The organism is Gluconobacter cadivus (assembly GCF_015244745.1).
Taxonomy (GTDB): domain Bacteria; phylum Pseudomonadota; class Alphaproteobacteria; order Acetobacterales; family Acetobacteraceae; genus Gluconobacter; species Gluconobacter cadivus.
Map to the genome: position 1 here is coordinate 172,474 of NZ_JABCQI010000002.1, position 56,330 is coordinate 228,803.

Below are 56,330 nucleotides of genomic sequence, written 5' to 3' on the forward strand. Positions count from 1 at the left end.
TTCACGGCCCTGTTCGGTTTCCTGACAGCAATCGGCCACGGTCGTATCGGCCTGACGGGCTTCGTCGGCCACCGCCTTCACCGAAGACGTCAGTTCCGCGATGTTACGCGCGACAGCCGCCAATGCATCGACCTGCTCGGCGATACGGCCGGTGATGTCTTCCGTAGAGCCACTGATTTCGCGGGCTCTCTGTTCCACGGCCCCCGAGGTCTCGCGAACGGCATGAACAATCCGTCCGAGCCCTTCGCAGGCGCGATGAAACGCACCGCCCATCCGGCTTGAGCCGTTTTCCAAAGACGGATCGATCTGCTGGACCAGATCACCACCTGCCATGCGATCCAGTGCATCGGCCAGCGCGTCCGACAGGGCTGCGAGGCTCTGAATGCGCTCGTTTTCCGCCCGCGACCGTTCCTGCACGTCCAGATTCTGGGTGTAGGTTTCCAGCCCGAGTTCCATATCGAGGAGGCCGCAGCGGATCAGAAGCCCGATCTGGGAAGCCGCTTCCTCAGCGGAGGTTCCTTTGGCCGGCCGGCGCAGAAGACGATCCAGAACGCTGCGGCGCGGCTGGGGCCAGTGCTGGCGGAGCAGTTCCGTCACCATGCCTTCGATCAGAAGGGCATAACCGCCGACATACCATTGGGGTTTGAGGCCGATCCGGGCATGCGTGTTCCCGATCGCACGCGTACTCGCGACATAATCGGCGCCGAATTCGCCCTGGAGGATCTGCTTCCAGTGCTTTTCCTGCTGGCTGCGGGCGCCATTGCGGTGCTGCTCGCTGGAAAAAAACTTGTTCAGGGCCGGAGTTTTGAGAATCCGGCCATAAAAATGGTCCAGCGCAGATCCCAGAACGCTCAGGGCCTGTGGGCGGATTCTGGCCAGATGGGCTTTCTCAGCCGCGCCGATGCCAAGAAAAAGCAGTCGTTCGGCAATATCTGCCTTGACCTGCTCAGTCATAATCGGAGTCTCCAGAGCGTGGATTTGGCGCATGTTCAAGCCAAAGCCCCTAACACGCCAAGTGTTACGCAATCATGAAGAAACCCCGACAGATCTCCGGTCAGTTGGGCGTATTGTTTTTACCGTAAGACACTTCGGTATCCGGCGTTGCCGGATGCGGTGCGATATCGACGCTGCCACCCTGGCCGCCGAAGGACATGCCGCCAGAGGATGGCCCGCTGTCGGTCTCATGGGAGGACGGCGCAGGACTTTCCGCACCCGGCGGCATAGGCATGACCGGAGCGTCATCGGAATAGGACACGCCGCTTCCCTGACGGTGACGGGCGCTGCCATGGGCATGCGATCCGTGACCCGGGCCTGCACCTGGCGGCGGAAGGGGGGCCATGTCCGGGGATGGCCCGCTGAGCATGGAGCCGCAGCCTGTCATGGCAAGAAACGACAGCATAAAGAGGGAAGAGACGAAACGCATGACAGGCAATATAGCACTTTTCAGCGGTTGACGCATCCCTTTGCGGGATGGGACACAGCGCGTTCCCGCCGCGATCAGCGGCCTGTCCAGCAAGGATGTATTTACCATGTTCGAAGGCCGGATCACGACCCCTGCCACACGGCGGCGCGCCTGGTGGGACAGTCTGTTCGTGGACCATTCCATCTTCCGGCTCGGTTGGACCAATCTCGCCCCCGTCGTGCCGGGCAAGGTCTGGCGCTGCAACCATCCGACGCCCGCGCGGCTGCGGAGCCTGAAGCGGCGATTGCATCTGAAGACGCTCGTGAACCTGCGTGGACATCGCAAATGCGGCTCCGATGCGCTGTCACGCGGGGCTAGCGCAAAACTGGAGCTGACGCATCTCGACATGGCATTCGAAAGCCGGGGCGCGCCGCACCGCGACCGAATCCTGCGGTTTTACGACATGTACCAGACACTGGCTTTTCCGATGCTCATGCACTGCAAATCCGGCGCGGATCGTGCGGGTTTGGCATCAGGGTTGGTGCTGATGTTCGAAGGCGGTACGGCTCAGGACGCTCTGGGGCAGTTGCACTGGCGGTTCGGACATTTCAACCGTTCCCGCACCGGGATTCTGGATGCGTTTTTCCTGCGCTATCAGAAGGAAGCCGAGGGACGTCTGCCGTTCATGGACTGGGTGCGGAACGAGTATGACGAGGACCGTCTGCGCGCCGACTTCAAGGCTGGAAAGCTGGCGTCTTTCGTCAATGACAGCATTCTGCGTCGGGAATAAAGGCCCGGCGTTCAGTCCGCTTTCGGATCTGCCGCGCCGAGGGAGCGGATCAGGTCCAGCATCCGTTTACGGACCGCAGGGTCCGGGATGCGGTAATAGGCCCGCACCAGCTCGACCGTCTCGCGGCGGCTGAACAGGGCGGCCTCGTCCACCGGCAGATCGAACAGGCGGGGCGATGCAGCGCTTCGGGCCGGACGATCGCCAAATGCGGCCTGAGTTTCGGCAAACCCCGTAACCGGTCCCTTGAAAGGCTGGGACTGACCAAAGACGGGGGTGAAAGGCCGGGAAGTCTCAGGGAAAGGCCGCGACGCAAAGGTCCGGGATTCCTGAGCCTCCCGCATATCATCGAAAAAGAAGCCGACCGGCACGTCCAGAATCTGCGCCAGATCGTAAAGACGGCTGGCGCCGACGCGGTTGGCGCCCCGTTCGTACTTCTGGATCTGCTGGAAAGTCAGGCCCAGCGCCTCGCCAAGCTTTTCCTGCGACAACCCCATGAGGGTACGGCGCAGCCTGATCCGGTTGCCGACATGGGCGTCTACAGGCCCGGCCGCAGCGGAACTGCGGGTTTCGGAGCGAGTACGATCCGAGGAAGAGGACTGTTTTTCTGGCACGTCCTGATGGTTAATAAAACTACAACAGCTTGTCAATGTTAACCTTTTTGTGTCGTTCTATGTCGCCTGTGAATCGCAGGAAACAGGGCCAGAATCATGCACAGGATCGCAAGCGTAAGGGGCGTCGCGCGCCCGAAGCGGGAGAAAAATGTCGGGGGAAGCGGCGACGGAATATCGCTGACCAGAACATCGGCCAGCCCCCAGCCCAGACGGGCAGTTTCATGTCCGGTCGCGTCATAAATGGCGGAAATTCCAGTATTATTGGCAAAGACAACCGGAAGCCCCTCCTCCACGGCCCGCATCCGCCCGGTGGCGAGATGCTGGCGCGGACCGGCGCTGTTGCCGTACCAGGCGTCATTTGAAATCGTCACCAGCCAGTCCGGGCGGTCGTTGCGGGCCGTGACGGAGCCAGAGAAAATGATTTCGTAGCAGACCATCGGCCCCACGCGCCCCAGGCCCGGCAGATCCCATGTCTTCAGACCCGGCCCCGGCGTCAGTACACCGGGCAGCACGTTAAACGGCAGAATCCAGGGTTGGTATTCGCCGAACGGCACCAGACGACTCTTGTCGTAAATGGCCGCAATGCTGCCATCGGGGGCGACCGCGATCAGGCTGTTGAACCAGTCCTTGCCGGACTGGCGGTCCGAGCCGACCAGAGCCGGGGCACCGTCTGCCGCCCGGGCGATCATCTGTCGGGCCAGCGTATCTTCGTCCAGAAGGCCGGGGAAACCGGATTCCGGCCAGATCACCACAGGCGACCGACCACCCTGCGCATAGGCTTTCTGCGCCCCCTGTGCCGTCAGGCTCAGATAGCGGCGGAAATTACCGACCGCATCCGCATGGCTGATGACTTCCGCTTCCGGCACGTTGCCCTGCACCAGGACCGCGCGAGGATTGGTGATGTTCAGGGGCGTTGCGGTGAACAGTCGCCATGCGCCCGCACCGACCCAAAGCACGCCGACAGCCAATACCGCCAACGCTGCACGTCTGCCGCGAAACAGAGCAAGTGAGCCGAGCACGAGGGCCAGCGATAGCCCATCCACACCCAGAACGGCGGCGGGCTGAATCAGGACGTCTCCAGCGAGGCCCGGTAGTTCAAGGTCGCTGCCAAGCGGATTCCACGGAAACCCTGAGAACATGAAGACGCGCCCCATATCCATGACGGTCCAGCTTCCCGCGAACATCAGCACCCGTCGCCAGCCCGGCGGCACTACACGACACAGCACGGCCGGAACGCAGATGAAGGGAGCGATCAGCAGCGAAACGCCGGGAGATGCAAACGGCACGACCCACCAGAATTCGTGGACGCGCGTCAGAATCGCGTTCGTTAGCCAGTAGAGCCCGACGGTGTGGAAGCCCATGCCAAACAGGAAGCCACACCATGCCGCCTGTTTCCATGAGCGCGCATCTTCCGACACGCGATACAGGACCATCAGCCCCACAGGCAGCAGGAACAGGAAATGGACCGGAGGCAGGGACAGGGCTGCCAGCGCTCCGGCAAGCAGCATCAGTCCGGCGAGCCGCCAGCCGCGGACAGGGAGCGTCGAAATCATGGGCAAACCGTCCGGCTGACGAAGGGGCTGAAATAGAAAACAGCCGGACCTTCAAGATCCGGCTGCGGGAAGGCTGTCAGTCGAGGGCGTCGCGCAGGCGGCGTTCGTAATGACGGTAATACTTGTCCGCCAGAAGTTCGCTTTTCACCAGAACGGCGACATCCGTGGTGTTGAACTGCTCGTCCACCACGGCCCCATCACCGACATACCCGCCCAGACGCAGATAGCCCTTGATCAGCGGCGGCAGCTTATTGAGGCAGGCGCGGTAGTCCAGCACATGCGGATCGGTACGCTGCATTTCCACATAGCGGTCCGGCAGCGCACGAATGCGCAGGGCCGGGGGGGCCAGATGGTTGTGGTGCATGTAGGTCAACTGGTCGGCCAAGGCATCCGGGTCGGTTCCCGGCAGACTGCCGCACCCGAACAGTACGTCGATCCGGTGCAGGAAGATGTAGGACGCAATACCGCGCCACAGAAGCTGCATGGCGGAACGGCCGCGATATTCCTTCGCCACGCAGGAGCGACCAACTTCAAGCAGACGTCCAGGAAATTCCGTCAGGGTCGAGATGTCGTATTCAGAAGACGTGTAAAAACGCCCCACCTTCTCCGCGGCATCCGAGCGCAGCAGACGATAGGTTCCGACGACACCGGCGGCACCGGGGCCTTTGTCATGATCGATAACCAGAAGGTGATCGGCAGCTTCGTCAAATTCATCGACGTCACGCTTGGTGCGGAAGGCGCGCTCGTCAGGATGGGCGCCGAGCTCTTCGAAGAAGACGCGATAGCGCAGGGCCTGAGCAGCGTCGCGCTCCTCTTCCGTCTCGGCGATGCGTACCCCCAGCGTGCCACCACGCAGTTCCTGAAACCCGCCTTCGCGGTTCAGGGACAGGGTGGAGAGCGTCTCCATCTGACGCAGGGTTTCTTCGCTACTGGCCAGCGTATGCGGAGCGGAAATGGGAGTGCCATCCAGTTTGGTGGTCATGATCCGCTCTTGTTCCTGTTTTCGGGAGGAGATTTTTTCCTGCTTTCGGGCTCGGCACGACGACCGAACAGCTCGATGCGATGGGAGACGAGGTCAAATCCCAGACGCTGAGCCAGCTGCTCCAGAAGACGGACCGGTTCGTCGTCCTCGAATTCAATGACACGGCCGCTATCCACGTCGATCAGGTGGTAGTGGTTGCCGCTGTCACTGGCTTCATAGCGTGCTCGTCCACCGCCGAAATCGCGGCGTTCGAGAATGCCTTTCTCCTCAAGGAGACGCACCGTGCGATAGACGGTCGCCACGGAGATGCGGCTGTCGATCTCGGAGGCACGGCGATAGAGTTCTTCGACGTCGGGGTGATCGTCAGCAATGGACAGGACATGTGCGATGACACGTCTCTGGCCGGTCATTTTCAGACCGCTTTCCACACACAGGCGGGCAATGTGCGAATCATCCGGCACGGGGGAAGAGGAGGCCTTCCGATTCCCGGGGCTGCTGCGTCTCTCAGCGGTTTTCGTATCTGCGACCATATCTGCGGCCTAGCCGAAAAACAGGCGTGTTGTCCACTTTATGGAGCCTGTCGAGGTTTTCCCTGTCGCCGGGATGAAGAAACCGGCGACAGGGAAACGAGGCTCTCAGTCTTCGCGACGACGGCCGAGGCCGATCTTGCGGGCCAGCGAAGAGCGGTGGTTCGCATAGTTCGGAGCAACCATCGGGTATTCCGGCGGCAGGCCCCAGCGCTCGCGATATTCCTGCGGCGTCATGTTGTAGGCTGTCTTGAGGTGACGGCGCAGCAGCTTCAGCTTCTTTCCGTCTTCAAGGCAAATGATGTAGTCCGGGAAAACCGACTTGCGCGGCGAAACGGCCGGGACCAGCTTCTCGGCAGGAGCCTCTTCTGGAACGTTCACCGTTGCAAGAGAGTCATGAACGGACCGGATCAGGGCCGGAAGAGCGTCAGCCGGAATATCGTTGTTTGATACATAGGCCGTAACGATCTGCGCAGTCAGCTGATGCAGTTCGGGAGCATTTGTCTCTTGCGACATATTAGATAAGTCCTTCATCCTTGAGCGAGTGAGCATGTAGCAGTCATAAATTGCTTCGTTCAAGCATAAAAAGAAAGAAACGAGACTGTGACAGAAAATGAAATATTCTTCATAGATATAACAGAGAAAAAATGCCCCATGACGACTGTATATGTTCGGGCCAAACTCGATGCCATGACTTCGGGACAGAGACTTGACGTGTGGCTCCATGGAACAGAAACACGCAGGAACGTCCGGGCATCAGTGCAGGCACTGGGTCATACAATTCTGGCTGATTCGCCTGTTCCAGACAGGGCGGATCTTTACTGCCTGAGTATCAAAAGGCGTTAGAAACAAGGACCTGCGCGTCACTTCCGTCCCTGTAATAGCCGCGACGCAGGCCGGCTTTTACAAAACCGCATTTTTCATACAGTGCAGCAGCCGAATTGTTACAGACTGCTACTTCCAGAAATACTTGTCCTTTGGGCAGAATGGCCTGCACCAAAGACCTTCCGACACCTCTGCGGCGAAAATATGGATGAACCGCAAGTGTCAGAATTTCCGTTTCATCCAGAACTGTCCGCGAGAGAATGAAACCGGCAGGACTATTGTCGATCAGCGCAATGACGACTTCCGTTCCGTACATGGATAGTAAATCAATAAAGGACGCCGCACTCCAGACTTCTCCGCCATGAAATGCGGCTTCATGAAGCTCCGCCAGAAGCGGCGCACATTCGATCCCCATCGTCCGCAGTTCAAACGCCGGTTCCGGACTGCTCACAGGGGCAAAGGCCTCAGACCAGCTGCGGGCGGCTTGGCTTCGGGCGGATCGACATAAAGCGGCATCAAGGGACCGGGAGAAACGCCCTGTGCAGCCTGAACGATGCCCAGAGCGGTCGGGGCCTCGCAGGACAGCACGGGACACGGCCAGTCCGATTTTTCGGACACGGCATCGCCCGTCACACAGGCCCAGTCCGCGGGATCAAGATCGACGGTCTGGCTGGCCATGACGGGCCCGTGCGGCGGGTCCACGAACACCCGCCCCCGACGCGCAATGCTAACGCAGACAGCGTCCGGACGACTGAGGGTGGCGCGGATCGCCTCACCCAGCGTGACGCCGATCGTGGGGCAGTTCCAGCCTGCCGCCAGACCTGCGGCCAGTGACAGGGACGAGCGCAGCCCGGTGAAAGACCCCGGGCCGAGGACGGCCACGACGCGATCAGGGGCTGTGGTCCAGCCGTTCTGCGCCAAAAGATCGCGGATGGCGGGAGCGAAATGCTCGGAAGCGCCGCGCCCCGCCATTAATTTTTCCGCAATAACCCGACCGTCCTCAACCAGAGCCACCAGACTGGTCAGACCGGCCCCTGCACCGGCTCCATTGAAAACGACCGTCCGTGAAGACCCTGTCACAGACACAGACAGGCTTCTCCGAAGTCCAGACGGGGCGCACGCGGCTCGGCATGGTCGGGGGCAGGCTCGTTTTCCGCCGGATAGCCAAGCCCGACGAGGAAGTTCACGCGCCAGCCAGTGGCGTTCAGCAGCGTGTCCTCGACCATGAAACAGTCAAAGCCGGACATCGGCATAGCGGACAGGCCCAGCATCCGGGCGGCCATGATGAGATAGGCACCTTCGAGCGTGCCGTTGCGAAAGGCCGTCTCGTCAGACAAACCCACATCAGCGGCGAACCAGTCGCGCAGACCCTCCTGCGGGTTCAGACGGGGCAGCGCCTCGAAAAACAGCGGATCATGGCACACGACAGCCAGAACCGGAGCGGCCATGGCGCGGGCCGCGTTTCCCGGCGACAGCGCGGGGCGGATGCGCTCACGGGCATCCTGTGTCGTCAGGAAAACGAAGCGACCCGGCGAGCAGTTGCCGGAGGTCGGCCCCAGCTTCACCAGATCGTACAGACGGCGCAGGACATCCTCCCCGACCGGGCGCGGCGAGAAGCTGCGCGGCGTCCGGGCCTGCGTGAACAGGGCTTCCGCGCCCGGAACCGGTGCACAATCAGGGGCTGTCTGGCCGTCCATGGTTCAGTCCTCGACCTGTTCGACCGAAGCAACTTCGGGAACATAATGCCGCAGCATGTTCTCGACGCCGTGCTTCAGGGTCGCACGCGAAGACGGGCAGCCGGAGCATGCGCCCTGCATGGCCAGATAGACCACGCCATCCTTGTAGCCACGGAACGCGATGTCGCCGCCGTCACCGGCCACAGCAGGGCGCACGCGGGTGTCGAGCAGGTCCTGAATGCGGCTGACGACTTCGGCGTCTTCGGGTGCAACATCATGTTCGGGAGCGGACTGTGTTCCCGAAAGAACCGGGCGGCCGCTTTCAAAGAACGTCGTGATCGTGCCGAGCACGACGGGCTTGAGGTCGCCCCAGCTGATGTCGTCGGACTTCGTGACGGAAACGAAATCGCCACCAAGGAAGACGCGGCGCACATTCGGCTGTTCGAACAGTGCGGTCGCCAGTTCGGAGCGTCCGGCAGCGACATCGGCATCACCGAAATCGACGGGCCGGGCATCGCCGGTCACGCTGCGGCCGGGCAGGAATTTCAGGGTAGCGGGATTGGGGGTGTCTTCGGTCTCGATGAACATCGTGGTCATGTCCTTGCGTTCCAGTCCGCCCTGACATGTGCCACTTCGCCTCAAGGTGCAAGTGTCGGGACTGCATTGGTCCGACTTCGCGTGTTTTTAACGCTGGAACACGCCCGATCAGACCTGTTCGCCCTGCCCCTCGCCTTTTCCCTCATTTTTCCTTGACGGAGACGGGAGTCCCTTCGGCAGGATGATGGTCGCGCACAGCCCGCCATAGCCTTTCGAGGCGTCTCCGCGCCCGAGAACCAGAGTCCCGCCCTCGCGCGAGATTTCGCGCTGCACGATGGCCAGACCCAGCCCGATTCCCCCCGTCGCCCGCGAGCGTGAGCCCTCCAGACGATAGAAGGGGGCGATCACACGTTCGTATTCGCTTTCAGGGATGCCGGGGCCGCTGTCGCTGATGGCGATTTCCAGCGCGCCGTCCTCACGGGTGCGGAGCGTGGCGAGGACATTACCACCATAGTTGATGGCGTTTTCGATCAGATTCGACAGGACGCGCTTCATGGCGAGCGGACGAACATGGACCAGCGCACGATCTGGCCCTTCGTAATGGGCTTCATGCCCGCGATCCACATGGTCGTCCACGAGGGTTTCGAGCGTCGCGACGATATTGATGGTACGGGGGACTTCGGGATCGTCGGCACCGGCCAGATAGGCGAGGATGCCGTTCACCATGGCTTCCATCTCATCCAGATCCGCCTCAATGGCGGCCTGTGCTTCGCCGTCATTGAGAAAGCCGCAACGCAGGCGCAGGCGCGTCAGGGGCGTTCGCAGATCGTGCGAAACCGCCGCCAGAGCCTGCGTTCTGTCGTTGATGAGGCTCTGGATGCGCTCCTGCATCGCATTGATGGCACGGGCAAGATGGCGGACTTCTGGTGGCCCGCGCTCAGCCAGCGGTACCCATTTTTCGCTGGAGCCGATGCGGTCTGCAACTGAAACGAGCGCGCGCAGCGGCATACTGAGGCCGCGGATCAGCATGGTCGCGGCAATGGCGACCGCTCCAGCCGCAATCGCTGCCGAGGCCAGACCACGCGTGACACGGTGATGACCGAGCATCCCCGGCACCCGGAAATGAATGTAGCTTCCATCCGGCAGACGCTGGGACCCCAGCACGTCCGCACTCCCCGGCCCCAGCGTATAGAGGTCCAGATGAGCCTGTTCGAGAATGGGATCGTCCGCTTTCAGACGCCGGACGAGCTGTGTGAGCGCGACGGGGGGATGTCCCGGCAACACGGGCGCGATGGAGGCTGGCTGCCAGGCCACGCTGAGTTCGCTGCCCGAGAGCATGACGGCCAGAAACGATCTCTGACTGACGGGCGCCGCAGCCAGCACGCGCAGATCCGTGCTCAGTGCCTCGCCAAGCTGGGCGATACGCACGTCATCGACGATATAGGTTTCAGCCTGACCGTAGAAAATGGCGTTCGTCAGGAACACCAGTGTCACTGCGACGGTCAGGACAACGCAGACGCGCCCGACCAGCCCCAGCGGCCACAGCAGGATGCGATTCTGAATGTTCAGACCCGTTCAACCTCTGCGACGAAGATGTATCCGAGCCCGCGCACGGTCCGGATGAGCTGGTCGGCGTCCGAGCCCAGCTTGCGGCGCAGGCGGCTGACGAGAACATCGATGCTCCGGTCCGACACATCCCCCAGACGGGTGCGCGACAGTTCCAGCAGACGGTCGCGGGCGATGACGCGCTGCGGATTGTCCAGAAAGCTGGTCAGCAGGTCGTGCTCAGCGCCGGAGATATCGACGGTCGCGCCCGACGGGTCCGTCAGTTCGCGGCGGCGCAGATCGAGCGTCCAGCCCGCAAAACGCAGCGTCTCACGGCGGACACGCTCCTGCGGGGCGCCGGTGGTGGCGATGCCGCGACGCAGCACGGCCCGCACGCGCGCCAGAAGCTCGCGCTGTCCGAACGGCTTGGGGACGTAATCATCCGCGCCCGATTCGAGACCGGTCACGCGATCGCGCTCTTCGCCCCGCGCGGAAACCATGATGATCGGCACCTGGGCGGGAGGCGTCTCGTTTTCGTGCTGGGCACCCTGTCCGCTGCGAAGGGCACGGCACAGTTCAATGCCGCTTTTGCCCGGCAGCATGATATCCATGATGATGAGATCGACGGGTGCGACTTCAAGCGCGGCCCACATCTCCTCCCCACAGGCAACACCCCGTGCGCGGAAGCCGCCACCCTGAAGGGCACGGAGGATGAGGGTCCGCATTCCGGCGTCATCTTCGACGACGAGGATACGGGCGGGAAGATCTGGGTCGGAAAGATTTGGCACCATGTCTTTTTCCATAGTCTCCACAGGGCGGGCATCACAAGCGACAAATCCTGACAATAAATCTTTCAGTGATTTGAAGGCTCATGACGAAAACCGATTGGCATCGTACAGTACAACGCATTACAGCCGCACCCGTTTTGCTGGCCTGTTTCATGCGTTCAGTTGGAGCCGCCAATGTCAAGAATTCCACCCGGCGTCGTCAGTGGCGCCAGTTATATGGCCCTTATCAAGGCCTGCCATGAAGGGGGCTATGCCCTTCCCGCCATCAATGTCGTCGGCACCGACAGCGTCAACGCCGTTCTGGAAGCAGCGGCCCGGAACGGATCGGACGTCGTCATTCAGGTTTCGAATGGTGGCGCGCGTTTTTATGCCGGAGAGGGCCTGCCCGACGCCCATCGCGCCCGCGTGCTCGGCGCGGCCTCGATGGCACGCCACGTCCATCTTCTGGCGAAGGAATACGGCATCGCCGTCATTCTCCATACCGATCATGCCGACCGCAAGCTGATCCCCTGGCTCGACGACCTCATCACCCTGAGCGAGGAAGAGTTCCGGACGACCGGCAAGCCGCTGTTTACGTCCCACATGCTCGATCTGTCCGCAGAACCTCTTGAAGAGAACCTTGCGACGTCAGTCGCAATGCTCAAGCGGCTTGCCCCTCTGGGAATGGGACTGGAAATCGAACTGGGCGTGACCGGCGGCGAGGAAGATGGCGTGGGCCACGACCTCGAAGATGGTGCGGACAACGCCCATCTCTACACCCAGCCCGAAGATGTTCTGAAAGCGTGGAACCTGCTTTCCCCGATCGGAACCGTGTCGATTGCCGCGTCTTTCGGCAACGTGCATGGCGTTTACAAGCCGGGCAATGTGCAGCTTCGCCCTGAGATTCTGAAGAACTCGCAGAAAGCGGTCGAGCAGGCCACGCAGAGCGGTCCCAAGCCGCTGCCGCTGGTGTTCCACGGCGGTTCAGGCTCGACGCTTGCGGAAATCGACGCCGCAGTGTCCTACGGCGTGTTCAAGATGAACCTCGATACCGACATCCAGTTCGCGTTCGCACAGGGCGTGGGCCACTATGTTCTGGAGCATCCGGTCGCGTTCCAGCACCAGATCGACCCCAGCACCGACAAGCCGATGAAGTCCCTCTACGATCCGCGCAAATGGCTGCGCGTGGGCGAGAAATCCATCGTCGGCCGACTGGACGAAGCCTTCGAGATTCTGGGCTCAAAGGGCCGGTCCGTCGCGCACAAAGCCTAACGGATAAGGGCCTGACGGGACCAGCTTGGGGGAGGCCTAAGCCTCCCGTTCAAGAGCTTTCCGTTCAGGGACCGGGCGTTGCGGAGGCGAGCTGCGCTTTCGTCACGTCCGGGTTGTTTGGGAGAGCGTCTTCCCAGCCACCGCCGAGCGCATTGTAAAGACGCGTCAGATTGGTCGCCAGCGTGGCGTCGCTGCTGACGAGGTCAAGCTGGGCGGACTGAAGCTGTGACTGCGCGTTCAGGACGTTCAGATAGTTCGTCAGGCCGCTGCGATACTGGCTCTGGGCCAGCATGAGGGCATGGGTGTTGTCGTTGACAGCCGCCTGAAGGCCCTGACGATGGAGCTGTTCGTCCCGATAGGCGATGAGCGCGTTGTCCACGTCATGCCAGGCCTTGATGACCGTCTGCTGATAGGAAATCGCCGCCGCTTTCTGGGCGTATTTCTTCAGCTCGAGTTGACCGTACAGCCGTCCGCCCTGAAAGATCGGAAGTGAAATGGACGGGCCGACATTCCAGGCGCGCGCATTCCAGAACCCCAGATCCCGGAACGACAGGGTCTGGAAACCGAAATCGGCGTTGATCGTGACCTTCGGGTAGAAATCCGCCGTAGCCTCGCCCACTTCGGCCACCGCACCACGCAGATGGGCCTCGGCTTCGCGGATATCCGGACGGCGCTGGGCCAGTTCGGACGGAATACCAACGGGCACCACAGGCGGCACGACCGGCACGCCGGCGTTCTTGTCCAGCTCGGCATTCAGGCTGCCCGGAGGGGCGCCCAGAAGCAGCGCAAGCGCGTTCTCTTCCTGCGCTACAGCCTGTTCGAGCTGCGCTTCCTGACCCTGCATGTCATGCAGACGGCCCTGCGCGGAGTCTACATCCAGCTCCGTCACCAGACCGCCATGATAGCGCTCCTGCGCAATGGAAGTGATCTGCGTGAGAATCCTGAGGTTGTCGCGCAGGATCTTCAGGCGCTGCTGGTCGCCACGCAGGCCCATATAGCCCCGCGCCATGTCGGCCTGCTGGGCGATGAGAATGGAACGGCGCTCCTCGTCCGTCGCCTGAAGATCGGCCTTGGCGGCGTCATACTGGTGCGCAACACGGCCCCACAGGTCGATTTCATAGGTCGCATCAATCGCACTGCGCCACTGGTTCAGCAGCGGAACCGTGGCACCATCGGCCGCGCCCTGAAGCAGCGGACCGACCGAAGCTCCGGCGGTGTTCCCCGCGGACTTCGCGATATTGCCGCCCACCCGGCTGATGATCTCCTGCATTTCCTTGGTGCTGTACTGGCTGCGCTGATACGAGCCCGAGGCGCTCAGGGCCGGGAAGCGCTCGGCCCCCGCCATGATGAGCTGCGCACGGCTCTGCGCCAGATTGGCGGTCGCGAGGCGGAAGGACAGGTTCTGGTTGACCAGACGGGCTTCCAGAGACGTCAGCTCAGGATCGTGAAAAACCTGCCACCAGCGGCTGTCGGCCTTCATCTCGCTGATGATGCTGTCGGGCGCACCCGCCATATGGTCCGTATAGTGGGCGGGCGACCAGGGTTTGGGCGCGTGATATTCAGGCCCCACCATGAGGCAGCCGGACAGGGTGAATAGGGCGCAGCCGCAAAGCAGCGCGCGGGAAGTGAAGGCTGCGCTCACAAAGAAACTCCTGAAGCGGAAATGATCTTGCAGTGACCGACCGGTTCGGTCAGCATGTTAGAGAGACGACCTGACGGACAGAAGGATTTTTCGCTCACATGACGGGCATCACGGACGACGGCCACACGGACACTCCCGACGGGTCGGGCAACATCGATCCTGCGGGCAGCGCCAAGCGCGAACAGATCCTGAAAGGGGCCGAAGCGATCTTTCTGGCGGACGGCTACGAAGGCGCGTCCATGTCTCGCATCGCGCAGATGGCCGGCGTTTCCAAGGGGACGCTCTACAACCATTTCGATGGCAAGGCGTCTCTGTTTTCCGCGTTCTTCGAAGAACAGGTCCGCTGCCGTCTTTCCCCCATCGAAGCGCTGTCGCGCGGCGGTGAACAATCCGTCCGCGTGACGCTGACCCGCTTTGCGGACATGACGGTTCACCTGCTGATTTCGCCGGTGGCGCTGGGGCTGTATCGCATCATCGTCAGCGAGGTCGACAAGTTTCCCCATCTGGCCGATACGTTCTGGCGCTACGGTTTTGGCCGGACGCTCAGCAATCTGAGCGAATATCTGGCGCGAAGTGTGGCGCAGGGAGAGCTGGACATCGCCGACCCGAGCCTGTCGGCCGAGCAGTTCCTGCTGATGTGTCAGGCCCGCATCATCCAGCGTCGCCGCTTCGGGCTGCCGGTCGATGACAGCGATGCCGCCATCGCAGATTTCGCCGCCTTTACCGCCGACAGTTTCCTGAAGATCTACGAACCGCGCCATCAGTGACCGCCGCCTGAGGCCTGAGCCGCCTTCTTGCCGTTGGGAGACAGCAGGAAGCACAGCGGCACCACGAACAGCGCAATCACGCCAATCCAGCAGAAGACCTCGTTATAGGCCAGCATGGCGACCTGAGAGGTGAATTCCTGAAAGGTCCGGTAGAGGGCGAACTGATGCGCCTGCGCGGCCGGGAACCCGTGCGCCTCCGCGACCTTCTGCGCATTGGCAATATAGGAATTAAGCCCCGGATTGGCCGCCGTCATGTGATCCGTCACATAGGTCTGATGGCGCTGCCGGGTCTCGATGATCGCCGCCGTCGCCAGAGAAATGGCTAGGGAGCCGACATAGTTCCGGGCCATCGAGAACAGGGCGGACGCATCGGCATTCAGTTCACGCGGCAGCGTCGAATACGCGATCGTCGAGATCGGCACGAACAGGAACGCCAGCGAGGCCGTCTGGCTGATGCGATAGAGCATCAGATGTCTGAAATCGATCGCGGCATAGAGGTTCGAGGCCTGAAACATGGCCATCCCCATCGCGAAAAATCCGAACGCGATGAGATAGCGCATCTGGATGAACTTCATCAGGATGCCCACGATCGGGATCAGACAGATCACCGCAACACCGCCCGGCGCCAGAAGCAGACCCGAAGTGGTCGCGGTATAGTCGAGCACCTGCTGGGCAAACTGCGGCACGACAATCGCCGAAGCATAGAGCGTCGCACCGACCATCGAAATCAGGAACGTCCCGACCGCGAAGTTGCGATCCCTGAAAACCGACAGGCGCACAAGCGGGTTCTTCGCATAGCACAGCCACACAATGGCTCCGAGGACGCCAATCACACCCAGCACGGCCATGGTGACGATGAAGGGCGACCCGAACCAGTCGTCATCCTCACCACGATCGCACATGACTTCGAGACAGCCGAGGCCGAGCGTAATCAGACTGATGCCGATCACGTCCACCTTCTCGCGCTTCATGCGTTCCCATGGCGGATCTTCGACGAAAGCCGTCACGGCCATCACCGTCAGGATGCCGAAGGGCACGTTGACGAAGAAAATCCAGCGCCAGGAGAAATTATCGGTCAGATACCCCCCCAGCATCGGACCCAGAACCGGTCCGACGATGGTGGCGATGGCTGTCAGGCCGAACGCCGCCCCACGCTTTTCAGGCGGGAACGTGTCGAGAATGATGGACTGCTGGCTGGGTTGCAGACCGCCCCCGAAGAAGCCCTGCATGAGCCGGAACACCACCAGCATCGGCAGCGATGTCGCCAGTCCGCACAGGAAGGACGAGACGGTGAACATCGTGATACAGATCAGGAAGTAGCGTTTGCGACCAAAGAACCGCGACAGCCAGCCCGAAATCGTCAGCACGATGCCGTTCGCCACCAGATAGGACGTCAGCGCCCAGGTGGCGTCATCATACGAACTGCCGAGCGATCCCGCGATATGCGGCAGCGCCACGTTGACGATGGTGGTGTCCAGCACCTCCATAAAGGCCGCCAGCGTGACCGTGACGGCCACAAGCCACGGATTGTGACTGGGTTTCCAGTCCTGATGCCCGGCAGTATCACTCATTTCACATAAACCGTCGGCTCGACAGACAGGCCAAGGGCCAGCGGAAGGTTCGGATCAAGTCCACTGTCCACCACGATCTTGACCGGGATGCGCTGGACCGTTTTCACGAAGTTTCCGGTCGCGTTTTCAGGAGGGAAGGCGCTGAAGGATTCACCCGAGCCAAGCTGGATGGAATCCACATGGCCATGCAGCTTGAGCTGCGGGTAAGCATCGACGTCGATATCCACCTTCTGTCCGGGACGCATGTGAGTGAGCTGCGTTTCCTTGTAGTTCGCCACGATCCAGACTTCCGGCTCGACGATGGAGAACATCTCCTGCCCGACCTGCATGTAGTCGCCACGCTCGACGTTACGCTGGGAAATCCAGCCATCATGCGGAGCGCGGACTTCCGTCCATTCAAGGTTCAGGCGAGCCTGAGTCAGCTCTGCATTGGCGGATGCGAGGGAGGCCTGTTCCTGCGTGACGCGGGCATCGGCACTGGCCACGTTTTCCTTGACCGGCTCGGCCTGCGTGAGCTGACCCTGGGCCTGAAGGACGCGGGCTTTCGCCTGATCCAGCGCGGCGCGGGCATAGTCGATATCCTGCTGCGATGTGGCGGCACGGGCCACCGAACGCTGGCGACGGTAATCGGCTTCGGCCTTGATAAGTTCCGCCTGAACAGCAGCGAGGTTGCCCTGTGCCGTGACGAGCTGTCCGGGGAAGTTCTTGTGCGCCACGGCCAGCATGAGCTGATAGGCGTCAATATTGGCCTTCGCCTGAGACACGGCGGCTTCGGCCTTGTTTAGAGAAGCAGCGTAGTCCCGGCTATCGATTCTCACGAGCAGGTCACCGGCGTGGACGAACTGGTTATCGTTCACCAGAAGCTGCGTGACGTACCCGTTGACGTGAGGGGCTATGGCGATCTTGCGACCGGCCGTGTAGGCGTCATCCGTCTCGATATTGTTGCGGGTCAGGAAAAGATAGGCCCCGATACCCACGAGAACCAGAATCACCAGCAGGATCAACGCGATCCGGACAAGGGGATTGCGCTTTTTCTGCGGCTTTCCGTTCTTGTCGGATGTCGTGTCATCCTGCGCGTGATCGGCCTGATCGCCTTGCGCCATAATGTTTTTCTCGCTTTGAAAACAGGTCTGTCAGATCGTGACCGGGTTGACTGTGCAGGGCCTGAAACCCTCGTACTGACCGATCGGTTCGGTCATCCATGACATATCGTCTCGCGGGCTTCAAGCTGGAAAAAACTGATCCGTTTCCAATTGTCCGTTCTTCACGCGTCTGGACGCTCGCAAAAATCCCGCAGACGCGCGAGACCCTCTTCGAACCGCGCCCGTTCGATCTCTCCCTGCGTGCTGTCGCCCAGCCGCAGCAGCCAGGACGGGTGGGCAAGCGCCAGACGCTGGACGGCATTTTCGCCCTCCCCCGCCGTCCAGAGCGTTCCGCGCCGCTCCGCCATCGCCCTGCCCGGACCATCCAGCGCCTTCAATGCTGTAGCCCCCAGCGAAACAATAAGTTTAGGCCGAACCAGCGCGATTTCCTGTTCCAGCCAGGGGCGACAGCCCGCCACATGCGCCTCATCCGGGCTCTGATGGATGCGGCGGCGCCCCTGAAGGCGGAAGCGGAAATGCTTGACCGCATTCGTCAGATACAGCGTGCGGCGATCGACCCCGACCTTTTCCAGCGCCTCCTGCAATACCTGCCCCGCCGGACCGACAAAGGGACGTCCGGCCAGATCTTCCTGATCGCCCGGCTGTTCGCCGACGACCATGATCCGCGCATTGATCGGCCCCTCCCCGACGACGGCCTGCGTGGCCGCACAGTGCAGCGGACAGGCGGTGCAGGTCCGAATTTTCGCCGCCAGATCTTCAGGCGTGTCCGAAAGAGGTTGGACGGGAAGATTGTCGCGGGAGCGCAGCCGGTCGTGAAAGATCGGAGCTGGCAGAGGCACCTGTTCGGCCATGGCCCGGACGCGCGCTTCAGCCCCGGCCACAAGCTGAGGGATCAGGCGCGTTTCGGGCAGGTTTTTCCAGTACCGGCCCGGCATCTCACGGCGCATGGCTTTCGTGCGGACGCGGGCCGGATTAAACGTAGAGGCATAATAAGTGTTCCACAGATCCCCGAACCCGTCATCCAGTTCCGGCTGTTCACAGGGTTCGGCAGAACAGGCCAGATCCTTCCCGTCCCAGCGGATGGAGCCGCGAGGGGTCAGGATCATCCAGTCCATGTCCGCAAAGCGCTTGGCAAAGAACGGGGCGACCCGTTCGAGAATATGATGCTGCGGCTCGAACCATGCGAGGAACCGTCGCCGTCCCGCCTCCCCGATCTGTGCGGGCAGTTCGCGAAAGCGGACGAAAGCCGTCATCTTGTGACAGTCCTGCCGGTTCTGCCGGATCATGATCCGCGCTTTTGCGATATCGACATCCGTCGCCACATCCAGCAGATGCGGATTGCCCTGAACGCGCCATGCGATCCGATAAGCGAGCGCGAACCGGCCGGGATCGGAATGACACAGCATGTCCCGCAGCAACGCGATGCAGGACGCGCGCAATGTCACGCTTTTCAGGACGGGCCCCTCCGTCAGCGCCACCATGCCGTCGCTGTCATTGGTCTGTTGCCCGAACAGATCCGTCTCGCCGCCCCTGATCCGCCAGTCGAGTGCTTCAGGCGGAATCGCACGCTGCAAAGCCGCGCGCGCCATCTCCCGCCAGGGCTCGAATGCGGCACTGTCCTCAAGAGTCAGAACGTAGCGTGTCACAAAAGATTCATCTGCTGGGGCGCGGGGCTGAACAGGCTGCGCAGATCATGCCGGTCCGTCAGCCGGGCAGGGCTCCAACCCGGCGTCTGCACAAAGGGCCGAACTTTGCGGATGGACACGTTCAGCCGCGCCAGATCCTCCAGCCGCACCGCCTGATGCCGCCTCGCCCTGAGAATTGCGGCCACGGCTTTCATCCCCAGCCCCGGCACCCGCAGCAGCATTTCCTTCGGCGCGCGGTTCAGATCCAGCGGAAACAACGCCCGGTTATCCAGCGCCCAGGCCAGCTTGGGGTCCAGCTCCAGATCCAGCATCCCGTCCGCACGCCCGGCCGTCAGTTCCCCGAAAGCAAATCCGTAGAACCGGAACAGCCAGTCCGCCTGATAGAGTCTGTGCTCGCGCTGAAGTGGCGGACTTTTCGCGGGCAGTAGGGCGGATGCATCGGGGATGGGGCTGAAGGCAGAATAATAGACGCGCCTCAGCCCATAGGAGCCGTAGAGATTGGCGCTGCTAGCCAGAATATCCTGATCGGACGCCGCATCCGCCCCCACGATCATCTGCGTACTCTGCCCCCCCGGCGAAAACCGTTCGGCCCGGCGTCCAGTATGACTACGGTCCTTGCCCGCATCAATCTTCAGCCGCATCTCCCCCATCGCCTGCCGGATACCGCCCGCTTTTTTCTGCGGCGCATACTGCTCCAGCCCCGCCACGGTCGGCATTTCCACATTGATCGACAGCCGATCCGCATAGCGCCCCGCCTCTTCCAGCAGACGCGGCGACGCATCGGGAATGGTCTTGAGATGGATATAGCCTCGAAACCCGTGCTTTAGACGCAGGTCCCGCGCCACCTGCACAAGCTGCTCCATCGTGTGATCGGACGACCGGATAATGCCTGAAGACAGAAACAGCCCCTCAATGCAGTTGCGCCGATAGAACTCCAGCGTCAGCCACACGACTTCCTCGGGCGTAAAGCGGGCGCGCTCCACATTCGAGGACGACCGGTTGATGCAGTAGGCGCAGTCATAGACGCAGAAATTGGTCAGCAGGATCTTGAGCAGCGACACGCACCGCCCGTCCGGCGTATAGGCGTGACAGATTCCGTTCCCGGTCGTGGACCCAAGCCCCCCGCTCTTTGCGGAGTCCCGGCGCGTCGAACCGCTCGACGCACAGGAGGCATCGTATTTCGCTGCATCGGAGAGAATCGCCAGTCTCTGGGAGAGTGTTTTCTTCATGTCATGTTCTTATTTCGTTCCAGATGACGGAACGCAAGAGAAACCGTGAAATTAACCTGTTGTTTCCCGGTTTTTCGTTATTTTTGAAGGACTTTTTTTAACGGAACCGATTCAGCTTCCGTTAACCACTCCCCCCTATCCTGAGGCCGCAAACCTGCACCGACGGAGAACCGATTCAATGTCATTGTCCATCAATACGAACACCGCGGCAATGGCCGCACTCCAGAGCCTGAACCAGACGACGGCCGACCTGAACAAGACCGAAAACACGGTCTCCACCGGCAAGTCCGTCAACACGGCCTCTGATAATCCTGCGATGTACTCCATCGCCCAGAACATGACCGCCCAGATCTCGACCCTGTCGGGCGTCTCCACGGGCCTCCAGTTCTCCGCTCAGGTGCTGAACACGGCAACGACCGGCCTGTCGAGCATTTCGAGCGCTCTTCAGTCTCTTGCCACCACCATCGGCACGAACACGACAGGCGTCGACAACTCGACCCTGAACGATGCCATCACCAAGACGCTGGCCTCCATCGACTCTGCTGCTACGGGCGCAAAGTTTCAGGGCGTGAACCTGCTCTCCGGCCAGACCGGCAACGGCACGACCTATACGAGCCTGTCGACCGCCATGGACGCACAGGGCTCCACCTTCACGCAGAACGGCTTCAACGTGACGTCCGCCGGCCTCGGCCTGACGAACCTGAGCATGGACATGTCCGGCTCCTCGCTGGCGCTGGGTAGCAGCACTTCCAATACATTGACGAGTGACGGTACTACGCCGACTTCCCAGAGCGTTCTTCAGCTGAAGAATGAAGCTGCTGCGGGAACGGGTGGCACGATCAGCGCGGCCAACCCCTCCGTGACTTATAACTTTGTTGCTGACAGCAAGTCTACGACATCTGGCAGCACGACCACCACCGACAACCGCCAGACGACGGCTCTGGCCATGGTGGGTGCAGCTTTCAGCAAGGCTGCCGGTTCGGATCCGACCACCGACCCCGCCGTCACAGCTTCCTTCACGCTTGGTACGGATGGAAAATTGACGGCCACAACAGGCTCGGATGTTACAATTACCTCTCAGACAACGGCATCGGACGGATCGATCACCTATTCCCTGTCCAACGGAGATAGCCTCGTCCAGTCCAAGGACGGCAATGGCAACTCCGTCTATACCGCCAATACGGCATTTGATGCCAATGGCAATGTCACAGCCAAGACCGTTGTGACGGACGTCGACATGTCATCCGCATCCTCCCTCAGCGCCACGGGCGGCTCATCAAGCGCACAGAGCGTCAAGCAGGTCGATCTGCTGACCGATGCCATGGAGTATCAGGGCTTCGGCGTGTCCCGCGATTCCAGCAACAACCTGACAATCGCTGGTAACTCCATCGATGCGACCAGCACAGAGCTCAGCGTGGTTGATGCAACTGGGGAGTTTGGACAATCGACGACGCCCCCTACGGAAGGCAAAACAGATCCTACCACCGCAGCTGACACCAAGGCGAAAAAAGCAACAGCTGTCACCGGTGCAACCGTCGTCAGCGCCGTCGTTCAGGCTGCGATCTCCAGCGTAACGCGCACCGCGTCTTCGATCGGTTATTCCAGCACGACGATCTCCAACCTCCAGACCACGACGTCCAGCCTGTCCGACGCCCTGACGACGGGTGTTGGCGCGCTGACGGACGCTGATCTGGCAGCCGAGAGCGCCAAGCTGACCTCGCTTCAGACGAAGCAGCAGCTCGCCGTTCAGTCACTGTCGATTGCGAACTCGCAGTCGTCCACCCTGCTTAGCCTCTTCCGCGGCTGATCAGGTTTCTGAAGGGTGCTGGTTCATCCGGCACCCTTCAGACCCCCTGCCAATACGCAGGACTACTTCAGAAGCCCCTTGCTTCCTCCCCCAGAGGCTTTTGAAACAGTCTTTTCCGAAAGGAGTTTGCCGTCGTGACCTATGCAGCCTCACAGTATCAGAAACAGTCCGGAAGCTATCTGTCTTCGCGGGAAGTCGAGGTCATGGCGTTCCGGCACGTCAACACGCTGCTGACGCAGGCAAAAGATCATGACAAGAAGGTCGCGGCGCTGGCCGCCAATCTGAAGCTATGGAGCATTCTGTCCCTCAGCGTTGAGCGGGTCGATTGCCCCCTTCCGGCCGTTCTGCGCGACGATCTTCTCAAGGTCGGATCGTGGTCCATGCGGTATTCCAACGCGGCCTTTAATGCCCCGAAGGACCTTCAACCCCTCGTCGATATCAACAACGACATGATCGAAGGACTGTCCACCGAACCCGCGCCTTATGCCATGACGTCGCCCGCGTCTCAGGCCTATGCCGGCTCGGCCGCGAAGTCCTCTTTGGAACTTGTGGGCTGAGAGTTTTCAACCGCAAAGCAGCCCCCAACTAAAAAAGGGCGCCGGTTCAGCCGGACGCCCTTTTTTCATGCTCCAAAGTCAGGGCACACGAAACATTCTCGTGTGCCCCGGTGGCCTCAGGGCGTCATGGCGAGTCGGTTGTCGGAACGGTCAATATCCGGGATGACGTGATCGGGGTCGAGCGTCACGGCCTTGAGGCCGTCATGAACCGGCAGCGAGACCACAATGTCGCTACTCTGGCGCCAGGCTTCCGTCGGGATGCGGAGATCTTCCGATTTTCCGTCCGCATAATCAGCACGCAAAACCACGGGTAGCGGAAGCGCACCATAGTTACGAACCTGTACGGTTGCGGGCTTTCCAGCGTCGTGATGGACGGTTCCCAGTGCATAATCCGGGGCGGCATTGGTGAAGTACCAACCGCGCCAGAACCATCCCAGATCCTCGCCCGCTTCGCTGCTCATCAGGCGGAAGAAATCCGACGGAGACGGGTGTTTGTAAGCCCATTCAGCAATATAGCGCCGGAAAGCCGCGTCGAAGCGGACCGGACCGAGGATCTGTTCACGCAGCAATTTCAGACCGTAAGCGCCTTTGAAATACGTCACGCTATGGCGGTATTTTTCCGAAACGCCATCAGCGGCCGTCATCAGAACCGGTGCATCCGGATCAGTCAGGACCGGGACGATATCCTGCGCGGGATTGCCGGTTTTGGGAGCAAACTCGGAATCACGCTTGGGAGCGAACTCACCATTATTGAAGTGATCGGACGCATACACGTCGATGAAGGTGTTGAAGCCTTCATCCATGAAGGCGTTACGGCGTTCGTCCGTCCCCACGATCATCGGGAACCAGCCGTGACCCAGTTCATGCGTCGTGATCCAGAAAAGCTGCGGATCGCGGTCGCTAATGCCGTCAAAAACGATGCCCGGATATTCCATTCCCGCGCCATGACCACCCAGATTGATGGCGTTCGGCCAAGGGTATTCAAACCACTGCGACGAGAAATATTCGATGGCGTGTTTGACGTAATCTGTTGAGCGGTCCCAGCCATGCGGCCCGATCCCCTCACGCGGATAGACCGACATCGCAAGCCTCGGCACGGCATGATAGTTCGTCCAGGGCACAACAGGCGGCAAGTTGATACGCGCGGCATCCCAGACGAACGCAGGCGAAGCGGCGAACGCCACGTCGCGCGTGTTCCGCATCCCGTAATGCCAAGTGACCTCGCCACTCTGTTTCAGATGGCTTTTTGGATCGGTGATGTCATCGAGCGTGCGGATCATGACGCGCGCATCGCTCTGCGCGGCCTGTGCAAGACGGTTCCGCTCGACGGGGGTGAGAACCTGTTCGGGGTTGAGCAGCGCGCCGGAGCCTACGAGCGTGTAGTTCCACGGCACCGTTACGCTGTAATCAAAGCTGCCATATTCGAGGAAAAATTCCTGCCCCAGATAGGGCAGCGTGTTCCAGCCCCGACGGTCATCATAGACGCTCAGGCGCGGATACCACTGCGCGACTTCATAGATGTCGCCTTCGCGGGTCGGCGTAACAGCGGTACGACCACCCCACGGACCGGGGATTGTGTAATGCCAGTCGATTTTCACGAAAGCCACGCCATGCGGATCGATCGTGCGGGGCAGCGTGAGCTGCATCCGCGTGTCGGAAATCAGCGGCGTGACCTCCACTTCACGGCCACCCTGCACGACCGAAACGTGTTCGATCGTCATGCCATCGGTATGATCACCCGTCATCATGTGGCTGCCGGGAATGGCGCCGACGGCAGCGCGCGTGTCGGCGCGATAAATGTTCTGGTCAAGCTGGAGCCACAACACATCCAGCGCCTCGGGGCTGTTGTTGCTGTAGGTCACGGTTTCGGAACCATGCAGCACATGGGCCTGCGTGTCGATCCGCGAGTGAATGACGTAGTCCGTGCGGTTCTGCCAGTATTGCGGCCCCGGAAGCCCCGACCCTGAGCGATAGACGTTCGGAGCGTCGGGAAGGGTCAGGGGGGCGAAGACGGTGGCCGGGTCAGCGAGTGTTTTCGCAGTGACGGTCTCGGGCAGCAGGGCGGCGGGCACGAGTACGCCTCCCAGCAGGGGAAGCAGAAAAAGGCGCACAGACATCCGGGGCGGGCCCTCCGTTGGGTAAGTTCGATGTTATTCCGTTATAATATCTCCAAGCGCTCCCAGATAGGAGGCAAGATCAACTTTCAGCGGCATCAGATAGGCATTGTCGTTTTTCTGCTTCACGACACCCAGCATCCGGCGCGCAAAAGCAATGTTACCTTCAAGCGTCCCGTCGTAATCGCGCGGGAAGATCACATGATTCATGCGCTCCCAGTACCGGCGGGATTTGTCGCCCAGAACGGGAGAGATACCCCAGAACACCGTGTCGTCCCGCAGCCAGTCCATGCAGCATTCGAGCATCGGAATATCGAAAAGCGGCTGGGTGAAGAAGCCACACGCCCCGGCGTCGCGCTTGCGGGCGATCTCTTCAAGCTCGTGATAGGGCGCGCGGCGATAGGGATCGAACACCGCATAGACCTTCAGATGCGGGGCTTCGCGGCGGTAGCGTTCAATGATCTGTGCGGACGTGTTGGGATAGACCACCCGATCGCTACCCGCAGGCGGCGGATCTCCGGCGACGACCAGAATGGAAGTCAGCTCCGGCCGGTCCGCACCCGGCAGCGGCGCGTCCGGGGCGATGTCGGTCGCACGGACATGCGCGATCACCTCGAACGGCGTCTGTTTCACAATCAGCGATGCGGCGTCATGGCTGCGCAGATCAAAGCGGATCAGGTCCGGGACGTTCAGTATGCTGACCTGCGGCAGGTTATCCCGCACGGTCTGCACATCCGCCATCAGGGATTCCGGCGTGCGCGGAACCAGTTCAACAGAAACGCGCGTCATGAGGAGGCATCCGCAGACGTTGAAGAAGATGTGGCGCGAGCCGCCTGAAGCGTGTTGTGCAGCAGGCAGGCAATCGTCATCGGCCCAACGCCACCCGGAACCGGCGTGATATGCCCGGCAACCGGAAGTGCTTCGTCAAACACCACGTCCCCGACCAGACGGGTCTTGCCGTTTTCCGCTGCAACGCGGGTGATGCCGACGTCAATTACGGTCGCACCCGGCTTGATCCAATCCCCGCGGACCAGACCGCTCTTGCCGGTCGCAACAACCAGAATATCGGCCTCGCGCGCCAGCTCCTTCGTGTTGCGCGTATGGATATGCGCGACCGTAACTGTGCAGTTTTCCTTAAGCAGAAGCTGCGCCATCGGCTTGCCAACGAGGTTGGACGCACCGATCACCACGGCATGCTTGCCGGTCATGTCCTTGTGGACGGACTGGAGCAGCATCAGGCAGCCTAGCGGCGTGCAGGGCACGATCCCGTCGATCCCGAGCGACAGACGGCCCGCATTGACTTCGCCCAGACCATCCACGTCCTTGTGCGGCGCAATCGCATTCGTCACCACAACCGGGTCGATCTGTGCCGGCAGGGGAAGCTGGACCAGAATACCGTGAATTTTCGGGTTGGTGTTGAGCTGCGCAATCAGATCCAGCAGTTCGTCCTGTGACGTGCTCTGTGGGAGCATGTGCATGAAAGAGCGCATCCCCACGCGATGGGTTTGGATCGCCTTGTTCTTCACATAGACTTCCGACGCCGGATCGTTACCCACCAGCACCACGGCAAGACCGGGGATCGTGTTGCCCTGCTCGACGAATTTCGCCACTTCACGACCCACCTGATCGGTCAGGGCGCGGGCGATGGCCTTGCCGTCGATGATCCTTGAGGCCAGTTCGGACTGCTTCTCGGGGGACAACATGCTCATGGGCTCTCCGGATGACAACAGGCGGTCGTTTCAGTTACGCTGGCGAATGGGCCGTAACGGCTACAGGAACTGAGGATGGTCTCGTGACCGACGAAATACGCAAGAACTTCGCCAGTGACAATGTTTCTCCCGCATGCCCCGCCGTTATGGACGCCATGATGCGCGCCAACGCGGGCAATGTGGGTTCGTATGGCGACGATGCGCTGAGCCGGTCCCTGAATGCGCGGTTTGGCGAAGTTTTCGAAACGGAGGTTGCGGTCTTTCCGGTTGTGACGGGAACGGCGGCCAACAGTCTGGCGCTGTCTTCGCTCGTGGCGCCCTATGGCGCGGTTCTGTGCGACCAGAGCGCGCATATCAACAACGACGAAGGCGGCGCGCCCGAGTTCTTCATGCATGGCGCCAAGCTCGTCACGCTCCCCTCCGCCGACGGTCGCATGGAGGCCGAGGCCCTGCGCACGGGACTGCGGGTCAATGCGGAGGGCGGAATCCTCAAGCCCCCCATCCACGCCCTGTCGCTGACGCAGGCCACCGAATGGGGCACGGTCTATGCGCCGAATGACCTCGCGGCACTTTGTGCGATCGCGCATGAGCATGACGTTCCTGTCCATCTGGACGGCTCGCGGCTGAGCAACGCCATCGCGCATCTGGGCTGCACACCCGCCGAAGCGACATGGAAAGCCGGGGTGGATGTCCTGTCGTTCGGGGGTACGAAATGCGGGGCGATGGCGGCGGAAGCGGTCGTGTTCTTCGTCAATGACCGCACGCGCCCGGTGCTGAAAGATTTCGAGCGTCGCATCAAGCGCAGCGGGCATCTGTGGTCCAAGGCCCGCTTTCTAAGCGCGCAGCTTCTGGCCCTGCTGGAAGACGATCTGTGGCTGAAAAACAGCGCCCATGCCAACGCCATGGCCCAACGCATCGTCGAAGGCCTGCGCCGTCACGCGGGTGCACAGCTTCCGTTCGAGACGCAGGGCAACGAGGTGTTCGTCATCCTGCCGGACCGGCTTGTCGAAGAACTGGAAGCAGCAGGATTTGGCTTCTATCGCTGGCCCACACCGGAAGGTGTATCGGGCACGCTCATCCGCCTCGTACCGAGTTTTCATACACGCATCGAAGACGTCGATGCGCTGCTGGCTGAGATCGCTGCCTGAATGATCAGCCTGTTTGACCTGTTCAAGATCGGCATCGGGCCGTCCTCGTCCCACACCGTCGGCCCCATGCGCGCGGCCGCCCGCTTTGCAGAAAGCCTGTGCGATGCGCCAGACGTGGCGCGACTGCGCGTGACGCTTTATGGCTCGCTTGCCTGGACGGCGCGGGGCCATGCGACGGATCGCGCGGTCATTCTCGGGCTGGCGGGAGAAAAGCCCGACACGATGGATCCGACGCTCGCGGACGGCATCGTGCAGTCCGTGACGCAGGCGCATCTGATCCCGTTCAACGGCCATCCCACACCGTTCAATCCGGACACGGACATCGTGCTCGACACGAAAACCGTCCCTCCGGTCCATCCCAACACGCTCCAGTTCGAGGCATTCGATTCCACAGACACCCTGCTGGCCTGCGCGCGGTTTTGTTCGGTCGGCGGCGGCTTCATCGTACCGGAACAGGCCACCGAAACCGCGACCTACGCCCAGCCCGACATGCCGTATGACTTCACCAGCGGTACGGAGCTTCTGGAGCGCACGCAAAACACGGGGCTCGATATCGCAGGCGTCGTTCTGGCGAATGAAAGCGTCTTGCGACCCCGTGCGGAGGTCGAAGCCTATCTGGACCGGATCGTCTCCGTGATGATGGACTGCGTGGACGCCGGGCTGCACCGTTCCGGCACGCTGCCGGGGCGGCTGAACGTCCGCCGACGGGCCGCCGCACTCTACGAACGGCTCAAGGAGCAGAGCCGCAGCAATCAGCCATCCGCACACGGCATCATGGACTGGATCAGCCTGTTCGCCATTGCGGTAAACGAAGAAAATGCTGCCGGAGGGCGCGTCGTCACGGCGCCCACCAATGGGGCTTCGGGGGTGATCCCGGCGGTTCTGCGCTATTATCGGGAGTTCTGCCCCGAATATTCGCTCGACGGACAGCGCCGGTTTCTGCTGACGGCCGCGGCCATCGGCGGTCTGTTCAAGCTCAATGCGTCGATTTCAGGCGCGGAAGTCGGCTGTCAGGGCGAGGTCGGCGTCGCGTCCTCAATGGCAGCGGCAGGGCTGGCGGCGGCTCTGGGCGCCACGCCGCTTCAGGTGGAGAATGCCGCAGAAATCGGGATGGAGCATCATCTGGGCATGACCTGCGACCCGGTGGCCGGGCTGGTGCAAATCCCCTGTATCGAGCGCAATGCGTTCGGCGCGATCAAGGCCATCAACGCGGCGTCCCTCGCCATGCACGGCGATGGCGCGCATCACGTCTCGCTCGATCAGGTCATCCGCACGATGGCCGAGACGGGACGCGACATGAACCACCGCTACAAGGAAACATCGCTCGGCGGTCTGGCCGTCAATTTCCCTGAATGCTGAAACGCCTCACGCTGCGGCCATAAACTCCGCAATGGCATCCGCAGCGCGTTGCGAGCCCCCCAGAAGCGGGGTGCCGAAAGTTTCCTGAAACAGACTTTCCTGCGCCGGACGATATGCCGCATGACGTTCCTGGGCGCGGGCAATGGCGGGCATGAGATCGTCCAGATCCTCCACCACTTCACCCAGCGTCCAGTGCAGGAAATACGGATCGTCCCGCCAGGGCAGCTTGCGCGGATTGAGGAAAACGCAGGGACGCGGAATGCCGAGGAACTCGTAAACCTGACTGCTGACATCGCCAATATAGAGCGCGGCCTGAGACGTGTAGGTCATGTCCAGCATGGCGGACGACCCGGTATCGACCATCACTTCAGGGCTTCGCTGCCGCTTGAGCTGGCGTTCGCGAATACCGAACCCCTTGTGAAAGGTTTTGATATGCGGTGCCACGACCAGATTGTAATCACTCTCCCCGGTCTCGCTCTGGGCCTTGAACCCCCGGATCAGCGGCATCATCCAGCCTGATGCGGAGGTCAGTTTGCGCTGGTAATGCGGGTTATACAGCGCAAACGGGCGACCATTACCGAACGCGATCGTCTTTTCGCGCTGTACGGCCTCGAACACATCGAATTTCGGATATCCCACGACCCGCGTGGTTTCCTGCTTCAGAAGACCCTTGTCCTGAAAATAGCTCTCGACCTTGGGGCCAGGAACGAGCGTCAGATCAAAGTCCCGCACCAGATGCTCGTCATTGACATAGCGGTCTCCAGCACCATGCATCAGCAGAATGAGTTTCGGGCCGCAAAGCCCCATGTCCTTCAGCACACCGGCTGTATATTCCGTCGCCACCACCGCATCATACTGGTTCAGTTCAGCGATGTTCTCCCGCAGGACCACCAGCCGCTCCTGATCGAGGCGTCTTGCGCGCTTCAGAAGACGGGCTTTCAGCGATTTGGGAAAAGCCTTCAGCGGCAGGTCAGGCACGTCCAGCGCGCGACGGATGCGTGCAAGATGCGTCACCGTCTCGGGAAAGCTGTAATATTCCACCACCTCATGACCGGGGATCGCGGCCAATGCGCTGGCGACGGACGCCGTGTGGTAACACTGATAGGGTTCGGCAATATAGATGAAGGCGATTTTCATTAATCAGATGCGTCCTGCCTGAAAAACAGGCCGGAAACCTGCGCTTTTCGGGATTAAGGCCTTCAGGAGAAGACGGGTCGCCGCAAGATCCCGTCCGCAGAAATCCTGACACCGAATATGTAATATTTTCTTCATAATCCCTGACCTTTTTGTGTCAAGAAACCTTCCCGAAATGCTACAATTCGTTACCGGCATAGACACTCTGGCGGCTTTGTGGTCAGTAAGGCCCGCATGTCCGGCGAACGCTCCGTTTTCAAATCCATTTTCAAAAATGTCAGTGTTCTCACCCTCGGTCGCATTGCCAATGCGCTGTGCAGTTTCATCTATATTGCCGTAGCCGTCCGGGCGCTTGGGCTGTCCGATTTCGGACTTCTGATCCTGATCCATTCGCTGGCCTCGACCGGCTCCGTCCTGTCGCGGATGCAGTCCTGGCAGACGCTGATCCGCTTCGGCAGCGACAGCTTCAGCAGCAATGACACAGACCTTCTGCACCGGGTGGTGCATTTCTGCATCCGTCTCGACACGCTTTCGGCGGCATTCGCCATCGTGTTCGGCCTCGTGGGCGTGCAGATCTATGGCCACACTGCAAACTGGTCCGCGCATGTGCGGTTTCTGGCGGATCTGTATGTGTGCGTCAGTCCGCTGATGTATTCAGGCTGGGCGAACGGCATCCTGCGGATGGCCGGGAAATTCCATCTCGTCCCGATCATCGACAGCTGTGCCGCCATCGCCAAGACTTTCGGCGTGCTGCTGGGCTATGTCCTGCATCTGAAGCTCGGATATTTCCTGTTCGTCTGGGCCATGACGATCGTCATCGATTATGGCTTCTACATTTATTATGCGCTGGATATCCTGCACCGGAAATTCAAGTTCCGGTATTTCCGGGCGTTCCGGCACTGGCGCTGGCAGCTTCCGGGCATGTGGCAATTCACACGTGCGGCCAGCATCAACCAGACGCTGGGCAATATTTCGGGCCATGTGGCAACGCTGGTGGTCGGAACAGGTCTCGGGCCGGCGGAAGCGGCCGTTTTCCGCGTCTGCCGTCAGATCGCGGACGGGATCGTCACCCCGGCGCAGCTCATCTCCCCCGTGTTGTATCCCGAACTGGTCCGGATGCGGGACCGGCAGGACTGGCGCGGCCTCAAGCGCGTGACGTGGAAAATGTTCGGTGTTCTGGGCGCATTATCCTGCGCGCTTCTGCTGCTGTCGGCCTTCTTCGGATCGACGATCTTCCGCTTCCTGCTACATGTTCATGTGCATCACACGTCGCTCTATATTTCCATCATGCTGCTGGCGGCGGTGTTCAGCCTGCTGGTCATCCCACTGGAGCCGTTGCTGATCGTCGTGGGGCATGTGAAGTTCCTCATGAAGAACCGCACCGCCGTCATGGCGATCTATTTCCCGGCGCTCTATGTCCTGACGCGGCATTTCGGTCTGGCAGGGGCCTGCCTGTCGACAGCGGCCTGTAATGCAACGATCCTGCTGTCGCAGATTCTGGGCGTCTGGTTCTTCTACGATCGGATCGGCAAGGCGGAGCGCTGATCCCGATCAGTGCAGAAGATGCGTGGCGTGGGAAGAGTGATGGAAAACGGCATACCCCGTCACCGCCACTTCCACGAAGACCAGTTCCAAAACGAGCAGGATCTTTTTGCGGGTTGAAAGCGCCCTGAAGCGGGTCTTGATCTTCGCGTCGTCTCCGGTCGCAGCCCATGCGATGGCGGCGAACCAGCCTGCAAATGTAAAAGCAAACGCCAGATTGACCACAAACGCCTCACGCCAGTGAACTTTGCGGGTACAAAGCGCAATGATCGTTGGGAGAAAAGTCAGCGCCAGCAAAGCCAGCGCTCCACCGACGAATTTCATGACAGTAATCAGGTGCACGACAACACGGTCCCGGGCGGGTGAAAGCCCGAGAGTATTTCGGATTCGATATAAAAACAAACATAAAAAAGGCGGGAAGGTCTGACCCTTCCCGCCTTTTTGAGTTCTGACGTGCCTCTTACTGGGCGTCGTCGGAGCTGTCGTCGTCCGAACCGGTCGGGGAGACGGCCACGAAAAGCTGCTGCCCGTCACGCAGGATGCGCAGGAGCGGCGGCTGCTTGCGACCCAGCGCATCATGCACCTGCGCGACGACGGCCTTGGGGGACGGCGTAACGTGATTGCCAACCGCCACAACAATATCGCCCGGACGGATGCCAGCCTGATCGGCAGGTGAACCCTGCACGACATCCGCCACGACTGCGCCCTGCACGCTGTCGTCCAGACCCAGTTCCTGACGCGCACGCGGCGTCAGAGAGGCCAGCGACACACCCAGCTTACCAGCACCGGACTGCGCGCTGTCGGTCGCATCACCCGAAGCATGATCCTGTGCGGACAGGTTGCCGACCGTGAAGTTCACCGTCATCGGCTTGCTGTCACGGAGCAACCCCAGCGTCGCCTGCGTTCCTGGCGCAATGGACACAACCTTCACCGCCAGATCATGACCGTTCTTGATAGGCTTTCCGTTCAGCGTGGTCACGACGTCACCGCTCTTGATGCCAGCCTTCTCGGCCGGGCTGCCCTTGGAGACGGACGCCACCAGCGTTCCGTGCGGCGGCGCGCCCGGCTCGGGGGACTGGAGGTTCAGCGCCTGCGCCATCGTGGGCGAAATGTCCTGCCCTTCAATGCCGAGATAGCCGCGCGTGACATGGCCGGTCTTTTCAAGCTGGCTCACAACGGATCTGACAGTATCGGACGGAATGGCGAACCCAATACCGATCGAACCGCCACCATTGGGCGAAATAATCATGGAATTGATACCCACGACCTTCCCATCCTGCGTGAACAGTGGACCGCCGGAGTTGCCATGATTGATCGGCGCATCGACCTGGATGAAGTCGTTATAGGCACCCGAATGCAGGTCACGACCCAGCGCGGAGACGATACCCGCCGTCACCGTGCCGCCCAGACCGTAAGGATTGCCCACGGCAATGACCCATTCACCCGGCTGGACCTCGTCGGAATCGCCCAGTTCGATGAATGGCAGCTTGCCGGTCGGCTTAACACGCAGAAGGGCCACGTCCGTCTTCGGGTCGCGACCGATGATCTTGGCCGGAAGCGTCGTGCCGTCGTCGAGCGTGACCGTCACTTTGGTCGCACCGTTCACGACGTGGTTGTTCGTCACGACATAGCCGTCAGACGAAATGATGAACCCCGAACCGCGGGCTTCGACCGTCCGGTTGGGCTGCTGCTGTTGCGGCATCATCTGGAACGGAAAGGGAAACGGGAACGGCGAACCCTGTCCCATACCACCGCCACCGCCGCCCGGACCGTTTTCCTCTTCTTCCGCCACGTCCGCCTTGATGTGGGACGTAATGGACACGACCGCCGGCTTCACCTGCTTGACGAGCGTGACGAAATTGGGGAGCGCCTGAACGCCCGTCTGGGGCTTGATGGCGCCGCTGGGTGCTGTGGCAGCGGGCGTTGTGTCCGCGAAAGCAAAAGGGGCCGCGACCAGCATGGTGGTTGCAGCGAGAGCGGACAGGGACGTGCGAAAGCGTGTGGTCATATCAATCCCGACTTGTTGCGAAACATCGTGGCTTATAGCGCTGAACTATGAACCCCGTTCCCGTTCCACAAGCTGACCGCCGGGTGAAACATCCGTAAGTTCGTGACGGACTGTGAATTTCGCCCTCCACAACGTCATTCTGCGATGGGTTTACGGAGTTTGCGGAAGAAGTCTTTCAGCAAGGCCGACGCCTCGCGCTCGCATACCCCTCCGATCACTTCAGGGCGGTGCAGACAGGACGGACGCTCGAAAATGCGCGGCCCGTGCTCCACGCCGCCGCCCTTGGGATCGTAAGCGCCGAACACGACCCGCCCGATGCGGAAATGCACGATCGCTGCCGCACACATCGGACACGGCTCCAGCGTCACGACCAGAGTGCAGTCCGTCAGGCGCGGACTTTTCAGACGCGCGGCAGCCTCGCGCATGGCCAGAAGCTCGGCATGGGCGGAGGCGTCATGCGCGCCTTCGACGTGATTGCGCGCAATCGCCAGAACGCGTCCATCAGGCGCAAGCACGACCGCACCGACCGGCACTTCCCCAAAGGATGCAGCCTCCCGCGCGGCCTGTAGCGCCGTCTGCATCGCCGGACCGATATCCGTGTAAATCCTTGTCTGTCCCTGACTCATGATGCGATGATGCGGCGCATGACCCCTCCCCGTCCATCCCCTTCGCAGCGCGCGCCGCTGATCGGCCTGACGCTGGATCATGAACCCGGCGGGCCGGGGCAGTTCTCGCGCTATCCGTTTCATGCGCTGCGGGAGAATTACCTGAGCGCCGTGAGCGATGCGGGGGGAATGCCGGTGTGTCTGGGCTATGACTGCGATGCCGAGGCCCTGATGGAACGGCTGGACGGGCTGATCGTCACGGGTGGCGCATTCGACGTTGATCCGGCGCTTTATGGTGAGACGCCTCATCCGCTGACCAGCCCGCGCCCGGCCCGCACCGCCGCCGAACTGGCGCTCCTGCGGGCCGCACTGGCGCAGGGCAAGCCGGTTCTGGGCATCTGCGGCGGCATGCAGCTTCTGGCCGTACACGCCGGAGGCACGCTGATCCAGCATCTTCCGGAAGAGCTGCAACACGAACAGCCCAACCCGCGCCACGAACCCGGCCATGACATCGACATCGTCCCCGGCACGAAACTCGCGCGGATCGTGGGGGCGGAGCGCATGAGCGTGAACTCCTCGCATCATCAGGCCGTCCGCGACCCCGGACGGGCCAAAATCTGCGCCCGCGCACCGGATGGCACCATCGAAGCGATCGAGCTTGATGGCCCCGGTTTTGCCATTGGCGTACAATGGCACCCCGAATTCTCCCTCGACCCCGGCGACCGTCGCCTGTATGCGGCGCTTGTGGAGACTGCACGATGACCGACGACAACACCGAAAACACCGCCCCCGAAATGCCCGAGACCGGAATGCACGAGATCCCCGGTTCCGAACCGGAAAGCTCCGGCCCGAGAGGCGAGCGTATCGCCAAGGCGCTGGCCCGCGCCGGCGTGGCGAGCCGCCGCGATATCGAGCGTATGATCGAAGACGGGCGCATCAAGCTGGGCGGACAGATCGTCACGCATCCGGCGACATTCGTGCAGCCGGGCGACATCATGCTGGTGGACGGCAAGCCCGTGGATTCCCCCGAGCGCACGCGTTTGTGGCGGTATCATAAGCCCGACGGCCTGATGACGACCCACAAGGACCCCGAAGGCCGCAAAACCGTATTCGACACGCTGCCCGAGGGCCTGCCGCGCGTCATCAGCGTCGGACGCCTTGATATCAATTCCGAAGGTCTGCTGCTGCTGACCAATGACGGCGAACTGGCCCGCCGCCTCGAACTTCCCGGCAATGCCTGGGTCCGCCGCTACCGCGTGCGCGTGTTCGGCGTCGTGGACGAGAAGCGTCTGGCCTCGCTGATTGATGGTTTCGAATATGACGGCGTGCGTTACGGCTCCATCGAAGCCGCACTGGACTCGAAAAAAGGTGACAATGCCTGGCTCACGGTCAGTCTGCGCGAAGGCAAGAACCGCGAAATCCGCCGCGTCATGGAAGGCCTGAACCTGCATGTCAGCCGCCTGATCCGCCTATCCTACGGCCCGTTCCAGCTCGGCTCGCTCAAGGCGCGCGAACTGGAGGAAGTTCCCGGAAAAACCCTGCGTGAGCAGTTGCCGGACCTCCCGGCTCCGAAGCGTCACCGGACGCGCTGATCCATGCGGATTGTTGGAGGAGACAATAAGGGCCGTGCCCTGACCGCGCCGTCCGGAACCAGCACGCGCCCCACGTCTGACCGCACGCGACAGGCGATTTTCGACATGCTCGCCCATGCGCCGTGGTACGGGCAGGAGGAGCTGGAAAAGGCCTTCGTGCTGGACTGCTACGCCGGAACCGGCGCGCTGGGGCTCGAAGCCCTGTCACGCGGTGCGGAAAAAGCCGCGTTCATCGAACGGGATCGCAGCGCGCTCGCGGCCCTGCGGATCAATCTGGACATCTGCAAAGCCCGGGACCGTTCCCGCGTGCTGAGTTGCAGCGTCACGCATCCGCCCAAAGCCACGGAACCCTACACGCTGGTTTTTCTCGATCCGCCCTATGGCAAGGGACTTGTCGAATCGGGTCTGCGGGCGCTGGCGCGGAACGGCTGGCTGGCGCAGGGCGCGCTGATCGTGGCCGAAACGGGCGCCACGGAAGAATTTACGCCCATCATGCCACCTTCCGAACACTTTATGCCCACACTCACGCCAGAAATCCTCTGTGAGCGTCGTTTTGGGGCGGCAAAGGTGACGATCTGGAAGCATTCCTCCACTTTTCCTTAATTTTCCCTCTGTATTCAGTACCCTGTCGGCTATAGTTCAGAGTGAATTTTACAAGCCGCAATCCAGAAAACCGACGGGGTGACGAGACTTGGCCGCGTTCAGCCGATCGACCAGTACAGTGCGCAACATCGTCCGCGACGCGCATGACCGGCACATGACACCGAAACTGCGAAGCGCCCTGCGCGCGCGCTGCATGGAGCTTCTCGGGCTGGTCCTGCTGATCTTCGCTGTAGCAGTCGGGATCGCGCTGTGGAGCTTCAATCCGCACGATCCGTCCTTCAACACCTCGACGGGAACGCAACCGACGAACCTTCTGGGCCGTACGGGCGCGACCATTTCGGATGGGCTGATCCAGTGGCTCGGCCTCGGCAGCGGCATGCCGATTGTCATCCTGCTGGCCTGGGCCTGGCGCATGGTCCGCCATCACGGCATGAGCCTGCCGATCCTGCGGATCGTGGCCGCCCTTGCTCTACTGCCCGCCGCCGCCACCTTCATCGGCACGCTCCAGCTTCTCATCCCCGGCCTTCAGGTCGACTGGCCGACCGCCAGCGGTCTGGGCGGAGAAATGGGCGTCTCCTGCGCGCAGCGTCTACTGGGCGCGGCCCATGCCGAAGCCGGGGCTGCCGGAAACGCGATTGCCGTCATTCTCGTCCTGCTGCTGATGGGTCTGCTGCTACCGCTGGCGATGGGTCTTGAAGCCCGCGAATGGCGCGCTCTGGGCAAGACGGCCGTGGTGCTGGGCCGCCAACCGTTCTCGCTTGCCAAACGCATGAACGGCCCGCAAACATCCGATCATCGGCCCGCGCCCGATCCACGTCTGTATGAATTCCAGCCCAGCCCGGCCGGTGGCGCTCCAGCAGCGGATGCAACCCCCCTGTCCTTCCTGCGCCGCAGCTTCGGCAAGAGCGATCCGCGGTCCCGCCCCGAGCCCTTCGTGCCGCAGAATACCGGCTGGATGCAGCCCCCCATGGACACGCAGGACGATCCCTACAGCCAGCCAGCCGCCGAGACGCGCCCGGTCAGCCGGACGGAAGCCGCGGCCGCCCGCGCCCGCCAGATCACCGTCCCGGAAGAGGAAGACGCGCCCTCCAACCCCTATGCCGAGCGTCTGGCCCAGATTGCCCGCCAGCGCGACACGCCTCCCCCGCCCGTGCGTCGTCAGATGGACGATGAAATGGACGAGGACCTGCCCCAGAGCAGCATCGACACACCGCCCGAACCTGAGCCGCAAAAGCGTGGCCTGTTCGGAATGCGCCGTCCGGAACGTCCGCCCGAACCTGTTCCCCCGCGTCCCGCCGCGCCACGCAATGCCGTGACGACCGGCTGGGAACTGCCCCCGCTCGCCCTGCTGAACCCGCCGCCGCCTCATGCCGTGACCGGCCCGTCACAGGAGACGTTGCAGTCCAATGCACGCCTGCTGGAGAGCGTTCTGGCCGATTATGGCGTGCAGGGCACGATCGGCGACATCCATGCCGGTCCGGTCGTCACGCTGTACGAACTCGAGCCCGCACCGGGCATCCGTTCGTCCCGCGTGATCGGACTTGCCGACGACGTAGCGCGCTCGCTTTCGGTTCTGAGCGTGCGTATCGCGACCGTACCGGGACGCAACGTCATCGGCATCGAGGTGCCCAACGCCAAGCGCGAGACGGTCTATTTCTCCGAACTGCTCCGCACGCCGGAATGGATGAACGGAAACGGTCGCCTGCAGATCGCGCTCGGTAAGGACATCGCAGGCGTTCCGGTCTATACTGACCTTGCGAAAATGCCGCATCTGCTCGTCGCAGGCACGACAGGTTCGGGTAAGTCGGTCGGCGTGAATGCCATGATCCTGTCGCTGCTCTACCGGCTCAGCCCGGAAGAGTGCCGCCTGATCATGATCGACCCCAAGATCCTCGAACTGTCGATCTATGACGGGATTCCGCATCTCTTAACACCGGTCGTGACGGAACCGACCAAAGCCGTCAGTGCGCTCAAATGGACCGTGCAGGAAATGGACCGCCGCTACCGCCTGATGGCGCAGCTTCAGGTCCGTAACATCAACGGCTACAACGAGCGCGTGAACCAGCTCCGCTCTTCGGGCGAGATGGTGACCAAGCGCGTCCAGACCGGCTTTGACCCCGAAACGGGCCGCCCGGTATTCGACGAGCAGCAAGTCGCTACGGAAAACCTGCCTTATATCGTGGTCGTCATCGACGAGATGGCCGATCTGATGATGGTCGCGGGCAAGGAAATCGAGACGGCAGTGCAGCGTCTGGCCCAGAAAGCCCGTGCCGCCGGCATCCACGTCATCATGGCAACGCAGCGCCCGTCCGTTGACGTCATCACCGGCACCATCAAGGCGAACTTCCCGACCCGGATTTCCTTTCAGGTTATCAGCAAGTTCGACAGCCGCACGATCCTTCAGGAACAGGGCGCGGAGCAGCTTCTGGGTCAGGGTGACATGCTGTTCATGCAGGGTGGCGGGCGCATCACGCGTGTCCACGGCCCGTTCGTGGCGGATGAGGAAGTCGAGGCCGTCGTGGCGGATCTGCGCTCCAAGGGCGATCCAATCTATAACGACGATGTGGTGTCCGGGCAGGACGACGACAGCGCGGGCGGCCTGACGGCAGGGTCCGGCTCGGGCGGTGACGGTGAAGGCACCCTGTTCGATCAGGCCGTGGACATCGTGATGCGTGAAGGCCGCGCCTCCACGAGCTTCATCCAGCGCCACCTCTCCATCGGATATAACCGCGCGGCCAAGCTGATCGACCAGATGGAAAAAGAAGGCATCATCGGTGCCGCGAACCATGTGGGCAAACGCGAGATCCTTGTCCGCCGCAAGGAAGAGCATGAAGACTGACCGCAAGGAGCGGATCCGACGGGCCAAGGCCTCGCGCAATGCCCACAAGCCGCGGCGCCTGCCAACGCAGGCGGACTCCCCCGCCACAGAAGGCCCGCGCACGCCGTTTTATCCGGGAATGGACATTCCCGTTCTGCTGGAAACGCCCCGATTCCTGATTCTGGACAAGCCAGCCGGACTGGCGGTGCATCCCGGCCCTTCCACGCAGGATTCCGTAGAAACCCGCCTGCTGCCGCATCCGCGCGGAGGGCCTTGGCTGGCGCACCGACTGGATACGGACACATCCGGCTGCCTGCTGGTTGCACGGCGCAAAACGGCGCTGATCGAGGCGCAGGCAGCGTTTCAGGACCGACAGGTTCGCAAACTCTACTGGGCGGTTGTGATGGGGACTCTGCCGCAGGACAGCGGCGAGATTGACGCGCCGCTTCTGCGGAAGTCCGGTCCCTCGGGCTGGCGCATGGTTGTGGATGCGAAAGGCGATGAGGCCCGGACGCGCTGGCGTGTGCTGGGACGCGGGAAGAGTCTGTGCTGGGTAGAGCTGGAACTGCTTACGGGACGGACTCATCAGGCCCGCATCCATTGCGCGGAACTGGGAACGCCGATCCTTGGCGATACGGTTTACGGGGCTTCGGCAGGGCCGTCTTTACCGGGGCTGCATCTTCTCGCCCGCAGTCTGGAACTGAACCTGCCGTCCGACACACTCACCGCAGAAGCCTCCCCGCCGGATTTCATGGCGGAGACGCTGCGGCGGATGGACTGCGAGGGCGTGGTTCAGTCCTGAACGAGTTTCAGCGTGCCGACCACGCTGTGGATGATGACGTGATCGCGGCCATCGCCGACCTTCCCGGTGGCCGTGATCGTCCGGACCTCTGCTGACCCGCCGGATTCTTTTTCCCAGTTCCCGATCTGCACCGTCAAGCCGAGAGACTGCTGGAGAGGCAGCGTCTTGTCCGAGTGTCGCTGTTTCAGGTGAATGTCGAACGTTCCGCCAAAGCCATGAGGCAGGTGGATCGTCATATCACCGCTGACCGTGCCGATATCAATCGTGCGCATCTGCGGCGCGGCATCAAGCGTAAGGTTTGTATCCCCGCTGACACTGCGGATCATGACATTGTCGGTCGCATGATCAATCGTGCTGTCACCATTCATGGTGCGGATCGAGACTGCACCGTCGGAATGATCGAGCGTGATATCACCGCTGGCACTGCGGATTTCCACAGCAGCTACCGCATGATCCACATCCAGCGCGCCATTGACCGTATGGACCTCGAGCGGCCCTCTGGACTGCTTGATATGAATGTCACCGCTGACGGTCCGGACGGACAGGGGGCCGTCTGACGTCCCGATACTGACATCTCCGCTGATGCTGGAGAGTTTTCCACCCTCGGGCAGGGTGGACAGGGACATATCGTCTGAAATCGAGGACTGGCTTAGGGGCGCAGCGCAGACCGGAAAGGCCAGGGCTGTGCCGAGGGCGAGGACAGGAAGGGAAAGCGCGAAGCGGTTCATGATATGGGCCTTTCGGGCTTCACCGGCCTGCGACGGGACGATTGAGCAGGGCCGCGTGGACGCCGCGGGCAATGGCCCAGGCCGTGAGAATGCCCCAAGCCAGAGTCAGCCCCCAAGGCACCACCATGAACACCAGCCCAAGCCCGCCCGTAATAGCGCCCAAACCCGCGACCATGAGATGGATCGTCCCGATGGCGGTGAGGGCGAGCGCGCCGTACCAGAACATCCGCACCTGCCAGTCGAGCTGCGTCCGCGTCAGGCCCGTGGCAGAGCGGCGGCTTTTATGCGCGATCATCACGCCGATCAGGGCTGTCACGCCCGTGAAAAATCCGGCGACATACAGCGCGTAGATCAGCAGGACCAGATCGCGGCCGCTCCGGGCATCATCTCCGCGGCCGTAGCGGCTGGCAGGTTCGTAAGGGGCGTAGGATGCGTACATGAGGGAAACATTCCTCTGAGAAAAACTCGACAGCAACCTTAATGCACAAACCGTGCCAGATACGGATTTTCGGCATTCCGACGCATCGAGTCCATCGGGAACTCTGAAGGAATGGCGTATCGCGCCAGTTCCCGACGAGCCTATTCCGCCAATGCCCGGAAACGTTCAGGAAGTGGGCCATCTCCTGCGAGAATGCTACGCACGCCCACGATCAGAGCCACCAGCAGGACGATGTTCCAGACTGCGAAAATACCGATTGGCAGCAGGAAAAGAAGCTGACCGGGGCCGGAACTGCCGGGGGGCTCCGTCAGGAAGCATGCCAGAAACAGAGCGGCGGAACCGACGATGAAGGCAACATCATACCAGAACAGGCGCACTAGCCAGTTCAGATGCATCCGCTCTATCCCAACGCTTGGTCGGCGCAGAAGATAGGCGACGATGACCCCCGCCAGAAGGCTGATGCCCGTAAAGAAACGGGCGATATACAGCGCGTAAACAATCAGCACACCGCTTCTGCCGATGACCGGGCTGGAGTTTTGGGAGGTTCTGGAAAATTCGCTCAAGCGCGTCTCCTCAAGGAAGGTTCACATAAAAACGCCCGACCAGAGAGGCCGGGCGCAAGATCACGCGATGGTGATATCCCGGAGGATGTCAGCGGCCCAGTTTGCGGAGTTTTACACCCGACATGAGCCGTTTTTCGATGACGGCGAGGGACATCCCCCGCGTCTCCGGGACGAACAGGATCGTCAGCAGCAGGAACAGTGCGTTCAGCCCGGCGAAGAGCCAGAATGTGCCTGCCGTGCCGAGGGTCTGCATGAGGGTCAGGAAGCTCACACCGACCAGAAGATTGGTCATCCAGTTGGTGAAGGTTGAGATGGCAATGCCGAAATCACGCCCGCCCAGCGGCTGGATTTCGGAGCACAGCACCCACATCAGCGGCCCCGCCGACATGGCAAATCCGGCGCAGAAGATCATTAGCAGGAACACCGCCGCGATCTGGGAGGACTGCGTGGTCATGCCAGTCTGAAGCAGAATGGCCAGAATACCCATGCCGAACGCCATGACCGTAAAGCCCGCATAGAGAATCGGCTTGCGGCCCCAGCGGTCGACCAGTCCCAGCGCTACGAAAGTCGCCAGCATGTTCACCAGACCGATGATGGCCGTACACCACATCTGCGACTGTGCATCGAAATGCGCTGCCGCGAGAATGTTGGGCGCGTAATACATGACGATGTTGATGCCCGCGAGCTGCTGCATCATCTGGAGCATCACGCCCAGCGCCACGGAACGGCGGAAGTTGGGATTGGTGCGGAAGAGCTTGAAACCCTCCTGCTTCGTCTCAAGCTGCTCGCGGATGGCGCGGATTTCCTTGGCAGCCGTCAGCGGGTCATCGCGCAGATCCAGTAGGATCTGCCGCGCTTCCTTGTGGCGCCCCTGCGCCATCAGCCAGCGCGGACTGTAGGGCAGGAACAGCACGCCGATCAGGAACAGAACGGCCGGAATGCCCGCCACGCCGAACATCCAGCGCCAGTTGCCGCTATAGGAAAAATACGTGTCGGACAGGAACGCGATGAAAATGCCGACCGTCACCATGAGCTGATAGGTCGAAACCATCGCCCCGCGCGCATCTTCGCTGGCGATTTCCGACAGATAGAGCGGAGCCGTGAAGGCGGAAATCCCTACCGCGACCCCCATGACCACCCGAAAGGAAATCATGGACGCGACCGACCAGCTCATGGCGCAACCAAGCGTGCCAATAACGAAGATCGCACCACCCACGATCAGGGAATGTTTGCGCCCCAGCGTCTTGGACATCCAGCCCGCACTCAGGGCACCCGCCGCTGCCCCGGCCATCATGGAACTGACGACCCATTCCAGCGCAATGGTGGAGGCGTGGTATTCCTTGCCGAACAGGTCCAGCGCTCCTGCCACTACCCCAATATCAAGCCCGGACATGAGACCCGCCAGCGCCGCGATCACGCCAATGGCGATGATCTTGAAACGCGTTGCGTCGAAAATGGATGTGCCGCTGTCATCCTGCGGCGAAATGGTCCCTGTCATTCCGGGCTGATCGTTCATAGGCCAGTGCGTTCCTCTTGCTTAGTCATAAAATGACACCAATCTTTCATGCGGATGTCATATCCGTAACCTATAACACAAAACCGTTTACAGCGTGAGCGCACTGCGGAGATCGCCAACGGTGAACCCGTTCCAGTTCCGCATGGTCTGCGTGGCGGTTGCGTCCAGAATGTCGCGGTCTGCGGCGTCCCGACACAGCGTTTCGCCACCGAAGCGACGCAGCAGGGCGGACATTGCGACTTCCGCAGCGCGATTGGCGCCATCATCAGTCTTGATGGCCAGACCAAGGCCCAGTTCCGGCAAAGACGCAATCATCACGCCTTCCGCGCCCATCTTCACAAAGGCCCGCGCACCGAACCGGTCCATGATTTTCGTGTCATAGCGCCCCGTCCCGGCGACCATGAACGGATTGGCCGCCACGGCCTCACGAAGACGTGTGGCCGCACGGAAACGCCCTTCGGACAATCCGGTTCCCGCGCCAAATCTTGCAAAACCTTTCGCAAGGGCCCTCAGCGGGACGGCATAGGTCGGCATGGAACAGCCATCCATGCCCCGGTTTGCGTCGTCATGCGGCGTGTCCATCATGGCGGCCAGCACATCCGTCACGCGGCGCTGGATCTCGTGGGACGGGTCGATATAGCCGGTCGGATCTACGCCCTGATCGCAGGACAGGCACACCATGCCCGCGTGTTTGCCCGAACAGTTGTTATGCAGCGGACAAGCCTCCTGATGGGCAGCCGCCAGCGCGCGGCCAGCCGGTTCATAGGTCGGCCAGTGCGTTCCGCATTCCAGAGACCCGACATTCCGGCCGACCGATTCCAGCATCGTGGCCGCCATGTCGGCATGGGCTTTCTCGCCACCATGCGAGGCACAGGCGAGCGCCAGCGCATCGCTGCTCAGACCAAGACGGTCCGCAGCGCCACTTTCCACCAGTTCGATCGCCAGCAGGGATTTGACGGTCGAACGCGGAAATACCGCAGCCTCCACATCCCCGCAGGACCAGACCACGCCACCATCGGCATCCACGACGACCGCCCGGCCCAGATGATGGGATTCAACACGTCCGCCGCGCGTGACCTCGGCCAGAAGGCCCGACTGTGCTGCCATATGATACTCTCCCTGCCTCTCATGATGTTTCCGGACCGAGCACATAGCACGGACGGCCGTCCTGACGATCTGCCGTCAGCCAGGGCTGGATCAAACGCCGCCGGACACGCACGATCCCCAGATCTTCCGTCACCGGAGCATCCGCAAGATCCTGCGCCAGATGCGCGGCCGTGCGGAACCGGAGGCCGTCCGTCAGAGACAGGCCATTTTCCACAATCATCCGGGCGCTGACGATATCCGTCAGATGATACACAAACGCCTCCCCGGACGGAGGGCGGAACCCGACAGGAGACAGGAAACAGGCTTCGACCTCTCCCGCATCCAGATGCGTCAGCGGCGGCTTCCAGCCCAGAAGATCCAGTTGGTCAGTCGAGGCCACAGAAACGCGGGGCAGCGGATTTTCCGGGCGCGGACGACGGGACTGGGGCAGCGTTTCAAACAGCGGCGCCGACGACGGGGAACGACGGCGGCCCATGCGTTTCAGCCTGCCGTGGTTTTCGGACGGCGTACCGGCAGGGCACCGGCTTTCTGGCAGGCCACGCACAGGCCTTCGATTTCGACGGTCGCGGACTCGGCCTTAAAGCCCATGCTTTGCGCGGCACGGGTCAGAACCGGCGCGATGGCCTCCTGCTCCAGTTCCCACGCCCGATCACAGCCTCGGCAGATCAGAAACTGCGCCCGGTGCATTCCGCCTTCGTCATGGTGGTTGCAGCCATGCGGACACTCCACGGCATGCGAACAGCCCACGAAGGCGCTCAACCGCTCCAGGCGGTGGATCAGGCTGTTTTCCAGCAGAAAATCCAGCGCCCGGTAAACCGTAGGCGGGGCGGCTTTTGGATGGGCGGGGCGCAGTCTGGCCAGAAGATCATAAGCCCCGGACGGCTTCTCGCTGGACAGGATCAGCCCCAGCACCTGCCGACGCGTCTCGGTCAGGCGCTGCCCGTTGCGCTGGCACCACTCGGCCGTGAGGTCGAGGCGCTGTGTGACTTCGGACGAAAAGACGAGCGTATCAGCAGTGGCAGAAGAATCCGGCATGGACGTCAATATGGCATCCCCGCGCCGCTTTGCCGAGAGACCCACGCGCAAACAGTGTCAGGTTGCGAACTGCCGCACCAGATCCTGGATCACGTCCGGATCGCTTTCCAGCATCACCTGTCGGCGGAGCTGGTCACAGTTTTCGAGCGTCAGGGTCCGGATCAGGCGCTTCACACGCGGCAGGGACGCAGAGTTCATGGAAAAGGACCGCAGACCCAGACCGATCAACAGCGCCACCACGCGCGGATCAGACGCCATTTCCCCGCAGACCGAAATCGGACGGCGCGCCTTCAGGGCCGAATCCGCCGCCGCCTCGATCAGCCGCAGCACACCCGGATGAAGCGGACTGTAGCGGTCCGCCACCATGGAATCCGAACGGTCCACGGCGAGCGTGTACATCGTCAGGTCATTGGTGCCGAGCGCCATGAAATCAGCGTGCCGGGCCAGCGTATCCACCGTCAGAGCGGCAGCGGGAGTTTCGATCATGATCCCCAACGGCGGCAGCGGATCGGGCAACGTATGGCCTTTGCGTTTGAGGCGTCGGACCACCCGGTCATAGATCTCCCGCGCCGCAACGATTTCGTCTGCGGACGTCACCATCGGCAGCAAAATCCGCACCCGACCGATGGCTGCGCCTTCTTCAGACTCGGCGGCCCGCAGGATCGCGGCGAACTGCGTTTCCAGCACCTCCGGCACCCGCAGGAGCAGACGCACGCCTCTCAGGCCCAACGCAGGATTGCCACCATCCGCCACCTGCTCCGCCAGCCCCAGCCGACGCATACAGGCCCGACCTTTCTCGCCACCCCAGTCCAGCACGCGGATCGTGACGGGACGGCCGTCCATGGCCTGCACGATGGCGCGATAGGCGTCCGTCTGGCCGTCTTCGTCCGGCAGGTCTTCGCGTTCACCAAACAGGAACTCGCTGCGCAGCAGGCCAATGCCCTTCGCACCATTGCGCAGCAGCATCGGCATTTCCGCGGGCAATTCCAGATTGGCCGAAAGTTCAATGTCCTCGCCGCTCTGTAGCTGAGCAGGCAAGCGCTTGAGCCGCCCGAACGCCCGCTTTTCCCTGACCTCACACTGTGCGGCTTCCGCCGCCAGACGCAGTTCAGTTTCGTTGGGCGACAGCATGACGGTCCCGAGATGCCCGTCCACGACCAGCATCTCGCCTTCCTGAACCTGCGCCATAAGGTTCGGCACGGCGAGAATGGCGGGAATATCGAGCGCGCGCAGCAGGATCGCGGTGTGATCCGCGCCGCCCCCGCCCTGCGTGACGACCGCCGCGATGCGCGCGGGGTCGATCATGGCGACATCGGCCGGTCGGAGCTGCTCCGCCACCAGAACGGAACCGGGAGGCAGGCTGGAAAACGCGCGATAGGAGATGCCGGTCAGGTTCCGCATCAGGCGACGCCCGACTTCCTCGAACTCGCCCGCCAGACGCAGATTGGCGTCGGCGTCCTGCGCGCTGTTTTCCCGCGCCACAGCCTCAGCCATGCGAGAAACCTGCGCCGCCAGTTCCTGCGTGACATCCGAAACGGCTGCCTCCGCACAGAGCCCCTCACCCGCGATCCGCTCCCGCACCTGACGCACCAGCCGCGACGGACCGAGCATGCGTTCATAGACCGTCAGGAGGGAGGCGATTTCCGCACGCCCCTCTTCCGGCAGACCGACCAGCCGGTCGCGCATTTTCTCGATCTGATGGAACGCCCGGGCGATGGCTTCGTCCAGACGGACGTTCTCTGCCTCCGGCCCGATGGCGCTGTAGCGTTCAGTGATGTCGGGCAGCGGGAGGGCTTCAACCCGTCCGGCAGGGCCGAGTGCCATACCGGGCGTGATGGCCTTGCCCTGAAGAAACGTACTGGAGGACGCGCTGCGGCGGGGCTGTCGGGAAGAGCGGCGGCGGGGCGGCGTTTCAGTCACGCTCGCCAAATCCGTCCGCGATCAGGGCTTCCAGAGCATCGAGCACCTCGACCGCCTGAGGCCCATGAGCCCGGAGCGTCACGTCTTGCCCTTCTCCGGCCCCCAGCATCATCAGTCCCATGATCGACAGGGCGGAGACGACATTGGAGCCGTGAGCAATCGTGGCTTCAGCGTCGAAGCGCTCGGCAGTCGTCACGATCTTGGCGGCGGGGCGGGCATGAAGGCCCAGATGATTGACAATGCTGACAGTACGCGGCGGAACGGACAGGGTCGTATCACTCATTCAGCGAACTCGATTCAATGAACCGGCAGCGTACAGGCACGCGGCCCTCCATGGAGGCAGGGGGCGGGAAGCTGTGACGCCACGGCGATATACTTCCGCCCCGCCATTGTGGCCTTTTCCACGCAACCCGCAAGGTCCAGATCGCGACGTGTTTTCGCCAGCTTGACCAGCATCGGCACATTCACGCCCGACACGACCTCAACATGCCCCGGCTCGCGCAGGGACAGCGCCAGATTAGAAGGCGAACTTCCGAAGATATCCGTCAGCACCAGCACGCCATCGCCAGTATCGAGGCGCTGGAGCAGGCGCTCGGCCGCAGGACGCAGCACGGCGGGATCGTCATCGTCCGCAACGCCGACCACGCCCACCTGAGTCTGCGGCCCCACGACATGAACCAGCGTTTCCAGCAGGACATCGCCAAGACGTCCGTGCGTAATCAGCATGAGTCCGATCATACTGTTCTGTCCTGTAAAGAAAGATCCTGTGGAGGGACGGCCCAGCGTCGGGGGGCCACCCCTTTGCGGGCGAGTTCGCGGTGCAGAACCATCATCGGCCCGACCGGCATGGCTTTGGGGAGAATACGGGCCAGTTCTTCCACGATCGTCACCGAGCGATGGCGTCCGCCGCTGCATCCGATGGCGATGGTGGCGTATTTCTTGCCTTCCGCGACAAAACGGGGAAGCACCAGTTCCAGAAGGCTCTGGATATGGCCGAAAAAGGCGGGATAGGCCGGGTCCGACTTCACGTACTGCACAACTGCCTCATCCAGACCGGTCATGGGCTGGAGGAACGGATCATAATGCGGATTACGCAGGAAACGCGCATCGAAAACCATGTCGGCTTCGCGCGGCAGACCTGACGGATAGGCAAAGGACATCAGCGCAACCGTCAGCCCGTCCCCACCCGAGCAGCCAAAGCGCGTCTCGATCAGCTGGCGCAGCTCCGGCGAGGGCAGGTCGGACGTGTCGATCACCAGATCCGCATTGGCGCGCAGCGGGGCCAGAAGGGCGGTTTCCTGCTCGATTCCGGGAAGAATGGTGCCGCTGGTCACCAGCGGATGGCGGCGGCGCGTGGCGGTGAAGCGACGCAGAAGGATTTCGGGTTCGGCAGTGGCGTAGAGGAGCTGCACCACACAGTCCGGCAGGAGGCGAAGGCGCTCCAGTTCTTCAAGAACGCGGGAGGCTTCGAACCCGCGACTGCGGACGTCGATTCCGATGGCCAGGTTCTGTCCGGCCCGTGAGGCGAGCGCCTGGATCAGGTTCAGAGGTGGGTTGTCCACGACCTCATGACCCAGATCTTCCAGAACCCGCAATATGGATGATTTTCCCGCCCCGGACAGACCCGTTACAATCAGGATCCGACGGGACCCGTGACCATAGCCGGATAAGGAGCCAGACTCGGGATGGTTCGCCGATGCCATGCCACACTCTAGCCTTTTTTCTTTTGGTACGGAACTATTTCAAACCTTCACGTTTTTTTAGCGTTTCTCCGGCCCCTGCAACCCATTCATAAGAACCGCAACAGGCTTTGAGCGCCGCCCTTATCCGGGCCACCGTTCCCGGAAAACCGGGCTCCAGACACAACATTACCGCACCCGTCCAGGGGTCCCGGCACGATTCGGGCAGGCGGGGTTGCCCCTGCCCCAGACAGACCCGTAGATGGACCGTCGCTTTCGCAACAAAAGATGTCCGCAGGATTCCTACCCCCCGGACCTCGATCAGCCCCGCAAGTCGCGCCGGGGCCGAAGCCACCGCGCCTTCCAGCAGCACACGATCATCCGCCACGAGGTCAAATCCTGCATCCATCAGCCGCAGAGCCAGTTCCGATTTCCCCGCGCCCGATGGCCCTGAAATCAGGACAGCTGCCCCGTTCCACGCCACACAACTTGCATGGACCGAACCTTCAGGCAGGGATGTCGGGACAGACATGACGGATTGCGACCTCCTCAGGAGCAGACTAAGACCTTGGGCCGGACAGGGGCATGACGGCCCCCTGACATGGATCAGGACTCAGAACCACCATGGGCACATCCTTCCCCTCCCCGACCGTCACCGTACATGGAGACGAGGTTACCTGCACGGATTTCAGCGGTTTCAGCCCGGATGGGGACCGCCCCGGACGGCTGACGGATGAATGTCAGGCAGCACTGTCGGCCATTTCTCTGGCGCTGGCCGATCATGGCCTCACGCTGAACCATACCCGACATGTCGCGGCCATGATCCGCGAGGGACAGACGTTCAACCAGTGTCAGACAGCCCTGAACGAGGCTCTGGGCGCAGCAAAACCGGCCCTGACCTTGCGGATCGTGCAGCGTTTCCCCCTACCCGAACAGCGCATCGCTCTCAGCCTGACAGCCACACCTCACGGATAGTGAACAAATACGCCACTTCATGGCGGATTTTATGATTTTGCCGAAATAATTCATTTTCAGCCTGCTGAAGATCGAATTTTTCTGACTGAAAATAAAAACTGGCACGCTTCCTGCATTGAAGATTTCCAGACGCAATCAGCGTCGGAACCGACTTCAGGAATGTCGTGCCATGACCCGTTTTTCCACTCTGCTGCTCTGCGCTCTCTCCACCGCCAGCCTCGCCCTGCCGCTTCAGGCCGCCCATGCCGCTCCCAGCGGGATCGGGACGACCAGCACGGAAATCGACCTCTCGTCGCTGGATCTCAGGACTACGCGCGACTGGACCATCGCCAACCAGAAAATTACCCAGGCGTCCCACGCCGTTTGCCAGAAGCTCATTCAGGACAACTGGCTGGTGGACAGCGATGGCGCCGACTGCGAGCAGGACGCGATCTCCCGCGCTCATGAGGATCTTTACGTCCTGCGGGACCAGCAGCGCGCGCGCCACCAGACCGGCCATGTGCTCCTCGCTCTTTCCTCCGGAAAGTGACGGCCATGTCCCGGCCCGCTTTTGCGGCCCTGATTCTGGCGCTGCCTGTTGCGGCAGCCCTTATTCCGGGCGCGATCGCGGGTCTGTTCCCGGAGGCCGCCATTACGGTGCAGGGAACAGGCCGGATGGCAGCGTCAGGACGCGCGGGGGAGCCGCACCACGAAACAGGCACCCCTGATCGCGCCGGACGCATCCATCCGGTTCTCGGCGAACAGGTTGCCGCGCAGGGCGTGAATGATCTGCCGGCTGATCGCGAGCCCGAGGCCGGAATGCTGGCCGAAGTTCTCGGTCTGGGGGCGTTCTGAATAGAAGCGGTCGAAAATGCTTTCCAGCTTGCCGGGCGGAATCCCGGGGCCCTGATCGGTGATGGTGATTTCCACCACACTCCCCGTTCCCGGCCCGCTGCCTGCGATGTCGCGCGCACTGGCATGGAGCGCGATGATACCCTTCGGCGGCGAGAACGAGACGGCATTGCCAATCAGGTTCCGCAGCACCTGCACCAGACGATCCTCCACGGCCAGCGCCTTGAGCGGCGGGTCCTGATCGCGGACGTCCAGACGCAGCACGGGATCGTTTTCCCGGCGGGTGGTCTGGTGCATTTCCGCAAGAATGGCGAGGAGGGCGACGACCGAAACGGGTTCAGGGCGCACGCGGGAGAGTTCGGCATCAATCCGGCTGGCGTCGGAAATGTCAGTAATCAGACGGTCCAGCCGTTTGACGTCGCTGTTGATGATCCCCATCAGCCGGTCACGACGCTCGGCGATCTGGATGCGCGGCAGCGTCTCGACGGCGGAGCGAATCGAGGAAAGCGGGTTCTTGATTTCGTGGCTGACATCGGCGGCAAAGCGTTCGATATCGTCCATCCGCGCCCAGAGCGCGAGCGCACTGCCCCGAAGCGAGCGGGCCAGAACGCCGATCTCGTCCCGACGGACCAGAAGCCGTTCAGGCACCAGATCCTTGCGCCCATCCGCCTCGCGCATGTCGTTGGACGCCCGCGCCAGCGTCAGCAGCGGACGGGCGATCGTGAGCGACAGATACCACGACAGCAGCACCGTCACGACAAGCGCCGCCAGAACCAGCGACAGGATCGAGGACCGGACGGCAAACAGCGTGCGGTCCACTTCCGGCGCGTGGCGGGTCAGCTGGATTTCGCCCACCGTCACACCATCACGGACAACCGGCTCCACCACTGTCACGACAAGCTGATGGTCCTTGGTGCGCCGGATGAAGGGTGGCAGTTCAGCCTGCGACTGGAGCGGCCGGGCATCATGCGGACCGTCCATGGCGGTATCGTTGGTGTCGAGCGTGACTTCCTCGCTGGAGGTCAGCGGCAGGAGCGACAGCAGCCAGTCGTAGAAACTTTCCAGAATATTGTTGCGCGGCGGCTGCCACGGCGTACCGTCGGCAAGATCGGGGAGCGCATGGTCCTGTTTGCGGCGCGATGCCGTGCGGCTGTCCACGACCAGCTTGCCGTCCGGATCGAACAGCAGGGCGTGAGCATTCGGACTCGGCTCGGTCAAGCTGGCCAGAAGCGGGCGGGCCTGCGCGACATCCAGCTCCAGATTACCCCCGGGCGCGGGGTGGCCCGGCCCATGCGCGTTCACCCTGACAGCGGACTGGCCAAGCGCGCCAGCATAGATATGCGCCTGTTCGCGCAGGGCGTTGACGTCGGTTTCCAGCAGGCCGTTCTGGAACTGGTCCAGAAACAGCAGCGTGACGGCCAGAAGGGCGAGCGGCAGGGCGTTAAGCAGCAGAATTCGCACCAGAAGCGGAGACGCCAGACGCCGCCGCGATAGCGAGATTTCCGAAGCCCGGGGCGGGCGCAGGCGCTTCAGGATCTTTGCGCCGATCCTCCGCAAAGACTCGCCCAGGCCCGCGCGCAGACCAGCCCGGGCCGATTCGGCACGCCGCCGGTCCCGGCCCTGTTCCAGCCGTTCGGCATCGAGAATATGGCCTGTCGGAAAAGCCTCCGAATCATCATCCACGCGCGCTTACTCGTCCCGGTAGCGGTAGCCGATGCCGTAGAGCGTCTCGATCTGGTTGAACTCGTCGTCCACCTGCCGGAACTTCTTGCGCACGCGCTTGATATGGCTGTCGATCGTGCGGTCATCGACATAGATGTTGTCGCCATAGGCGGCATCAATGAGCTGATCGCGCGACTTCACCATCCCCGGACGCAGAGCCAGAGCCTTGACCAGCAGGAACTCCGTGACCGTGAGTGCAATGTCCTGCCCGTCCCACAGGCACTGATGGCGCGTCTCGTCCAGCGAGAGCTTGCCCCGCACGATGGCGGAGCCGACGGCTGCCACACCCGTGGCCTCGGCCCGGCTGGCATCCTGACGACGCAGCAAAGCGCGGATACGCTCAATCAGCAGACGCTGGGAGAAGGGCTTGGTGATGTAATCATCGGCCCCCAGACGCAGGCCCATGAGCTGGTCCAGCTCCTCGTCCTTGGACGTCAGGAAAATGACCGGCAGGTTCGAGCGCGAGCGCAGGCGCTGGAGCAGTTCCATGCCGTCCATGCGCGGCATCTTCACGTCCAGAACGGCGAGGCTGACCGGGCGCGACGTGATGCCCTGCAACGCGCTTTCGCCATCGGTGTAGGTGTGGACGGTAAATCCTTCGGCTTCGAGCGTCATCTGAACCGACGCGAGAATGTTCCGGTCATCGTCCACCAGCGCGATAATCGGCGCGGCGGAAGCTCCGGGCGGCGTCTGCGAGGCAGGCGCGGGCGGCGCGTAGGGGGTTCGGGGCGTCTCCATAAGGGGTCCGTCTGCTGAGAACTGTTGCGGCTTTTTACCTATAACCCATGATCCATGATGGCGGAAAATAGGCTTTTCAATGACATGATGCGTCGTTATGCGACGGCGCAACCCTTGTCTTTAGGACAATCAGCGTTATCTCCTGAAGAAGAACGGGGCCGCATGATGGCCCGTCCCACCAAAGAAGGTCGTGACATGACAGACCACAACGCCTCGCCGGAAACGGCCCATGACGTGCCTGAACAGGGCGTCGAGACCTCCGGTCACGAGACACCGGGCATGAACGAAACCGGCGGTGAAACGCTGGAAGAGACGACTCCCGAAGCCCGCATCGAGGCTCTTGAAGCCGAGGTTGCGGAACTCAAGGACCGCTGGGTTCGGTCCGAAGCCGAAAGCCAGAACATCCGCGCCCGCGCCAAACGCGATATCGAGGATGCCCGCCAGTACGCCATCCAGAAATTCGCCCGCGATGTGGTGGAAGCCGCTGACAATCTTGAGCGCGGTCTGGCCTCCCTACCCGCCAAGACGGAAGGCGAAGACGTCCTCATCACGAAGCTGCGTGAGGGAATCGAAGGCACGCAGCGCTCGTTCCTCGGCATTCTCGAACGCAACGGCATCACCTGCGAAGACCCGACCGGCAAGCCGTTCGACGCCAACCTGCATCAGGCGATGGCGGAACAGCCATCCGACCAGCATCCGTCTGGCCATGTCATGCAGGCCTGGACGCCGGCATGGCTGCTCAAGGGCCGCCTGCTGAAGCCCGCCATGGTCGTGGTCGCCAAGGGCGAACCGGCTGCGGCACCGCAGGGCGTCGACACCACGGCCTAATTGTCCACAGGGGCGATTTTCTTTGCGGAACGGCAGCCGGGAACGGTTGGCGTTCCGCAACACCCTGCTAAAGTCGGCTCATGAGTCGCATACTTGTCATAAAACTCGGCGCGCTGGGCGATTTCGTTCAGGCTTTCGGCGCTTTCGCGTCCATCCGGGCCGCCTTCCCCCACGCCACGCTGACCCTTCTGACGACCGCGCCTTTCGTGGATCTGGCCCGCGCCGCGCCGTGGTTCGACGAGATCCTGACGGATGACCGCCCGTCGATGCGGAATCTGCCGGGGCTGTGGCACCTGTCGCGAAAACTGCGCGGCTATGACCGGGTGTTCGACCTTCAGACCTCCGGTCGCTCCAAAACCTATTTCCGCCTCGCAGGACAGCCCGCAAACTGGTCCGGCATTTCCGATGGTTGCTGCCATCCGCACGGCAATCCGTCGCGCAACGCCATGCACACCCTTGCTCGGCTGGACGATCAGCTCCATGACGCCGGGGTCACGCCCCTGCCGCGCAGTGTTCCGCGCTGGCTTCAGGGCCATGGACCGGAGATTGCTACCCCCTATGCTGTTCTGGTGCCGGGCGCAGCCCCTCACCGCCCTCAGAAACGCTGGCCCAGCGCCCGCTTCGCCGAAATCGCAAAATCCCTTGCCGCGAAGGGCATCCGTCCGGTCATCGTGGGAACCCGGACCGAAGCGCCTCTGGCTCAGGACATCCTGCATGTCTGCCCAGCGGCCCTCGACCTGACGGGCCAGACCACGATGGTTGAACTCGCGGGCGTGCTCGACCGTGCCTCCCTCGTGATCGGCAACGACACCGGCCCGATGCATCTGGCGGCCGCGATGGACACACCCTGCCTCACGCTGTTTGGCCCCGACAGCGATCCGCGCCTGACGGCCCCCCTCACCCTCACGTCCGGCAGAACAGAGCTGATCGTGGTGCCCGATCTGGCGATGTTGCCCGTGGAACGGGTCGAGACCTGCATGAACGCCCTGTTGTCCCGATGACCCGAATCCGCTGCGTCATGATGCAGAAGAACGAGGCGACCCTGCTGGAGCCTTGGATTCTGTGGCACGCGGCGATTTTCGGCTTTCCCAGCCTGACCGTAATCGACAATGGGTCGACCGATCCCGCCGTTCTGGAGATCCAGCGCCGGTATGAAGAAAAAGGCGTGCGGATCGTCCGGGATCATGCATTGCCAAGTGATTTCCTGCACAAGGGCGAGGTCATCGCGAGCATCATCCGCCAGTGGGATGCAGAAGAGCCCTACGATTTTGCCGTCCCGCTGGATTGCGACGAGTTCCTGACGGTTTTTCTGGACCAGCTTTCGCTCGATCCTGACGTTATCCGCCGACAGTTCGACTATCTGGAGCAGGAAAACGCGACCTTCATTACCGAACGCCTACTGCTGAACGTGCCAGAGGCGCCGGATTATTACCTGCCCCAGATCGTCCGGCGCAGTCTGTTCAAAGCACGAACGATCGTCAGTCTGGACCGCGGCTTCCACAATCCCCAAAGCCTTTATCCTGAGCGCTATGTCCGTACGCCTTTCGTGCATCTCCATCTGCACAACCGCCCCGATTATGAAGATATCCGCCGCTTTGCGCGCCAGAAACTGACTGCCACAGACACAGGCGAAGCACTGGAACACCCTGCGGACGGGACACATCTTCACTTCTATTTCCGTACGGACGCCGAGGCTTTTTCTGCCGGTTACCGGCCTGTTCCGAATATCTATGCACCCCAGATCGCGCAGCGCTTCCGCGATCTGGGCGTCGATCCGGACATCCTGCTGGGCACGGGAGAGAGCGTTCCGCACCCTCCACTCAGCATCCCGTCCGGCTTTGTGGCCCATCGGGCACGGAACGACGGGCAGCAGCACGAATATCGGGTGTTCGATCCGCTATACTATGCCCGGAGCAATCCGGACGTGACGCAGGACGCCTATTACGGGATCTGGCCCCTCCTCCATTATGTCACGCTCGGATGGGACGAAGGGCGGCAGTCCGATC

58 protein-coding genes (2 of these 58 only partly in view) are annotated in these 56,330 nt (G+C 61.9%); 19 read left to right on the forward strand and 39 right to left on the reverse strand.

Annotated features, from left to right (window positions below; genetic code table 11):
* On the reverse strand, positions 1-954 hold the 5' portion of the coding sequence (locus HKD28_RS03655) for a globin-coupled sensor protein (RefSeq protein ID WP_194266948.1). Its footprint begins 615 nt before the window's first position; only the first 954 of its 1,569 coding nucleotides appear in the window; its start codon is at positions 952-954; the stop codon falls past the left edge of the window.
* A 100-nt stretch (positions 955-1,054) separates the two neighbouring features.
* On the reverse strand, positions 1,055-1,531 hold the full coding sequence (locus HKD28_RS03660; protein WP_235993282.1) for a hypothetical protein: 477 nt from the start codon (positions 1,529-1,531) through the stop codon (positions 1,055-1,057).
* Here HKD28_RS03660 and HKD28_RS03665 point away from each other — a divergent pair.
* Complete coding sequence (locus HKD28_RS03665) at positions 1,530-2,192, forward strand: protein-tyrosine phosphatase family protein (RefSeq protein ID WP_194266950.1); 663 nt, start codon at positions 1,530-1,532, stop codon at positions 2,190-2,192. The genes HKD28_RS03660 and HKD28_RS03665 overlap by 2 nt on opposite strands.
* Positions 2,193-2,203: 11 nt before the next feature.
* Here HKD28_RS03665 and HKD28_RS03670 read toward each other — a convergent pair whose 3' ends face one another.
* From HKD28_RS03670 to HKD28_RS03690, 5 genes are all read right to left on the reverse strand, one after another.
* On the reverse strand, positions 2,204-2,686 hold the full coding sequence (locus HKD28_RS03670; RefSeq protein WP_235993316.1) for a helix-turn-helix domain-containing protein: 483 nt from the start codon (positions 2,684-2,686) through the stop codon (positions 2,204-2,206).
* Positions 2,687-2,841: 155 nt separating this feature from the next.
* Positions 2,842-4,356: an apolipoprotein N-acyltransferase gene (gene lnt, locus HKD28_RS03675; RefSeq protein ID WP_194266952.1), complete on the reverse strand. Its 1,515-nt coding sequence runs from the start codon at positions 4,354-4,356 to the stop codon at positions 2,842-2,844.
* Between the two features lie 76 nt (positions 4,357-4,432).
* Positions 4,433-5,263: a GNAT family N-acetyltransferase gene (locus HKD28_RS03680; protein ID WP_174694226.1), complete on the reverse strand. Its 831-nt coding sequence runs from the start codon at positions 5,261-5,263 to the stop codon at positions 4,433-4,435.
* A 71-nt stretch (positions 5,264-5,334) separates the two neighbouring features.
* Positions 5,335-5,868: a Fur family transcriptional regulator gene (locus tag HKD28_RS03685; protein WP_194266955.1), complete on the reverse strand. Its 534-nt coding sequence runs from the start codon at positions 5,866-5,868 to the stop codon at positions 5,335-5,337.
* A gap of 105 nt (positions 5,869-5,973) precedes the next feature.
* Complete coding sequence (locus HKD28_RS03690) at positions 5,974-6,381, reverse strand: MucR family transcriptional regulator (protein WP_062029993.1); 408 nt, start codon at positions 6,379-6,381, stop codon at positions 5,974-5,976.
* 87 nt (positions 6,382-6,468) lie between these two features.
* On the opposite strand from HKD28_RS03690, the gene HKD28_RS03695 reads away from it, so the two are divergent.
* Positions 6,469-6,711 carry a sulfurtransferase TusA family protein gene (locus HKD28_RS03695; protein WP_194266957.1) on the forward strand — a complete coding sequence of 81 codons (243 nt, stop codon included), beginning with the start codon at positions 6,469-6,471 and terminating at the stop codon, positions 6,709-6,711.
* On the opposite strand, the gene HKD28_RS03700 is transcribed toward HKD28_RS03695, so the two are convergent.
* The 6 genes from HKD28_RS03700 to HKD28_RS03725 all read right to left on the reverse strand — a co-directional run bounded on the left by HKD28_RS03700 (position 6,698) and on the right by HKD28_RS03725 (position 11,239).
* Positions 6,698-7,141 carry a GNAT family N-acetyltransferase gene (locus HKD28_RS03700; RefSeq protein ID WP_328748999.1) on the reverse strand — a complete coding sequence of 148 codons (444 nt, stop codon included), beginning with the start codon at positions 7,139-7,141 and terminating at the stop codon, positions 6,698-6,700. The genes HKD28_RS03695 and HKD28_RS03700 overlap by 14 nt on opposite strands.
* Positions 7,138-7,776 (reverse strand): tRNA (adenosine(37)-N6)-threonylcarbamoyltransferase complex dimerization subunit type 1 TsaB, encoded by a 639-nt coding sequence (tsaB, locus tag HKD28_RS03705; protein WP_328749001.1) that lies wholly within the window; start codon positions 7,774-7,776, stop codon positions 7,138-7,140. The genes HKD28_RS03700 and tsaB overlap by 4 nt, the downstream gene beginning before the upstream one ends.
* On the reverse strand, positions 7,767-8,387 hold the full coding sequence (locus tag HKD28_RS03710; RefSeq protein ID WP_194266962.1) for a malonic semialdehyde reductase: 621 nt from the start codon (positions 8,385-8,387) through the stop codon (positions 7,767-7,769). Before HKD28_RS03710 ends, tsaB begins: the two co-directional genes overlap by 10 nt.
* A gap of 3 nt (positions 8,388-8,390) precedes the next feature.
* The gene (locus HKD28_RS03715; RefSeq protein WP_099285862.1) at positions 8,391-8,954 is read right to left on the reverse strand and encodes a NifU family protein; all 564 of its coding nucleotides are present in this window, start codon (positions 8,952-8,954) and stop codon (positions 8,391-8,393) included.
* A 117-nt stretch (positions 8,955-9,071) separates the two neighbouring features.
* Complete coding sequence (locus tag HKD28_RS03720; RefSeq protein ID WP_207728866.1) at positions 9,072-10,448, reverse strand: ATP-binding protein; 1,377 nt, start codon at positions 10,446-10,448, stop codon at positions 9,072-9,074.
* A 20-nt stretch (positions 10,449-10,468) separates the two neighbouring features.
* A complete protein-coding gene (locus HKD28_RS03725; protein ID WP_099285864.1) occupies positions 10,469-11,239 on the reverse strand; it encodes a response regulator in 771 nt (256 codons plus the stop codon).
* A 171-nt stretch (positions 11,240-11,410) separates the two neighbouring features.
* Between HKD28_RS03725 and fbaA the strand changes: the two genes are divergently transcribed.
* On the forward strand, positions 11,411-12,487 hold the full coding sequence (gene fbaA / locus HKD28_RS03730; RefSeq protein ID WP_194266965.1) for a class II fructose-bisphosphate aldolase: 1,077 nt from the start codon (positions 11,411-11,413) through the stop codon (positions 12,485-12,487).
* Between the two features lie 64 nt (positions 12,488-12,551).
* Here the strand turns inward: fbaA and HKD28_RS03735 are convergent, their stop codons facing one another.
* Positions 12,552-14,129: an efflux transporter outer membrane subunit gene (locus HKD28_RS03735; RefSeq protein WP_194266968.1), complete on the reverse strand. Its 1,578-nt coding sequence runs from the start codon at positions 14,127-14,129 to the stop codon at positions 12,552-12,554.
* 98 nt (positions 14,130-14,227) lie between these two features.
* Between HKD28_RS03735 and HKD28_RS03740 the strand changes: the two genes are divergently transcribed.
* Positions 14,228-14,896, forward strand: a complete 669-nt coding sequence (locus HKD28_RS03740; protein ID WP_194266970.1) for a TetR/AcrR family transcriptional regulator — start codon at positions 14,228-14,230, stop codon at positions 14,894-14,896.
* Here the strand turns inward: HKD28_RS03740 and HKD28_RS03745 are convergent.
* The 4 genes from HKD28_RS03745 to HKD28_RS03760 all read right to left on the reverse strand — a co-directional run bounded on the left by HKD28_RS03745 (position 14,890) and on the right by HKD28_RS03760 (position 20,445).
* Positions 14,890-16,467: a DHA2 family efflux MFS transporter permease subunit gene (locus tag HKD28_RS03745; protein ID WP_194266972.1), complete on the reverse strand. Its 1,578-nt coding sequence runs from the start codon at positions 16,465-16,467 to the stop codon at positions 14,890-14,892. The two genes, HKD28_RS03740 and HKD28_RS03745, sit on opposite strands and share 7 nt — an antisense overlap.
* Complete coding sequence (locus HKD28_RS03750) at positions 16,464-17,570, reverse strand: HlyD family secretion protein (RefSeq protein WP_194266974.1); 1,107 nt, start codon at positions 17,568-17,570, stop codon at positions 16,464-16,466. Before HKD28_RS03750 ends, HKD28_RS03745 begins: the two co-directional genes overlap by 4 nt.
* Before the next feature lie 161 nt (positions 17,571-17,731).
* Entirely contained in the window at positions 17,732-19,216 is a 1,485-nt protein-coding gene (locus HKD28_RS03755) for a UdgX family uracil-DNA binding protein (RefSeq protein WP_194266976.1), read from the reverse strand.
* On the reverse strand, positions 19,213-20,445 hold the full coding sequence (locus HKD28_RS03760; RefSeq protein WP_194266977.1) for a putative DNA modification/repair radical SAM protein: 1,233 nt from the start codon (positions 20,443-20,445) through the stop codon (positions 19,213-19,215). The genes HKD28_RS03755 and HKD28_RS03760 overlap by 4 nt, the downstream gene beginning before the upstream one ends.
* A 178-nt stretch (positions 20,446-20,623) precedes the next feature.
* On the opposite strand from HKD28_RS03760, the gene HKD28_RS16005 reads away from it, so the two are divergent.
* Both HKD28_RS16005 and HKD28_RS03770 read left to right on the forward strand, forming a co-directional pair.
* Complete coding sequence (locus HKD28_RS16005; RefSeq protein ID WP_194266979.1) at positions 20,624-22,252, forward strand: flagellin N-terminal helical domain-containing protein; 1,629 nt, start codon at positions 20,624-20,626, stop codon at positions 22,250-22,252.
* Positions 22,253-22,386: 134 nt separating this feature from the next.
* Complete coding sequence (locus HKD28_RS03770; protein ID WP_194266981.1) at positions 22,387-22,809, forward strand: flagellar biosynthesis regulator FlaF; 423 nt, start codon at positions 22,387-22,389, stop codon at positions 22,807-22,809.
* 116 nt (positions 22,810-22,925) lie between these two features.
* Here HKD28_RS03770 and HKD28_RS03775 read toward each other — a convergent pair whose 3' ends face one another.
* The 3 genes from HKD28_RS03775 to folD are packed head-to-tail and all read right to left on the reverse strand — an operon-like array spanning position 22,926 to position 26,632.
* Positions 22,926-24,926 (reverse strand): M1 family metallopeptidase, encoded by a 2,001-nt coding sequence (locus HKD28_RS03775; RefSeq protein WP_194266983.1) that lies wholly within the window; start codon positions 24,924-24,926, stop codon positions 22,926-22,928.
* Positions 24,927-24,959: 33 nt separating this feature from the next.
* Positions 24,960-25,712, reverse strand: a complete 753-nt coding sequence (locus tag HKD28_RS03780; RefSeq protein ID WP_194266985.1) for a methylenetetrahydrofolate reductase — start codon at positions 25,710-25,712, stop codon at positions 24,960-24,962.
* Positions 25,709-26,632: a bifunctional methylenetetrahydrofolate dehydrogenase/methenyltetrahydrofolate cyclohydrolase FolD gene (folD, locus tag HKD28_RS03785; RefSeq protein WP_194266988.1), complete on the reverse strand. Its 924-nt coding sequence runs from the start codon at positions 26,630-26,632 to the stop codon at positions 25,709-25,711. Before folD ends, HKD28_RS03780 begins: the two co-directional genes overlap by 4 nt.
* Positions 26,633-26,715: 83 nt before the next feature.
* On the opposite strand from folD, the gene HKD28_RS03790 reads away from it, so the two are divergent.
* Both HKD28_RS03790 and HKD28_RS03795 read left to right on the forward strand, forming a co-directional pair.
* Positions 26,716-27,780 (forward strand): threonine aldolase family protein, encoded by a 1,065-nt coding sequence (locus HKD28_RS03790; RefSeq protein ID WP_328749010.1) that lies wholly within the window; start codon positions 26,716-26,718, stop codon positions 27,778-27,780.
* Positions 27,781-29,139 carry an L-serine ammonia-lyase gene (locus HKD28_RS03795; protein WP_194266994.1) on the forward strand — a complete coding sequence of 453 codons (1,359 nt, stop codon included), beginning with the start codon at positions 27,781-27,783 and terminating at the stop codon, positions 29,137-29,139. It abuts the gene before it with no gap.
* A 6-nt stretch (positions 29,140-29,145) separates the two neighbouring features.
* On the opposite strand, the gene HKD28_RS03800 is transcribed toward HKD28_RS03795, so the two are convergent.
* Positions 29,146-30,276 (reverse strand): CDP-glycerol glycerophosphotransferase family protein, encoded by a 1,131-nt coding sequence (locus HKD28_RS03800; protein ID WP_194266997.1) that lies wholly within the window; start codon positions 30,274-30,276, stop codon positions 29,146-29,148.
* A 231-nt stretch (positions 30,277-30,507) separates the two neighbouring features.
* Here HKD28_RS03800 and HKD28_RS03805 point away from each other — a divergent pair, with 231 nt between their 5' ends.
* Positions 30,508-31,818 (forward strand): lipopolysaccharide biosynthesis protein, encoded by a 1,311-nt coding sequence (locus tag HKD28_RS03805; protein ID WP_194266999.1) that lies wholly within the window; start codon positions 30,508-30,510, stop codon positions 31,816-31,818.
* Positions 31,819-31,824: 6 nt separating this feature from the next.
* Here HKD28_RS03805 and HKD28_RS03810 read toward each other — a convergent pair whose 3' ends face one another.
* From HKD28_RS03810 to HKD28_RS03820, 3 genes are all read right to left on the reverse strand, one after another.
* On the reverse strand, positions 31,825-32,157 hold the full coding sequence (locus HKD28_RS03810) for a superinfection immunity protein (protein ID WP_194267001.1): 333 nt from the start codon (positions 32,155-32,157) through the stop codon (positions 31,825-31,827).
* Positions 32,158-32,275: 118 nt separating this feature from the next.
* On the reverse strand, positions 32,276-33,823 hold the full coding sequence (locus HKD28_RS03815) for a Do family serine endopeptidase (RefSeq protein WP_194267002.1): 1,548 nt from the start codon (positions 33,821-33,823) through the stop codon (positions 32,276-32,278).
* Between the two features lie 134 nt (positions 33,824-33,957).
* Positions 33,958-34,449: a nucleoside deaminase gene (locus HKD28_RS03820; protein WP_194267003.1), complete on the reverse strand. Its 492-nt coding sequence runs from the start codon at positions 34,447-34,449 to the stop codon at positions 33,958-33,960.
* A gap of 6 nt (positions 34,450-34,455) precedes the next feature.
* On the opposite strand from HKD28_RS03820, the gene HKD28_RS03825 reads away from it, so the two are divergent.
* From HKD28_RS03825 to HKD28_RS03845, 5 genes are all read left to right on the forward strand, one after another.
* Complete coding sequence (locus HKD28_RS03825) at positions 34,456-35,190, forward strand: gamma-glutamyl-gamma-aminobutyrate hydrolase family protein (protein WP_194267004.1); 735 nt, start codon at positions 34,456-34,458, stop codon at positions 35,188-35,190.
* Positions 35,191-35,237: 47 nt separating this feature from the next.
* Positions 35,238-36,020: a pseudouridine synthase gene (locus HKD28_RS03830; RefSeq protein WP_194267454.1), complete on the forward strand. Its 783-nt coding sequence runs from the start codon at positions 35,238-35,240 to the stop codon at positions 36,018-36,020.
* A 3-nt stretch (positions 36,021-36,023) separates the two neighbouring features.
* A complete protein-coding gene (rsmD, locus tag HKD28_RS03835) occupies positions 36,024-36,623 on the forward strand; it encodes a 16S rRNA (guanine(966)-N(2))-methyltransferase RsmD (RefSeq protein ID WP_194267005.1) in 600 nt (199 codons plus the stop codon).
* Between the two features lie 118 nt (positions 36,624-36,741).
* The gene (locus HKD28_RS03840; RefSeq protein ID WP_194267007.1) at positions 36,742-39,462 is read left to right on the forward strand and encodes a DNA translocase FtsK; all 2,721 of its coding nucleotides are present in this window, start codon (positions 36,742-36,744) and stop codon (positions 39,460-39,462) included.
* Positions 39,452-40,243 (forward strand): RluA family pseudouridine synthase, encoded by a 792-nt coding sequence (locus tag HKD28_RS03845; RefSeq protein WP_194267010.1) that lies wholly within the window; start codon positions 39,452-39,454, stop codon positions 40,241-40,243. Before HKD28_RS03840 ends, HKD28_RS03845 begins: the two co-directional genes overlap by 11 nt.
* Here HKD28_RS03845 and HKD28_RS03850 read toward each other — a convergent pair.
* From HKD28_RS03850 to HKD28_RS03905, 12 genes are all read right to left on the reverse strand, one after another.
* Positions 40,234-40,971, reverse strand: coding sequence for a DUF4097 family beta strand repeat-containing protein (locus HKD28_RS03850; RefSeq protein WP_194267012.1), 738 nt, complete (start codon positions 40,969-40,971; stop codon positions 40,234-40,236). The two genes, HKD28_RS03845 and HKD28_RS03850, sit on opposite strands and share 10 nt — an antisense overlap.
* A 19-nt stretch (positions 40,972-40,990) precedes the next feature.
* A complete protein-coding gene (locus HKD28_RS03855; protein ID WP_235993283.1) occupies positions 40,991-41,410 on the reverse strand; it encodes a hypothetical protein in 420 nt (139 codons plus the stop codon).
* A gap of 140 nt (positions 41,411-41,550) precedes the next feature.
* Positions 41,551-41,973 (reverse strand): hypothetical protein, encoded by a 423-nt coding sequence (locus tag HKD28_RS03860; RefSeq protein ID WP_194267013.1) that lies wholly within the window; start codon positions 41,971-41,973, stop codon positions 41,551-41,553.
* An 88-nt stretch (positions 41,974-42,061) separates the two neighbouring features.
* On the reverse strand, positions 42,062-43,489 hold the full coding sequence (locus HKD28_RS03865; RefSeq protein WP_228125298.1) for a sugar porter family MFS transporter: 1,428 nt from the start codon (positions 43,487-43,489) through the stop codon (positions 42,062-42,064).
* Positions 43,490-43,576: 87 nt separating this feature from the next.
* Entirely contained in the window at positions 43,577-44,596 is a 1,020-nt protein-coding gene (locus HKD28_RS03870; RefSeq protein ID WP_194267014.1) for an asparaginase, read from the reverse strand.
* A 19-nt stretch (positions 44,597-44,615) separates the two neighbouring features.
* On the reverse strand, positions 44,616-45,071 hold the full coding sequence (locus HKD28_RS03875) for a hypothetical protein (protein WP_194267015.1): 456 nt from the start codon (positions 45,069-45,071) through the stop codon (positions 44,616-44,618).
* Positions 45,072-45,076: 5 nt separating this feature from the next.
* A complete protein-coding gene (locus HKD28_RS03880; protein WP_194261181.1) occupies positions 45,077-45,631 on the reverse strand; it encodes a Fur family transcriptional regulator in 555 nt (184 codons plus the stop codon).
* Between the two features lie 57 nt (positions 45,632-45,688).
* The gene (gene ptsP / locus HKD28_RS03885) at positions 45,689-47,551 is read right to left on the reverse strand and encodes a phosphoenolpyruvate--protein phosphotransferase (RefSeq protein WP_194267016.1); all 1,863 of its coding nucleotides are present in this window, start codon (positions 47,549-47,551) and stop codon (positions 45,689-45,691) included.
* A complete protein-coding gene (locus HKD28_RS03890; RefSeq protein ID WP_194267017.1) occupies positions 47,544-47,834 on the reverse strand; it encodes an HPr family phosphocarrier protein in 291 nt (96 codons plus the stop codon). Before HKD28_RS03890 ends, ptsP begins: the two co-directional genes overlap by 8 nt.
* Before the next feature lie 14 nt (positions 47,835-47,848).
* A complete protein-coding gene (locus HKD28_RS03895; RefSeq protein ID WP_099285746.1) occupies positions 47,849-48,289 on the reverse strand; it encodes a PTS sugar transporter subunit IIA in 441 nt (146 codons plus the stop codon).
* Positions 48,286-49,254 carry an RNase adapter RapZ gene (gene rapZ / locus HKD28_RS03900; RefSeq protein WP_194267019.1) on the reverse strand — a complete coding sequence of 323 codons (969 nt, stop codon included), beginning with the start codon at positions 49,252-49,254 and terminating at the stop codon, positions 48,286-48,288. Before rapZ ends, HKD28_RS03895 begins: the two co-directional genes overlap by 4 nt.
* A gap of 34 nt (positions 49,255-49,288) precedes the next feature.
* On the reverse strand, positions 49,289-49,762 hold the full coding sequence (locus tag HKD28_RS03905) for an HPr kinase/phosphorylase (protein ID WP_194267021.1): 474 nt from the start codon (positions 49,760-49,762) through the stop codon (positions 49,289-49,291).
* A 92-nt stretch (positions 49,763-49,854) separates the two neighbouring features.
* Between HKD28_RS03905 and HKD28_RS03910 the strand changes: the two genes are divergently transcribed.
* Positions 49,855-50,205, forward strand: coding sequence for a RidA family protein (locus tag HKD28_RS03910; RefSeq protein ID WP_194261175.1), 351 nt, complete (start codon positions 49,855-49,857; stop codon positions 50,203-50,205).
* 169 nt (positions 50,206-50,374) lie between these two features.
* Entirely contained in the window at positions 50,375-50,734 is a 360-nt protein-coding gene (locus HKD28_RS03915) for a UrcA family protein (RefSeq protein WP_194267024.1), read from the forward strand.
* Between the two features lie 134 nt (positions 50,735-50,868).
* Here HKD28_RS03915 and HKD28_RS03920 read toward each other — a convergent pair whose 3' ends face one another.
* Positions 50,869-52,719, reverse strand: coding sequence for a stimulus-sensing domain-containing protein (locus tag HKD28_RS03920; protein WP_194267027.1), 1,851 nt, complete (start codon positions 52,717-52,719; stop codon positions 50,869-50,871).
* A 6-nt stretch (positions 52,720-52,725) separates the two neighbouring features.
* A complete protein-coding gene (locus tag HKD28_RS03925) occupies positions 52,726-53,496 on the reverse strand; it encodes a response regulator transcription factor (RefSeq protein ID WP_062031216.1) in 771 nt (256 codons plus the stop codon).
* Between the two features lie 162 nt (positions 53,497-53,658).
* Here HKD28_RS03925 and HKD28_RS03930 point away from each other — a divergent pair, with 162 nt between their 5' ends.
* The 3 genes from HKD28_RS03930 to HKD28_RS03940 form a co-directional block, all read left to right on the forward strand.
* Positions 53,659-54,324, forward strand: a complete 666-nt coding sequence (locus HKD28_RS03930) for a nucleotide exchange factor GrpE (RefSeq protein ID WP_194261172.1) — start codon at positions 53,659-53,661, stop codon at positions 54,322-54,324.
* An 80-nt stretch (positions 54,325-54,404) separates the two neighbouring features.
* Positions 54,405-55,325 (forward strand): glycosyltransferase family 9 protein, encoded by a 921-nt coding sequence (locus HKD28_RS03935; protein WP_194267029.1) that lies wholly within the window; start codon positions 54,405-54,407, stop codon positions 55,323-55,325.
* Positions 55,322-56,330 carry the 5' portion of a glycosyltransferase family 2 protein gene (locus HKD28_RS03940; protein WP_194267031.1) on the forward strand. Its footprint extends 47 nt past the window's final position, so 1,009 of the gene's 1,056 nt are visible here — the first part of the coding sequence; its start codon is at positions 55,322-55,324; its stop codon lies off the right edge, out of view. The genes HKD28_RS03935 and HKD28_RS03940 overlap by 4 nt, the downstream gene beginning before the upstream one ends.

Coding starts and splice junctions, on each gene's coding strand:
- HKD28_RS03910 (WP_194261175.1), top strand. CDS start 49,855: ATGGGCACATCCTTCCCCTCCCCGACCGTCACCGTACATGGAGACGAG.
- HKD28_RS03680 (WP_174694226.1), bottom strand. CDS start 5,263: ATGGAGACGCTCTCCACCCTGTCCCTGAACCGCGAAGGCGGGTTTCAG.
- HKD28_RS03855 (WP_235993283.1), bottom strand. CDS start 41,410: ATGTACGCATCCTACGCCCCTTACGAACCTGCCAGCCGCTACGGCCGC.
- HKD28_RS03915 (WP_194267024.1), top strand. CDS start 50,375: ATGACCCGTTTTTCCACTCTGCTGCTCTGCGCTCTCTCCACCGCCAGC.
- HKD28_RS03820 (WP_194267003.1), bottom strand. CDS start 34,449: ATGAGTCAGGGACAGACAAGGATTTACACGGATATCGGTCCGGCGATG.
- HKD28_RS03925 (WP_062031216.1), bottom strand. CDS start 53,496: ATGGAGACGCCCCGAACCCCCTACGCGCCGCCCGCGCCTGCCTCGCAG.
- HKD28_RS03780 (WP_194266985.1), bottom strand. CDS start 25,712: ATGACGCGCGTTTCTGTTGAACTGGTTCCGCGCACGCCGGAATCCCTG.
- HKD28_RS03665 (WP_194266950.1), top strand. CDS start 1,530: ATGTTCGAAGGCCGGATCACGACCCCTGCCACACGGCGGCGCGCCTGG.
- HKD28_RS03805 (WP_194266999.1), top strand. CDS start 30,508: ATGTCCGGCGAACGCTCCGTTTTCAAATCCATTTTCAAAAATGTCAGT.
- HKD28_RS03710 (WP_194266962.1), bottom strand. CDS start 8,387: ATGGACGGCCAGACAGCCCCTGATTGTGCACCGGTTCCGGGCGCGGAA.
- HKD28_RS03870 (WP_194267014.1), bottom strand. CDS start 44,596: ATGGCAGCACAGTCGGGCCTTCTGGCCGAGGTCACGCGCGGCGGACGT.
- HKD28_RS03660 (WP_235993282.1), bottom strand. CDS start 1,531: ATGGTAAATACATCCTTGCTGGACAGGCCGCTGATCGCGGCGGGAACG.
- HKD28_RS03850 (WP_194267012.1), bottom strand. CDS start 40,971: ATGAACCGCTTCGCGCTTTCCCTTCCTGTCCTCGCCCTCGGCACAGCC.
- HKD28_RS03830 (WP_194267454.1), top strand. CDS start 35,238: ATGCACGAGATCCCCGGTTCCGAACCGGAAAGCTCCGGCCCGAGAGGC.
- HKD28_RS03715 (WP_099285862.1), bottom strand. CDS start 8,954: ATGTTCATCGAGACCGAAGACACCCCCAATCCCGCTACCCTGAAATTC.
- HKD28_RS03865 (WP_228125298.1), bottom strand. CDS start 43,489: ATGAACGATCAGCCCGGAATGACAGGGACCATTTCGCCGCAGGATGAC.
- HKD28_RS03880 (WP_194261181.1), bottom strand. CDS start 45,631: ATGCCGGATTCTTCTGCCACTGCTGATACGCTCGTCTTTTCGTCCGAA.
- HKD28_RS03800 (WP_194266997.1), bottom strand. CDS start 30,276: ATGAAAATCGCCTTCATCTATATTGCCGAACCCTATCAGTGTTACCAC.
- HKD28_RS03725 (WP_099285864.1), bottom strand. CDS start 11,239: ATGGTGCCAAATCTTTCCGACCCAGATCTTCCCGCCCGTATCCTCGTC.
- rsmD (WP_194267005.1), top strand. CDS start 36,024: ATGCGGATTGTTGGAGGAGACAATAAGGGCCGTGCCCTGACCGCGCCG.
- HKD28_RS03740 (WP_194266970.1), top strand. CDS start 14,228: ATGACGGGCATCACGGACGACGGCCACACGGACACTCCCGACGGGTCG.
- HKD28_RS03845 (WP_194267010.1), top strand. CDS start 39,452: ATGAAGACTGACCGCAAGGAGCGGATCCGACGGGCCAAGGCCTCGCGC.
- HKD28_RS03935 (WP_194267029.1), top strand. CDS start 54,405: ATGAGTCGCATACTTGTCATAAAACTCGGCGCGCTGGGCGATTTCGTT.
- HKD28_RS03750 (WP_194266974.1), bottom strand. CDS start 17,570: ATGGCGCAAGGCGATCAGGCCGATCACGCGCAGGATGACACGACATCC.
- HKD28_RS03760 (WP_194266977.1), bottom strand. CDS start 20,445: ATGAAGAAAACACTCTCCCAGAGACTGGCGATTCTCTCCGATGCAGCG.
- HKD28_RS03895 (WP_099285746.1), bottom strand. CDS start 48,289: ATGATCGGACTCATGCTGATTACGCACGGACGTCTTGGCGATGTCCTG.
- HKD28_RS03745 (WP_194266972.1), bottom strand. CDS start 16,467: ATGAGTGATACTGCCGGGCATCAGGACTGGAAACCCAGTCACAATCCG.
- HKD28_RS16005 (WP_194266979.1), top strand. CDS start 20,624: ATGTCATTGTCCATCAATACGAACACCGCGGCAATGGCCGCACTCCAG.
- HKD28_RS03685 (WP_194266955.1), bottom strand. CDS start 5,868: ATGGTCGCAGATACGAAAACCGCTGAGAGACGCAGCAGCCCCGGGAAT.
- HKD28_RS03890 (WP_194267017.1), bottom strand. CDS start 47,834: ATGAGTGATACGACCCTGTCCGTTCCGCCGCGTACTGTCAGCATTGTC.
- HKD28_RS03670 (WP_235993316.1), bottom strand. CDS start 2,686: ATGGGGTTGTCGCAGGAAAAGCTTGGCGAGGCGCTGGGCCTGACTTTC.
- HKD28_RS03905 (WP_194267021.1), bottom strand. CDS start 49,762: ATGTCTGTCCCGACATCCCTGCCTGAAGGTTCGGTCCATGCAAGTTGT.
- HKD28_RS03775 (WP_194266983.1), bottom strand. CDS start 24,926: ATGTCTGTGCGCCTTTTTCTGCTTCCCCTGCTGGGAGGCGTACTCGTG.
- HKD28_RS03875 (WP_194267015.1), bottom strand. CDS start 45,071: ATGGGCCGCCGTCGTTCCCCGTCGTCGGCGCCGCTGTTTGAAACGCTG.
- HKD28_RS03930 (WP_194261172.1), top strand. CDS start 53,659: ATGATGGCCCGTCCCACCAAAGAAGGTCGTGACATGACAGACCACAAC.
- fbaA (WP_194266965.1), top strand. CDS start 11,411: ATGTCAAGAATTCCACCCGGCGTCGTCAGTGGCGCCAGTTATATGGCC.
- HKD28_RS03815 (WP_194267002.1), bottom strand. CDS start 33,823: ATGACCACACGCTTTCGCACGTCCCTGTCCGCTCTCGCTGCAACCACC.
- lnt (WP_194266952.1), bottom strand. CDS start 4,356: ATGATTTCGACGCTCCCTGTCCGCGGCTGGCGGCTCGCCGGACTGATG.
- HKD28_RS03795 (WP_194266994.1), top strand. CDS start 27,781: ATGATCAGCCTGTTTGACCTGTTCAAGATCGGCATCGGGCCGTCCTCG.
- rapZ (WP_194267019.1), bottom strand. CDS start 49,254: ATGGCATCGGCGAACCATCCCGAGTCTGGCTCCTTATCCGGCTATGGT.
- HKD28_RS03825 (WP_194267004.1), top strand. CDS start 34,456: ATGATGCGGCGCATGACCCCTCCCCGTCCATCCCCTTCGCAGCGCGCG.
- folD (WP_194266988.1), bottom strand. CDS start 26,632: ATGAGCATGTTGTCCCCCGAGAAGCAGTCCGAACTGGCCTCAAGGATC.
- HKD28_RS03690 (WP_062029993.1), bottom strand. CDS start 6,381: ATGTCGCAAGAGACAAATGCTCCCGAACTGCATCAGCTGACTGCGCAG.